Origin of the sequence: Streptomyces sp. NPDC032940, assembly GCF_040636935.1 — a bacterium.
In the GTDB taxonomy this organism is placed as follows: Bacteria; Actinomycetota; Actinomycetes; order Streptomycetales; family Streptomycetaceae; genus Streptomyces.
This window is the reverse complement of sequence record NZ_JBEZVJ010000018.1, coordinates 1-57,193: the sequence shown is the minus strand read 5'-3', so window position 1 is coordinate 57,193 and position 57,193 is coordinate 1. Positions and strand designations below refer to the sequence as shown.

Annotated in this window: 50 protein-coding genes (1 of these 50 cut by a window edge); 18 read left to right on the top strand and 32 right to left on the bottom strand. The window is 71.2% G+C overall.

Going from position 1 to position 57,193, the window contains the following annotated elements:
• Together AB0E77_RS21645 and AB0E77_RS21640 are read right to left on the bottom strand one after the other, a co-directional pair.
• Positions 1–499, bottom strand: partial view of a response regulator transcription factor gene (locus tag AB0E77_RS21645; protein ID WP_217167633.1) — the 5' portion only. The gene continues 242 nt to the left of window position 1, outside the view; only the first 499 of its 741 coding nucleotides appear in the window; the start codon lies at positions 497–499; the stop codon falls past the left edge of the window.
• A 113-nt stretch (positions 500–612) separates the two neighbouring features.
• A complete protein-coding gene (locus AB0E77_RS21640; RefSeq protein WP_361573061.1) occupies positions 613–1,302 on the bottom strand; it encodes a spermidine synthase in 690 nt (229 codons plus the stop codon).
• A gap of 195 nt (positions 1,303–1,497) precedes the next feature.
• On the opposite strand from AB0E77_RS21640, the gene lon reads away from it, so the two are divergent.
• Positions 1,498–3,921 (top strand): endopeptidase La, encoded by a 2,424-nt coding sequence (gene lon, locus AB0E77_RS21635; RefSeq protein ID WP_361573059.1) that lies wholly within the window; start codon positions 1,498–1,500, stop codon positions 3,919–3,921.
• A 172-nt stretch (positions 3,922–4,093) separates the two neighbouring features.
• On the opposite strand, the gene AB0E77_RS21630 is transcribed toward lon, so the two are convergent.
• Positions 4,094–4,912 (bottom strand): lysozyme, encoded by an 819-nt coding sequence (locus AB0E77_RS21630; RefSeq protein ID WP_361573057.1) that lies wholly within the window; start codon positions 4,910–4,912, stop codon positions 4,094–4,096.
• A gap of 240 nt (positions 4,913–5,152) precedes the next feature.
• Here AB0E77_RS21630 and AB0E77_RS21625 point away from each other — a divergent pair, with 240 nt between their 5' ends.
• Entirely contained in the window at positions 5,153–5,647 is a 495-nt protein-coding gene (locus tag AB0E77_RS21625; protein ID WP_361573055.1) for a MarR family transcriptional regulator, read from the top strand.
• 17 nt (positions 5,648–5,664) lie between these two features.
• Here AB0E77_RS21625 and AB0E77_RS21620 read toward each other — a convergent pair whose 3' ends face one another.
• Positions 5,665–6,456, bottom strand: coding sequence for a protein phosphatase 2C domain-containing protein (locus tag AB0E77_RS21620; RefSeq protein ID WP_361573053.1), 792 nt, complete (start codon positions 6,454–6,456; stop codon positions 5,665–5,667).
• A gap of 441 nt (positions 6,457–6,897) precedes the next feature.
• Here AB0E77_RS21620 and AB0E77_RS21615 point away from each other — a divergent pair, with 441 nt between their 5' ends.
• The 5 genes from AB0E77_RS21615 to AB0E77_RS21595 are packed head-to-tail and all read left to right on the top strand — an operon-like array spanning position 6,898 to position 12,730.
• Entirely contained in the window at positions 6,898–9,894 is a 2,997-nt protein-coding gene (locus tag AB0E77_RS21615; protein ID WP_361573051.1) for a nitrate- and nitrite sensing domain-containing protein, read from the top strand.
• Positions 9,891–10,394 carry a roadblock/LC7 domain-containing protein gene (locus AB0E77_RS21610; protein ID WP_361573049.1) on the top strand — a complete coding sequence of 168 codons (504 nt, stop codon included), beginning with the start codon at positions 9,891–9,893 and terminating at the stop codon, positions 10,392–10,394. Before AB0E77_RS21615 ends, AB0E77_RS21610 begins: the two co-directional genes overlap by 4 nt.
• Positions 10,391–10,831 carry a DUF742 domain-containing protein gene (locus AB0E77_RS21605; protein ID WP_361573047.1) on the top strand — a complete coding sequence of 147 codons (441 nt, stop codon included), beginning with the start codon at positions 10,391–10,393 and terminating at the stop codon, positions 10,829–10,831. Before AB0E77_RS21610 ends, AB0E77_RS21605 begins: the two co-directional genes overlap by 4 nt.
• Complete coding sequence (locus tag AB0E77_RS21600) at positions 10,812–11,453, top strand: ATP/GTP-binding protein (protein ID WP_361573045.1); 642 nt, start codon at positions 10,812–10,814, stop codon at positions 11,451–11,453. Before AB0E77_RS21605 ends, AB0E77_RS21600 begins: the two co-directional genes overlap by 20 nt.
• Positions 11,454–11,467: 14 nt before the next feature.
• A complete protein-coding gene (locus AB0E77_RS21595) occupies positions 11,468–12,730 on the top strand; it encodes a styrene monooxygenase/indole monooxygenase family protein (RefSeq protein ID WP_361573043.1) in 1,263 nt (420 codons plus the stop codon).
• Here the strand turns inward: AB0E77_RS21595 and AB0E77_RS21590 are convergent.
• The 9 genes from AB0E77_RS21590 to AB0E77_RS21550 all read right to left on the bottom strand — a co-directional run bounded on the left by AB0E77_RS21590 (position 12,694) and on the right by AB0E77_RS21550 (position 22,182).
• Complete coding sequence (locus AB0E77_RS21590; protein ID WP_361573041.1) at positions 12,694–13,908, bottom strand: C40 family peptidase; 1,215 nt, start codon at positions 13,906–13,908, stop codon at positions 12,694–12,696. The two genes, AB0E77_RS21595 and AB0E77_RS21590, sit on opposite strands and share 37 nt — an antisense overlap.
• 105 nt (positions 13,909–14,013) lie before the next feature.
• A complete protein-coding gene (locus AB0E77_RS21585) occupies positions 14,014–14,337 on the bottom strand; it encodes a hypothetical protein (RefSeq protein ID WP_361573039.1) in 324 nt (107 codons plus the stop codon).
• A gap of 10 nt (positions 14,338–14,347) precedes the next feature.
• Entirely contained in the window at positions 14,348–15,001 is a 654-nt protein-coding gene (locus tag AB0E77_RS21580) for a helix-turn-helix domain-containing protein (RefSeq protein WP_361573037.1), read from the bottom strand.
• A gap of 241 nt (positions 15,002–15,242) precedes the next feature.
• Positions 15,243–16,181 carry a diiron oxygenase gene (locus AB0E77_RS21575; protein ID WP_361573035.1) on the bottom strand — a complete coding sequence of 313 codons (939 nt, stop codon included), beginning with the start codon at positions 16,179–16,181 and terminating at the stop codon, positions 15,243–15,245.
• Between the two features lie 276 nt (positions 16,182–16,457).
• Positions 16,458–17,915, bottom strand: a complete 1,458-nt coding sequence (locus AB0E77_RS21570; RefSeq protein WP_361573033.1) for a penicillin-binding transpeptidase domain-containing protein — start codon at positions 17,913–17,915, stop codon at positions 16,458–16,460.
• 16 nt (positions 17,916–17,931) lie between these two features.
• Positions 17,932–19,305, bottom strand: a complete 1,374-nt coding sequence (locus AB0E77_RS21565; protein ID WP_361573031.1) for an FtsW/RodA/SpoVE family cell cycle protein — start codon at positions 19,303–19,305, stop codon at positions 17,932–17,934.
• A gap of 272 nt (positions 19,306–19,577) precedes the next feature.
• Positions 19,578–20,822, bottom strand: coding sequence for an ATP-binding protein (locus AB0E77_RS21560; protein ID WP_361573029.1), 1,245 nt, complete (start codon positions 20,820–20,822; stop codon positions 19,578–19,580).
• A complete protein-coding gene (locus AB0E77_RS21555; protein WP_361573027.1) occupies positions 20,819–21,574 on the bottom strand; it encodes a hypothetical protein in 756 nt (251 codons plus the stop codon). Before AB0E77_RS21555 ends, AB0E77_RS21560 begins: the two co-directional genes overlap by 4 nt.
• Before the next feature lie 101 nt (positions 21,575–21,675).
• Positions 21,676–22,182, bottom strand: a complete 507-nt coding sequence (locus tag AB0E77_RS21550; protein WP_361573025.1) for a dual specificity protein phosphatase family protein — start codon at positions 22,180–22,182, stop codon at positions 21,676–21,678.
• A 107-nt stretch (positions 22,183–22,289) separates the two neighbouring features.
• Here AB0E77_RS21550 and AB0E77_RS21545 point away from each other — a divergent pair, with 107 nt between their 5' ends.
• Entirely contained in the window at positions 22,290–23,093 is an 804-nt protein-coding gene (locus AB0E77_RS21545; RefSeq protein WP_361573023.1) for a nuclease-related domain-containing protein, read from the top strand.
• A 79-nt stretch (positions 23,094–23,172) separates the two neighbouring features.
• Here the strand turns inward: AB0E77_RS21545 and ligD are convergent, their stop codons facing one another.
• A complete protein-coding gene (gene ligD / locus AB0E77_RS21540; protein WP_361573021.1) occupies positions 23,173–24,054 on the bottom strand; it encodes a non-homologous end-joining DNA ligase in 882 nt (293 codons plus the stop codon).
• A gap of 67 nt (positions 24,055–24,121) precedes the next feature.
• Between ligD and AB0E77_RS21535 the strand changes: the two genes are divergently transcribed.
• Positions 24,122–25,186 (top strand): Ku protein, encoded by a 1,065-nt coding sequence (locus tag AB0E77_RS21535; protein WP_361573019.1) that lies wholly within the window; start codon positions 24,122–24,124, stop codon positions 25,184–25,186.
• Positions 25,187–25,228: 42 nt separating this feature from the next.
• Here the strand turns inward: AB0E77_RS21535 and AB0E77_RS21530 are convergent, their stop codons facing one another.
• The gene (locus tag AB0E77_RS21530) at positions 25,229–25,738 is read right to left on the bottom strand and encodes a nitroreductase family deazaflavin-dependent oxidoreductase (RefSeq protein ID WP_361573017.1); all 510 of its coding nucleotides are present in this window, start codon (positions 25,736–25,738) and stop codon (positions 25,229–25,231) included.
• 163 nt (positions 25,739–25,901) lie between these two features.
• Here AB0E77_RS21530 and AB0E77_RS21525 point away from each other — a divergent pair, with 163 nt between their 5' ends.
• The gene (locus AB0E77_RS21525) at positions 25,902–26,438 is read left to right on the top strand and encodes a MarR family transcriptional regulator (RefSeq protein WP_361573015.1); all 537 of its coding nucleotides are present in this window, start codon (positions 25,902–25,904) and stop codon (positions 26,436–26,438) included.
• Positions 26,439–26,475: 37 nt separating this feature from the next.
• On the opposite strand, the gene AB0E77_RS21520 is transcribed toward AB0E77_RS21525, so the two are convergent.
• From AB0E77_RS21520 to AB0E77_RS21475, 10 genes are all read right to left on the bottom strand, one after another.
• Positions 26,476–27,234: a DUF4142 domain-containing protein gene (locus AB0E77_RS21520; RefSeq protein WP_361573013.1), complete on the bottom strand. Its 759-nt coding sequence runs from the start codon at positions 27,232–27,234 to the stop codon at positions 26,476–26,478.
• Positions 27,235–27,348: 114 nt separating this feature from the next.
• The gene (locus AB0E77_RS21515) at positions 27,349–27,783 is read right to left on the bottom strand and encodes a PPOX class F420-dependent oxidoreductase (protein ID WP_361573011.1); all 435 of its coding nucleotides are present in this window, start codon (positions 27,781–27,783) and stop codon (positions 27,349–27,351) included.
• A gap of 67 nt (positions 27,784–27,850) precedes the next feature.
• The gene (locus AB0E77_RS21510) at positions 27,851–28,780 is read right to left on the bottom strand and encodes a DUF3152 domain-containing protein (protein ID WP_361573009.1); all 930 of its coding nucleotides are present in this window, start codon (positions 28,778–28,780) and stop codon (positions 27,851–27,853) included.
• 236 nt (positions 28,781–29,016) lie between these two features.
• Positions 29,017–29,352 carry a TcmI family type II polyketide cyclase gene (locus AB0E77_RS21505; RefSeq protein WP_351134629.1) on the bottom strand — a complete coding sequence of 112 codons (336 nt, stop codon included), beginning with the start codon at positions 29,350–29,352 and terminating at the stop codon, positions 29,017–29,019.
• Positions 29,353–29,410: 58 nt separating this feature from the next.
• A complete protein-coding gene (locus AB0E77_RS21500) occupies positions 29,411–29,890 on the bottom strand; it encodes an SRPBCC family protein (protein WP_361573007.1) in 480 nt (159 codons plus the stop codon).
• Between the two features lies 1 nt (position 29,891).
• Positions 29,892–30,161 (bottom strand): acyl carrier protein, encoded by a 270-nt coding sequence (locus AB0E77_RS21495; RefSeq protein WP_361573005.1) that lies wholly within the window; start codon positions 30,159–30,161, stop codon positions 29,892–29,894.
• A gap of 99 nt (positions 30,162–30,260) precedes the next feature.
• A complete protein-coding gene (locus tag AB0E77_RS21490) occupies positions 30,261–31,508 on the bottom strand; it encodes a ketosynthase chain-length factor (RefSeq protein ID WP_361573003.1) in 1,248 nt (415 codons plus the stop codon).
• Positions 31,505–32,800, bottom strand: a complete 1,296-nt coding sequence (locus tag AB0E77_RS21485) for a beta-ketoacyl-[acyl-carrier-protein] synthase family protein (protein ID WP_361573001.1) — start codon at positions 32,798–32,800, stop codon at positions 31,505–31,507. The genes AB0E77_RS21490 and AB0E77_RS21485 overlap by 4 nt, the downstream gene beginning before the upstream one ends.
• Positions 32,797–33,264, bottom strand: coding sequence for a cupin domain-containing protein (locus AB0E77_RS21480; RefSeq protein ID WP_361572999.1), 468 nt, complete (start codon positions 33,262–33,264; stop codon positions 32,797–32,799). Before AB0E77_RS21480 ends, AB0E77_RS21485 begins: the two co-directional genes overlap by 4 nt.
• Before the next feature lie 78 nt (positions 33,265–33,342).
• Positions 33,343–34,566 carry a SchA/CurD-like domain-containing protein gene (locus AB0E77_RS21475; protein ID WP_361572997.1) on the bottom strand — a complete coding sequence of 408 codons (1,224 nt, stop codon included), beginning with the start codon at positions 34,564–34,566 and terminating at the stop codon, positions 33,343–33,345.
• 267 nt (positions 34,567–34,833) lie between these two features.
• Here AB0E77_RS21475 and AB0E77_RS21470 point away from each other — a divergent pair, with 267 nt between their 5' ends.
• Positions 34,834–36,558: an FAD-dependent monooxygenase gene (locus AB0E77_RS21470; protein WP_361572995.1), complete on the top strand. Its 1,725-nt coding sequence runs from the start codon at positions 34,834–34,836 to the stop codon at positions 36,556–36,558.
• 66 nt (positions 36,559–36,624) lie between these two features.
• On the opposite strand, the gene AB0E77_RS21465 is transcribed toward AB0E77_RS21470, so the two are convergent.
• The 3 genes from AB0E77_RS21465 to AB0E77_RS21455 all read right to left on the bottom strand — a co-directional run bounded on the left by AB0E77_RS21465 (position 36,625) and on the right by AB0E77_RS21455 (position 39,420).
• Positions 36,625–37,200, bottom strand: coding sequence for a rhodanese-like domain-containing protein (locus tag AB0E77_RS21465; protein ID WP_361572993.1), 576 nt, complete (start codon positions 37,198–37,200; stop codon positions 36,625–36,627).
• Positions 37,201–37,282: 82 nt separating this feature from the next.
• Entirely contained in the window at positions 37,283–38,032 is a 750-nt protein-coding gene (locus AB0E77_RS21460; protein ID WP_361572991.1) for a sulfite exporter TauE/SafE family protein, read from the bottom strand.
• 2 nt (positions 38,033–38,034) lie between these two features.
• Positions 38,035–39,420 (bottom strand): MBL fold metallo-hydrolase, encoded by a 1,386-nt coding sequence (locus tag AB0E77_RS21455; protein ID WP_361572989.1) that lies wholly within the window; start codon positions 39,418–39,420, stop codon positions 38,035–38,037.
• A gap of 187 nt (positions 39,421–39,607) precedes the next feature.
• On the opposite strand from AB0E77_RS21455, the gene AB0E77_RS21450 reads away from it, so the two are divergent.
• The 3 genes from AB0E77_RS21450 to AB0E77_RS21440 are packed head-to-tail and all read left to right on the top strand — an operon-like array spanning position 39,608 to position 42,835.
• Positions 39,608–40,147 carry a hypothetical protein gene (locus AB0E77_RS21450; RefSeq protein WP_361572987.1) on the top strand — a complete coding sequence of 180 codons (540 nt, stop codon included), beginning with the start codon at positions 39,608–39,610 and terminating at the stop codon, positions 40,145–40,147.
• 52 nt (positions 40,148–40,199) lie between these two features.
• The gene (locus AB0E77_RS21445; RefSeq protein ID WP_361572985.1) at positions 40,200–42,563 is read left to right on the top strand and encodes a DUF4132 domain-containing protein; all 2,364 of its coding nucleotides are present in this window, start codon (positions 40,200–40,202) and stop codon (positions 42,561–42,563) included.
• Complete coding sequence (locus AB0E77_RS21440) at positions 42,563–42,835, top strand: hypothetical protein (protein ID WP_361572983.1); 273 nt, start codon at positions 42,563–42,565, stop codon at positions 42,833–42,835. Before AB0E77_RS21445 ends, AB0E77_RS21440 begins: the two co-directional genes overlap by 1 nt.
• Before the next feature lie 168 nt (positions 42,836–43,003).
• On the opposite strand, the gene AB0E77_RS21435 is transcribed toward AB0E77_RS21440, so the two are convergent.
• Both AB0E77_RS21435 and AB0E77_RS21430 read right to left on the bottom strand, forming a co-directional pair.
• Complete coding sequence (locus tag AB0E77_RS21435) at positions 43,004–43,417, bottom strand: PIN domain-containing protein (protein ID WP_361572981.1); 414 nt, start codon at positions 43,415–43,417, stop codon at positions 43,004–43,006.
• Positions 43,414–43,677 (bottom strand): CopG family transcriptional regulator, encoded by a 264-nt coding sequence (locus AB0E77_RS21430; RefSeq protein WP_361572979.1) that lies wholly within the window; start codon positions 43,675–43,677, stop codon positions 43,414–43,416. The genes AB0E77_RS21435 and AB0E77_RS21430 overlap by 4 nt, the downstream gene beginning before the upstream one ends.
• 489 nt (positions 43,678–44,166) lie before the next feature.
• On the opposite strand from AB0E77_RS21430, the gene AB0E77_RS21425 reads away from it, so the two are divergent.
• From AB0E77_RS21425 to AB0E77_RS21410, 4 genes are read left to right on the top strand one after another with little or no spacing between them, the layout of a single operon-like run.
• Positions 44,167–47,448 (top strand): DUF499 domain-containing protein, encoded by a 3,282-nt coding sequence (locus tag AB0E77_RS21425; RefSeq protein ID WP_361572977.1) that lies wholly within the window; start codon positions 44,167–44,169, stop codon positions 47,446–47,448.
• Positions 47,445–47,924, top strand: a complete 480-nt coding sequence (locus AB0E77_RS21420; RefSeq protein ID WP_361572975.1) for a hypothetical protein — start codon at positions 47,445–47,447, stop codon at positions 47,922–47,924. The genes AB0E77_RS21425 and AB0E77_RS21420 overlap by 4 nt, the downstream gene beginning before the upstream one ends.
• Before the next feature lie 53 nt (positions 47,925–47,977).
• Positions 47,978–50,839 carry a DUF1156 domain-containing protein gene (locus AB0E77_RS21415; RefSeq protein WP_361572973.1) on the top strand — a complete coding sequence of 954 codons (2,862 nt, stop codon included), beginning with the start codon at positions 47,978–47,980 and terminating at the stop codon, positions 50,837–50,839.
• A 2-nt stretch (positions 50,840–50,841) separates the two neighbouring features.
• Positions 50,842–54,150, top strand: coding sequence for an SNF2-related protein (locus tag AB0E77_RS21410; RefSeq protein WP_361572971.1), 3,309 nt, complete (start codon positions 50,842–50,844; stop codon positions 54,148–54,150).
• 193 nt (positions 54,151–54,343) lie between these two features.
• On the opposite strand, the gene AB0E77_RS21405 is transcribed toward AB0E77_RS21410, so the two are convergent.
• Together AB0E77_RS21405 and AB0E77_RS21400 are read right to left on the bottom strand one after the other, a co-directional pair.
• Positions 54,344–54,556, bottom strand: coding sequence for a hypothetical protein (locus AB0E77_RS21405; protein ID WP_361572969.1), 213 nt, complete (start codon positions 54,554–54,556; stop codon positions 54,344–54,346).
• Positions 54,557–54,842: 286 nt separating this feature from the next.
• Complete coding sequence (locus tag AB0E77_RS21400; protein WP_361572967.1) at positions 54,843–56,798, bottom strand: AAA family ATPase; 1,956 nt, start codon at positions 56,796–56,798, stop codon at positions 54,843–54,845.
• Positions 56,799–57,193 lie beyond the last annotated feature (395 nt).

Here is a 57,193-nt window from a genome sequence, read left to right as displayed (position 1 = left end):
GTACCCGGCGCTGTGCGTGGTCGATCTCCAGCTCGCCGAGGCGCAGGATGCCGCTGCGCGGCGTCGAGGCGGCCACGACGGCCCGCTCCACCCGGCGCAGCAGCACGTGCACGCGCGCGGCCAGCTCGCGCATCGAGAACGGCTTGGTCATGTAGTCGTCGGCGCCCACGCCGAGGCCGACCAGCATGTCGGTCTCGTCGTCGCGCGCGGTGAGCATCAGCACCGGCACCGGTCGCTGGGCCTGCACGCGCCGGCAGACCTCGAGGCCGTCGAAGCCCGGCAGCATGATGTCGAGGATCAGCAGGTCGGGCTGCCAGGCCTCGGCCGTGTCGACGGCGGACGGGCCGTCGCCCGCCGTTTGCACCAGGAATCCCTCGGCGCGCAGGCGGGTCGCGATGGCGTCCACGATCGTCTGGTCGTCCTCGACCACCAGCACCCGGCGCTGTGCGCCCTGGGTGGCCGTCGCCGTGCCGTTGTGGGAGGTCTGTGTCTGCTCCATCGCCCGCCCCTGAGGTGTGCTTTCCGGAATCCGTGGGGTGATCCCATGACTGCGCTTGACGCTTGAATGATCCGCGTCAGGGCAGCAGCGTACGGGGAGGCACCGCGCCTTTGCTATCCAGGCCCGATGCCGAGGTGGACGACGTCCGGAACGCCCCGGGCAACGGGGATCTCTTCGGTACGCACCTGTTGGAACCCGGCATTACGCAAGGTTTCTTCGAATTCCGGAGAGGGCTGCGCGGACCATACGGCGAGCACCCCGCCGGGGGTCAACGCCCGTGCGCAGCCCGCCAGTCCGGCCGGTGAGTACAGCCCGCCGTTGCCCTCGGTGACGGTCCAGTCGGGTCCGTTGTCGATGTCCAGGCACAGCGCGTCGTACGTGGCGGATGTCTCATTGACGTGCTCCACCAGATCCGCCTCGACGATCTCCGTGCGCGGGTCGGCCAGCGCCCCGGCGGACAGCTCGGCCAGCGGCCCGGCGCGGTGCCAGTCGACGACGGCGCGTTCGCGTTCCACGACCGTGATCCGGCCCCAGCGGGGGTCGGCGGCCGCGTGGGCCAGCGAGAAGCCGACGCCGAGCCCGCCGATGAGGACGTGCGGCGCCGGACGGCCGTCGAGCGCCTCGGCCGCCGCGTCCACGAGCCGGCGCTCCGAGCGCCCGTCGGAGGTGTCCATCAGGAAGCAGCCGTTCGCGATGATCTGGAGCAGCGCCCCGTGCCGGCGCAGGACGACCTCGCCGTACGGGCCCTCGCGACGGTCCAGAACTTCCGGGGTGTCGTGGGAGTCGTAAGAGGTGATGGGCATCGCCCCATCCTGGCATCGACGGCGGCGGGAATGGCCGGTGGCCGGGGAGCGCTGGGGGTGCGTGAGGGCTGCTCCCGCCCGGCCGCGCACCGCGATCCTCCCTTGATCGCTCACAGCGAACAGACACCCGGGAACAATCACTGGCTCCCGAGCATTGAGTCGGCATAACTCAACTTGACTGCCGAAGGGGAGATCATGGCTGCTGAGTCCGCTGCCTTCACACCGCTCACCCTGCCCGTGCTGCCGCTCGACGACGAGGTCGTGCTGCCGGGGATGGTCGTCCCCCTGGACCTGAGCGACTCCGAGGTACGGGCCGCGGTGGAGGCCGCTCAGGCCGCCGCCACGTCCGAGCCCGGGAAGCCCCGGGTCCTCCTCGTCCCCCGCGTCGACGGCACGTACGCGAAGACCGGCGTCCTCGGCACGGTCGAGCAGGTCGGCCGCCTCGCCGACGGCGACCCGGGCGCGCTGATCCGCGGCCGGGGCCGGGTGAGCATCGGCGCCGGCACCACCGGCCCCGGCGCCGCGCTGTGGGTCGAGGGCACCCGCATCGACGAGAGCGTGCCCGAGCCGCTGCCCGGCCAGGTCGCCGAACTCGTCAAGGAGTACAAGGCCCTCGCCACCGCCTGGCTGCGCAAGCGCGGCGCCTGGCAGGTCGTGGACCGCGTCCAGGCCATCGACGACGTCTCCGCGCTCGCCGACAACTCCGGCTACTCGCCCTTCCTCACCACCGAGCAGAAGGTCGAGCTGCTGGAGACCACCGACCCGGTCGCCCGCCTCAGGCTCGCCACCCGGCAGCTGCGCGACCACCTCGCCGAGCAGGACGTCGCCGAGACCATCGCCAAGGACGTCCAGGAGGGCGTCGACAAGCAGCAGCGCGAGTTCCTGCTGCGCCGCCAGCTCGAGGCGGTCCGCAAGGAGCTGCGCGAGCTGAACGGCGAGAGCGAGGGCGAGGAGTCCGACGACTACCGCGCCCGTGTCGAGGCCGCCGACCTGCCCGAGAAGGTCCGCGAGGCCGCCCTCAAGGAGGTCGACAAGCTGGAGCGCGCCTCCGACCAGTCGCCCGAGGGCTCGTGGATCCGCACCTGGCTGGACACCGTCCTCGAGCTGCCGTGGAACGAGCGCACCGAGGACGCCTACGACATCCAGGGCGCCCAGGCCGTCCTGGACGCCGAGCACGCGGGCCTCCAGGACGTGAAGGAGCGGATCACCGAGTACCTGGCCGTGCGCAAGCGGCGCAGCGACCGCGGCCTCGGTGTCGTCGGCGGCCGGCGGGGCGGTGCCGTGCTGGCCCTGGTGGGACCGCCCGGCGTCGGCAAGACCTCGCTCGGCGAGTCCGTCGCCCACGCGATGGGCCGCAAGTTCGTCCGCGTCGCCCTCGGCGGCGTCCGCGACGAGGCCGAGATCCGCGGCCACCGGCGTACGTACGTCGGCGCGCTGCCGGGCCGGATCGTGCGGGCGGTCAAGGAGGCCGGGTCGATGAACCCGGTCGTGCTCCTGGACGAGATCGACAAGGTGGGCTCCGACTTCCGGGGCGACCCGGCCGCCGCCCTGCTGGAGGTCCTCGACCCGGCGCAGAACCACACCTTCCGGGACCACTACCTGGAGGTCGAGCTCGACCTGTCCGACGTCGTGTTCCTGGCCACCGCCAACGTCCTGGAGGCCATCCCCGAGGCCCTGCTCGACCGCATGGAGCTGGTCCGTCTCGACGGCTACACCGAGGACGAGAAGGTCGTCATCGCCCGCGACCACCTGCTCCCGCGCCAGCTGGAGCGGGCCGGCCTGGACAAGGACGAGGTCACGATCGACGAGGGCGCGCTGCGCAGGCTGGCCGGCGAGTACACCCGCGAGGCCGGCGTGCGCACCCTCGAGCGGTCGATCGCCCGGCTGCTGCGCAAGGTGGCGGCCCAGCATGAGCTGGGCGAGCGGGAGCTGCCGTTCACCGTCACCGACGGCGACCTGCGCGGCCTGATCGGCCGGCCGCACCACGTGCCCGAGTCGGCGCAGGACCCGGCGGAGCGGCGCACCGCGGTGCCGGGCGTGGCCACGGGCCTCGCGGTGACCGGCGCGGGCGGCGACGTGCTGTACGTCGAGGCGTCGCTGGCCGACCCGGAGACGGGCGCGGCGGGCCTGACGCTCACCGGTCAGCTGGGCGACGTGATGAAGGAGTCGGCGCAGATCGCGCTGAGCTTCCTGCGCAGCCACGGCGCAGAGCTGGAGCTGCCGGTGGCCGATCTGAAGGACCGGGGCGTGCACATCCACTTCCCCGCGGGCGCGGTCCCCAAGGACGGCCCGAGCGCCGGCGTCACGATGACGACCGCCCTCGCCTCGCTGCTCAGCGGGCGCCTGGTCCGTACGGACGTGGCGATGACCGGTGAGGTGTCGCTGACCGGCCGGGTCCTGCCGATCGGCGGGGTGAAGCAGAAGCTGCTCGCCGCGCACCGGGCCGGGATCACCACGGTGATCATCCCGAAGCGCAACGAGCCCGACCTGGACGACGTCCCGGCGGAGGTGCTGGACAAGCTCGACGTCCACGCCGTCACCGACGTCCGCCAGGTCCTGGAGCTGGCCCTGGCACCGGCGACGAGCGGTGCCGAGCCGGAGGTTCCGGTCGCGGCGTGACGGACGCGACCGGGAGAAGGAGAGGGCCCGGGTCCCCGTGCGGAGACCCGGGCCCCGCCCCTGTCCCGTGTGGCTCAGCCGTTGGCGAGTGCCTGCACCCGGTCCGGCGCCCCCGTTGCGGTGTTCGTCCGGGGGGCGCGACCCCCCGGACCCCTGGCCGGGGCGGCGGTGCTCAGCCGTTGGCGAGTGCCTGCACCCGGTCCAGCGCCCCGTTGAACTTGTCGTGGTCCCCGACCGTCGGGCCGGAGGACGTGTACTGCCACATCGTGTAGTAGCCCCAGCCGGCCGGCAGGGTCCCCACCGAGGTGGCGTAGCGGGCGATCCACAGCGGATTGTTCGCCGCGAAGCCGCCGTAGTTGCCGGTGCACTGGGTCCACCAGCTGGTGGCCGTGTAGATGACGGCGTCCCGGCCCGTGCGGGCCTTGTACTGGTTCAGGAAGTCCCGGATCCAGGTCACCATCGCGCTCTGCGACTTGCCGTAGCAGGCCGCTCCGTACGGGTTCCACTCGATGTCCAGCGCGCCCGGCAGCGTCTTGCCGTCCCGCGACCAGCCGCCACCGTGGTCGACGAAGTAGTTGGCCTGCGTGGCGCCGCTCGTCGTGTCCGGGGTGGCGAAGTGGTACGCGCCGCGGATCATCCCGATGTTGTACGAGCCGTTGTACTGCTGGGCGAAGTACGGGTTCGTGTAGTACGTCCCCTCGGTGGCCTTGACGTAGGCCCACTTGACCCCGCTGTTCCACAGGGTCGACCAGGCGACGTTGCCCTGGTGGCCGGAGACGTCCACGCCCTCCGTCTGGGGCGCGTCGCCGGGGACGGGGGTGCCCTGCTGTCCGTCGTGGGCCAGCACGCCCATGCCCATGTGGGCGGTGCCGCGGGCCGGGACGTCGGCGGCCGACGAGGGCTGGGCGAGGAGCAGGGAGAGAGCGGCGAGCAGAATCCCGGTGGCGGCGAAACGCCGGCCGCGGGCCGATCCGGATCTGTGCACGAGCATGAACGTGCCTCCGATGGCTCGGTGGTGCTCGGTGGGGGTCGACGTGCATGGGGAGAAACCGTGAGTGGCGTGAGCATGCCATTCACGGCCCGGTGAAGACGCTACGCACGTAGAACGGGGGGTGTGAAGAGGGGTCGGGAGCTGCCGTTGGTCTAAGCCTGCGAAATACTTGCCAAGCTGCGGTGATGGCGGCCCGTGGCGGAAACTTTCAGGACCGGGAAAATCGAGGCAGGGGCTGACGTGCACGAAGAGGGAAACGGCGGCGGTCGCCAGGGCGAAGCCCGCCCGTCCGGGAGTGGTGTGAACCAACCGCAGTTCCTCGCCCTGGAACGGGAGTTGACGGTTCTCTTCCGGCGCGCCCGGGCCAACCAGGGCGAGATGGCCCGGGAGGTCCACCCCGACCTGGAGTCGTCCGCGTACGGCCTTCTCGTCCGGCTCGGCGAGTCCGGCGGACAGCGCGCCACGGAACTCGCCGCCTACATCGGCGTCGGCAAGGCCACGATGTCCCGCCAGTTGCGCGCCCTGGAGGAACTCGGCCTCGTCGCCCGCGAACCCGACCCCGCCGACGGCCGCGCCTGGCTGGTCACCCTGACCCCGGAGGGACAGGAACGCGTGGGCAGGGTGCGGGAGGCCCGCCGCGCCCGGTACGCCCGCCGGCTCGGTGACTGGGACCCGCGGGAAGTGGCCGAGCTGGCCCGGCTGCTGCACGAACTCAACCGGGGGATGGAGAAGTAACGCCGGGGCCGCCCCCTTCACAACTCCGCGTACACCACCGTCGCGTCGTCGTGCGCCTTGCTGCGGCCGAGGAACTCCCTCGCCCCCGCCGCGTCCGCGCGCTCCAGCTCCCGCACCCGGTCGACCAGTGCCTGCGCGCCCTGCTTGCGCACCAGGGCGAGGCAGTCCGCCCAGTCGCCCTCCCCGAACGTCTCCACCCAGCGCGCGGCCCCGTCGGTCAGCGCCGCCAGCGTCCGCACCTCTGCGCGCGGCAGCGTCCCCGTCACCGCCCGGGCCGCCACCGCCGGGTCGGCCGCGGCCGTGAAGAAGCCGCCCTCCTTGTTGCGGTAACCGGCGTCCACGATCGCGTCCGTGGCCAGCGCCGAGCGCGGCAGCCGCGCCAGCCGGTCGTCCAGGACCGCCGTGACCGTGCCGGCGGGCGCCTCCACCAGCAGGGCCGAGTCGGACAGCACCAGATACTCGACCCGTTCGGGGGACCACCGCGCCAGGACCACGGTTGCCTGAGGGGTGCGCGGGTGAGAAAGGTCACAGGTTTCCGCGTGGGTCGCGGAGGTACGCGCGATGGCGCGGGACAGGACGTCGGCGAGAGGAACATCCGCGAGTGAAACGGTCAGTTCGGTCAGCGCACCGCCGAGCCGCGCGGTGAACCAGGGCACGGAATGCAGACAGCCCGTCGCGCCCCTGGGCGGCGTCACGCCGTCGAGCACGACGAGTGAACCGCCCTGTCCCGAGGCCGGTAGCGCGACGCTCGCGAAGTCTTCGTTGGGGCGGTCGGCGAGGCCTGGTTCCGAGACGAGTTCCGTACGCATCCGGCCAGTCTGCACGACCCCTTCACAGGCTCCGCGAAAGGCTGGCAACTCTCCCCGAAAGCACCCCGGTCACGCAGGTCAGCAGCCGGATTTGGGGTGGAATACTTCACTCCGGGAAGGCGTGGCGGCACATAGTGCCACCGCCCGTCGCAGACGTCCAACCGGCGCGCAGGGCGGGCCCGTCGCACGAGCCACGGGAACTTGCCCGCCAACTCCCCTCCGGGGTTCACTCCTTCGGGTGGCGGGTCAGGTGATGCACGCCCACCGCCCACCGGCACTGGGAGGGTCGGGAACCGGTGGGGGGCCTGCCCGGCTCACACGGTCTCCCCGCCCGGCGCACGACCGGCGGCGGGGGAACAGCCCAGAGCTTGGGGAAGGGTGCACGCGCCGGCCGGCCAGTTGACGGAGCGCCACCCGGGCCCACGGGTAAACGAGTCAGGAATGCGAGCACCGGTGCAGAAGACGCGGCCTCGTCGTACAGGCAAGCAGACGGCCCCCGCGGGGAGCGCGGAGCGAACCCCCGGCACCCCCTCCACGCCGGCGGCCGAGGCGCCACCCGTCGGCAAGGGCCGCCCCACCCACGTACGCAACCGGCTCATCGTCGCCGTGGCGGTCGTGGCCGCCGCCGTCGCCGGAGCCGGGGCCCCCTCGATCGTCGCCGCCTCCGGGCAACTGCACGACACACAGGACCTGGTGACGCTCGCCGAGCAGACCCAGGACGCGCTGACCCTCGCCCACTCCCTCGCCGACGAGCGGGACGAGGTCACCCCCTACATCGCCGCGGGCCGCCCCAAGTCCAAGGCCCCGTCCGAGCAGCGCAGCGCCCGTGTCGACCGGCAGGTGGAGGAGCTGCTCGCCGACACCGACACGCCCTCCTCCCTGCGCGAGGACCTCGACGCCGTCGCCGCACTGCGCCGGTCGGCGCTCACCGGGAAGAGCACCGCCCTCAAGGCGCACCAGGCCTACTCCGAGGCGATCGCCGAACTCCACGCCCTGGCCGAGGCACTGGCCGAGCGGATGCCGGCCCGCGCGGGCTCCGGCGCCTACGCCCTCGCCGAACTGGACACCGCCGTCCAGCAGGCCGCCGCCACCCGGGGACTGCTGCTCGCGGCGCTCGGCGTGCCGAGCAGCACCGAGACCGTCATCGACCCGGTCACCGGGCTGCCGACCGAGTCCGTCACCTCCTCGGACGCCGACGCCGAACAGCGCGACGCCCTCACCGCCGCCGCCCAGCAGGCCCGGGTGCGTTCCGACGCCGCCCTCGCCGGCTTCCGCGACGGAGCGCCCAAGGAGGCGCGGGACAGCTTCGACGCCACGGTCACCGGGCCCGAGGTCAACTCCGCCGAGAAGTACCTCGCCGGCCTCACCGACCAGCCGGCCCTCTCCGACGACGACCTCGGCACCTCCGTCAAGAAGCTGGACGCGGCCCTCTCCGCCCGCGTCGACGCCATGCGCGGCGCCGAGTCCGCCCTGTACGAGAAGCGCACCCAGGAGCTCGAGCGGCTGCGCGACGACGACGTCACCGCGCTGGAGATCCGGATCGCCGCCCTCGGCGCCCTGATCCTGCTCGCCCTCGGCATCGCCACCGCCATGGCCCGCACCCTCACCCGCCCGCTCTCGGTGCTGCGCCGCGGCTCGGCCCGGCTCGCCGGCGCGGAGGACCCGACGGGCCAGGAGCCGGTCGCCTTCACCGGCCGCAACGACGAGTTCGCCCAGGTCGTCCGCTCCGTCAACGCCCTGCACGCGCACGCCGTGACGCTCGCCGAGCGGGTCAACACGCTGGAGTCCGACCGCAAGCACCTCGTCGGCCAGCGGCAGAAGATGGCCGACGCCCGCGAGGAACTGCGCGCCGAACTCGCCGAGTCCGCCGCCCAGCTGGAGGTCGTCCGCAAGAGCATCGGCGGCACCTTCGTCAACCTCGCGCTGCGCACCCTCGGCCTGGTCGAGCGGCAGCTCGCCGTCATCGAGAGCCTGGAGGAGCGCGAGCAGGACCCCGACCGCCTCGCCACCCTCTTCAAGCTCGACCACTTCGCCACCGTCATGCGCCGGCACAGCGAGAACCTCCTCGTGCTGGCCGGCACCGAGCACATCCAGCACAGCGCAGGCCCCGTGCCGCTGGTCGACGTGGTCCGGGCCGCGGTCAGCGAGATCGAGCGGTACGAACGGGTCCGCATCGCCGCGCTGCCGCCGCACGCGCACGTCGCCGGGTTCGCCGCCGACGACCTCTCCCACCTGCTCGCCGAGCTGATGGAGAACGCCACCTCCTTCTCGCCGCCCGACCTGCCCGTCGAGGTCTCCGGCTGGCTCCTGGAGAACGGCGAGGTGATGCTCTCCGTCCAGGACGAGGGCATCGGCATGGCCACCGAGCGCCTCCAGCGGCTCAACGCCCGCCTCACCGACTTCGATCCGGAAGCGCCCTACGACCAGGAGGGCGAGGACGGGCTCGGGCTCGGCCTGTACGTGGTGGCCCGGCTCGCCCACCGGCACGGGGCGCGTGTGCGGCTGCGGGAGCAGAAGCAGGGCGGCGTCGCGGCCGTCGTGGTCCTGCCGAGCACGCTGCTCGCGGCGGCGCCCCCGGCGGCCCTCGCCCCGGTCGCGCCGGTGTCCGACGGCACCGGCTCCTTCACCCTGCCGGGCGCCGACGCGGAGGCCAACTCCAACGTCCTGCACGGGCGCGCGGAGAAGGGGACGCGGCGGGACGCCGACCCGCTGGTGGCCTCGGCGGAGGAGGCGGTACGGCGCGCGGAGGCGGAGGCGGCGGCCACCGAGCCGGAGCCGACGCGGGAGGAGACGGTCACCGAGGTGCCCGAGCCCGTCCCGGGGCCCGCCGGTGAGGCCGCGGAGACCGGCGGGACGGCAGCCGCCGAGGCGCAGGAGGCTGCGGAGGCCCCGGAGGCGGCGAGCGCGGGCGGCGTCAGGGACTTCCCCGACGACACCACGATGGAGCTCTTCCTCCCGGCCCAGCCGCAGCCCCGGCAGGAGCACGAGCAGGAGCAGGTTGGGGCCCCGGCCGAGCCCGCGGCCCCCGAGCCCGCCCCGCAGCCCCCGGCCCCGGAGACCGCCCCGGCCCCGCCGCACGCCGCCGCCCCGGCGGAGGCCCCCGCTCCCGCCGACCCCTACGCCATCGGCCCCGACGTCCACGAACGCACCGCGGACGAGGGTGCCGAACCGGACGGTGACCCCGTCACCGCCAAGGGTCTACCCAAGCGGACCCCGAAGCTCACCACCCTCGCCGCCGTCCCACGGCCGCGCACGGGGGGTTCCGTCGACGCCGAGGCACTGCGCCGCCGCCTCGGAGGGTTCCGCCGGGGGGCGGAGGCCGGGCGGCGCGACGTCGAGGCCGAGATCGCCGAGCGGACCGACCGCCACCAGGCGCCGCAGGCCACCGGCACCACCGAAGAAGCCACGGGGGGCACCGTCGAGGAGGCAAGCAGTTGACCGCTCCCAGTACCTTCGGGCTGAGCAGCGAAGCCCGTAATCTGCACTGGCTGCTGACCAACCTCGTCGAGGAGGTCCCCGGCATCCTGTCCGTCGCCGTGGTCTCCTCCGACGGCCTGCTCCTGCTCTCCTCCGACCAGGAGCGGAACGAGGCGGCCCGGGTGGCGCGGGGCGAGCGGCGCACCGGCCCGCGCGGCTCCGCCGCCGACCTCGCCACCGTCGTCTCCGGCGTGGGCAGCCTGACCGTCGGCGCGGCCCGGCTGATGGACTTCGGCCAGGTGAAGCACACGATGGTCGCCATGGACGAGGGCAGCCTGTTCGTGATGTCGATCAGCGACGGTTCGCTGCTCGGCGTGCACGGCGCCGCGGACTGCGACATGAGCGTCATCGCGTACCACATGGCCCTGTTCGTCGGCCGCGCCGGCCACGTCCTGACCCCCGAACTCCGCAGCGAGCTGCGGCAGTCCCTGGAGTCCGAGTCGACCGGGAGCGCCCGATGAGCAGCAGTCCGAGGAAGGCCCCGAAGAACCTCCCCGTGCGGGGCGCGGACCGCAAGCCGGCCCGCGTCCGCCCCTACTCGCTCACCGGCGGCCGCACCCGCTTCGGCCACGTCCTGCTCGTCGAGACGTTCGTCGGCGCCACCGCCGGCACCGCCGCGCTCGAAGCCGCCGAGGAGCGCAAGGAACTGACGAACGGCGGCCTCACCTCCCGCGTGATGCCGGAGATGCGGGCCATCGTCGAACTGTGCCGCCGTATGCGTACGGTGGCCGAGATCGCCGCGCTGCTGAAGATGCCGCTCGGCGTGGTCCGCGTGCTCCTCAGCGACCTCGCGGACCAGGGAAAGATCCGTGTGTACGGCACCGGGACCGGCCACGGCACGGGCCGCCCGGACCGCGCTCTGCTCGAAAGGGTGCTCAGTGGACTCCGTCGTCTCTGACGCCGCCGCCTACGGCGTCTCCCCCCTCGTCGACCCGGACGAGACCGTGCAGCCCTGGCAGACGGACCGCACCCGCGCGCCGATAGCGACGAAGATCGTCGTGGCGGGCGGTTTCGGTGTCGGCAAGACCACGCTGGTCACCGCCGTCTCGGAGATCACGCCCCTGCAGACAGAGGCGCTGATGACCCAGGCGAGCGAGGACACCGACGACCTCAGCGACACGCCGGACAAGCTCACCACCACCGTGGCCATGGACTTCGGCCGCATCACGCTCGACGACGACCTGGTGCTCTACCTGTTCGGCACGCCGGGCCAGCAGCGGTTCTGGTTCATGTGGGACGACCTGGTGCGCGGCGCGATCGGCGCCGTCGTCATGGCCGACACCCGCCGCCTGAAGGACTGCTTCCCGGCGCTGGACTACTTCGAGAGCTGCGGGCTGCCGTACGTCGTCGCGGTGAACCACTTCGACGGCAGCGAGCTGTTCGACGCGGAGGACGTGCGGGAGGCGTTGACGATCCCGCCGCACATACCTGTAATGATCATGGATGCGCGCCGCCGGATCTCGGCCATCGAGACCCTCCTGTCCCTCGTGGGCCACGCGCTCGACGAAACCCCCGAGTAAGAGACGGAAACCGCATGCGGAAGATACTCGTCGTCGGAGCCGGCCAGTCCGGTCTCCAGCTCGCCCTCGGCCTGCAGTCGCACGGCTACGAGGTCACCCTGATGTCCAACCGGACCGCGGACGAGATCCGCACGGGCCGGGTCATGTCGACGCAGTGCATGTTCCACACGGCACTCCAGCACGAGCGCGATCTCCAGCTGAACTTCTGGGAGTCCCAGGCCCCGAAGATCGAGGGGCTCGGCGTATCGGTGGCGGTCCCCGGCTCCTTCGACCCGGGTCCCTCGCAGCGTGCGATCGACTGGTTGGGCCGGCTCGACGGCTACGCGCAGTCGGTCGACCAGCGGGTGAAGATGGCCGGCTGGATGGAGACCTTCGCGCAGCGCGGCGGCCAGCTCGTCATCCACGGTGCGGCCGTCGGCGACCTGGACTACTTCTCCCGCGCCTACGACCTCGTCCTCGTCTCCGCGGGCAAGGGCGAACTGGTCCAGATGTTCGGCCGGGACGCCTCCCGCTCCCCGTACAGCGAGCCGCAGCGCGCCCTCGCGGTCGCCTACGTGCACGGGCTGGGCCCGCGCCCGGAGCACCCGGACACGGAGGCCGTCCGCTGCAACCTGGTGCCCGGCGTCGGCGAGATGTTCATCATGCCGACCGTCACCACCTCCGGCCGCGCCGACATCCTGTTCTGGGAGGGCATACCCGGCGGTCCGCTCGACGCCTTCAAGGACGTGAAGGACCCCTCGGAGCACCTCTCCCTGACCCTGGAACTCATGGAGAAGTTCCTCCCCTGGGAGTACGCGCGGGCCACCAAGGTCGAACTGACCGACGCCGGCGGCACCCTCGCCGGCCGCTACGCCCCCACCGTCCGCAACCCGATCGGGCGCCTGCCCGGCGGCGGCGCGGTCCTCGGGGTCGCCGACGTGGTCGTCGCCAACGACCCGATCACCGGCCAGGGCTCCAACTCGGCCTCCAAGTGCGCCGCCTCCTACCTCGCCTCGATCCTGGAGCACGGGGACAAGGAGTTCGACGAGGCCTGGATGCAGCAGACCTTCGACCGCTACTGGGAGACGGCCCGGCACGTCACCAAGTGGACCAACGCCATGCTCGCCCCGCCGCCGGAGCACATCCTGAACCTGATCGGCGCGGCCGGTCAGCTGCAGCCGGTCGCCGACCGCTTCGCCAACGGCTTCAACAACCCCGCGGACTTCGAGAACTTCTTCTACGAGCCGCAGAAGACCGAGGCCTACCTGGCGGAGGTCTCCGGAGCGGCCGGCGCGTAGGACGCGCCGTATCCCCGGTCGGAACCGGCCGTCGCCCCCTCGGGGAGCCTCGGCGGGGTGTACCGCCGCAGGGGCTCCCCGCCGGGGTCGGGCCGTACGGCGCCCAGGACCGGATTGGCCGCGATCGGCGACACCTTGACCTCGGCGCCGGGCCGCGGTGCCTGGACGACCATGCCGTCCCCGAGGTACAGCGCGACATGCGTGGCCTCGGGGAAGTAGACGACGAGGTCGCCGGGCCGCAGCTCCGTCAGCGGGACGCGCTCCAGCCTCGCCCACTGCTCCTGGCTGGTCCGCGGGATCGGCGTACCGGCCCGCTGCCAGGCCACGGAGGTCAGCCCCGAGCAGTCGTACGAGGCGGGGCCCTCCGCGCCCCACTGGTACGGCTTGCCGAGCTGCTCCACCGCGAAGCGCACCGCCCGGTCGCCCTCCGCGGACGGCTTGCCGTCGTCGCCGATCGCGCCGGACGCCAGCAACCGATCCTGCGCCTCGGCGACCCCGTCGTCCTCCAGGGCGGCCAGCCGGGCCAGTTGCCCGGTGCTGAGCGAGGCGAGCAGCTCCTCCACGGCGCTGAGCCGGTCGCGTACGCCGTCCCGGTCCTTCTTCTGCCGTGCGGCGAGCGCGGTCTGCTCGTCGAGGGCCTCGCGGGCCCGGCGGGCCAGGTCGTCGGCCTTCTTCTCGCGGTCGGCCAGCCGCCCCACCGTCTCGACGCGCTCCAGGGCCAGCCGCCCGATCACATGCCCCTGCTCGAGGGCGTGCTGGGGATCGCGGGCGAGCAGCAGCCGCAGATAGGGCGAGAGATCCCCGCTGTTCCGGTACTGCTGCCGGGCCAGCCGGCCCACCGCGCCCCGGCCGTCGCGCAGGGAGAGCCGGGCCCGGGCCAGTTCGGTCTCCAGGCGCCGCACCTTCGCGCGCTGCCGGGTCAGCTTCTCCTCGGTGCCGTTGTAGGTCTCGGTGGCCTTCTCGGCCTCCCGGTACAGGCCCTGAAGCTCCGTCAGCAGCTCGGCGACGGAGCGCTCGCCGGGCGCGGGCGCGGGTGCGGGAGCCGGTGTCCGCGCGGGCGGGGCCGGCGATGCGGGTACGGGAGTGGGCGCGGGCTGTGCCGTGGCGGGCGCCGGTGCGAGGGCGATCCCCGCCGTCACCGCCGCCGTACAGACCAGGCGGAGAAGCGTTCCTGACATGCTGTCACCTCCGGTGCGGCGGCTCCTTCGTCCGCTCCGCACCGCGAGCATCGGGCGGACTTCCGGAACGCGCGCGCCGGATGTGCGCGGTTCGGCGCAATCCGGTCACCCGTGCGCGTCGTCCGGCTTGCCGCCCGGCGTGGCATCGGGTGCGCCGCCGGGAGCGGCGTCCGGCCGGGACCACGGCCAGCGACGGCGGGGCCCCTTGCCGCCCTCGGGGTCGTAGGCGTACTTCCAGCGGGCGAACCCGATCGCCGGCCGGCCGGAGCGGGGCACCCGCCGGTAGACGAGCACGGTGGGCGGCCCGCCGTCCGGGGCCGGTACGGGGATGCGGTACGTCTTCGGCGGATGCCCGGTCGGACCGACCAGCACGGGCAGCACCCGCCCGTCCATGGGGCCGCCCTCGAAGGGGGTGTCTTCGCTCTTCACGGCACCAGTGTCAGACATCCTCCGCCAGCACCTCGACCAGCGCCGAGGTCTGCGGGTCGCGCCGCGCGGTGGCCGTCAGCATGGCGAGGAACTGGTCGACGAGCCAGTCCCGCAGCTCGCCGAGGGGCGGCTGCTTGTCCTCGTCCAGCCAGATCAGCGAGGCCGCCTCCACGGCGGTGATCCACATCCGGACGGTCATCCGCAGCCGGGGGCTGGCCTCGGTGACCTCCAGGTGGCTCATGATGTGCTCGGCGGCGGCCCGGCGCACGCCGTCCACGATGGACGTGGTGCGGGAGGTCTCGGCCACGCTGCCGCCCCGCAGCAGGGCGCTGAAGCCGGTGTCGTGCTGGTCGACGAAGGCCAGGTAGCGGTCGAGGGCGCGGGACAGCCGGGTCAGCAGGGGTCCCTCGCGGGGTTCGTCGAAACACTGCTGGAGCTCGTCGGCGGCCGACCTGAGGGCCGCCTCGTAGAGCTGCTGCTTGCCGCCGGGGAAGTACCGGTACACCAGCGGACGGGAGACCCCGGCCTGCTCGGCCACGTCGTCCAGGGAGACCTCCTCCGGGGGCCGGTGGGCGAAGAGGGCGAGCGCGGAGTCGAGCAGCTGGACCCGGCGCTCCTCGACGCTGAGGCGGCGGTAGGCGGGGGTGGGGGCCTGCGGGGTCATGGTCCGCAGCGTAATCGCTCCGCTGGGCGGGGCCGGGGGGCCGGTGGGGGCGGCGGTGTCCGGATCGTGCCGTCCGGGGCGGCGCCTTGCCCGGCGTCGAGGGGCCCGGCGCCGGGGCGGACCCGGGTGGGACGCGGCGCCCGGCGCTCCCGGGGTGCCTCCCCCAGAGGTGGCCCCCAGCGCCCACCCGTGCCGCCCCAGCGGCACTGCCGCCCGCGGCTGGGGCGGCTGCGTGCGGTTGCTACGCCAGCAGGCCCGAGGACTTCCACAGGCGGCGGCCGGTGCCGCGGAGGACGCCGATGTCGTCCAGGAAGTCGGTCAGGCGCTTCGCGCCGGTCTGCATGATCTCCCTGCGGTGGCCGCTGGCCTGGACCTGGGCCACGGCCTCCCGCTTGTCCAGGCCGACGTTCGTGTAGACCTCGGGGTTGACGAAGGCCTTGGAGAAGACGCGGGCGAACTCGCCGGAGGTGACCCGGGTGAACTCCTGCGACCACTTCGGGGCCGTCACCATCTGGCGGCGCAGCTCCTCACGGGCGTAACGCACGTGACGGGCCTCCTCCACCACGTGGATGCGCGTGACGCCCCGGATCAGCGGCTGGATCCGCTCGTCCGGGAAGGTCAGCCGCTGCATCCAGTCCAGGACCTCCTCGCCGAGCAGGGTGGCGGTGAAGGAGCCCGGCGTGGTGGAGATCGTCTTGAACAGGCGCCCCAGGTGCTGGTGGACCGGGCTGACCGGGTACCACGGGGTCTCACCGCGCGAGATCAGCCGGGCGAACATCTTGGAGTGCCGGCACTCGTCCTCGATCTCGGTCAGCGCGTAGCGCACGTGCGCGCTCGTCGCCGACTTGTCGTAGATGTGCCGGACCAGCAGCTGCATCAGGATCAGCTCGAACCAGATGCCGAGCGAGGCGAGCGCCGCCGCCTCGTGCTGGGAGAGCAGGATGCGCTGCTCCTCGCTCATCCGCTTCCACATCGGGGTGTCGTACAGCGACACCAGCTCCGGCGGCCAGAACCACTTGCCCTCCTCGAAGGGCGCGTCCCAGTCCAGTTCCTTGTCCGGATCGAAGGAGTGCTTGGCGGACGAGTCGAGGAGCCGTTCGGCCACCTGCTCCCGGTCCTTGAGCAGGCCGAGCGCGTCGCGCAGACCGTCGAGCGCGTCGGCTTCCGTCAGGGTCGTCATGGCTCTCCCACCTCATCGTGTTACCCGCGGTCACTCACTCGTCTTATGAGACTGCCTGTCAGCAAGCTCGTCAATCCCCTGGGACGGACTTGTTGACCGCGAGTAAAGAAGTGAGAGGTTCTCAGGTTCCTGGGCCGGGCGGCCGAGCCCCTCCGGTACCGCGAGCGCCACCGGCGCCGACGCTCCCGGCGGGAGGGATGTCCGCAGGGCGAAGGCGTACGGCGTCGGTCATGGACCGGACGTCAGGTCGGCCGTCCGCGCGTCGGTACACCCGTCTCATCCAGCGAGCACCGCCTCCATCACCGCCCGTGCGACCGGCGCCGCGAGCCCGCCCCCGCTGACGTCCTCCCGGCCGCCCGGTGAACCCTCCACGACCACGGCCACCGCGACCTTCGGCTCCAGGTCCCCGTCGGCCTGCGCCCAGGAGACGAACCAGGCGTACGGAGTGCCCGAGTTGCCCACGCCGTGCTGGGCCGTGCCGGTCTTGCCGCCCACCGTGGCCCCCGGGATCGCCGCGTTCGCGCCGGTGCCGTCCTCCACCACGCCGGTCATCAGCTCCTTCAGCCGCTTGGCCGTCGACGGCCGCATCGCCTCCCGTGCGGGCCGCGAACCGGCCGTGGCCACCAGGCTGCCGCCCGCGCGCACCGTCCGCTCCACCAGGTAGGGCTCCCGCACCTGTCCGCCGTCGGCCACCGCCGCCGCCACCATCGCCATCTGCAGCGGCGTGGCCCGCGTGTTGTACTGCCCGATCGACGACAGCCCCAGCTGTGCCCGGTCCACCGAGGTGTCGAAGGTGCTCCGCGCGACCGAGAAGGGGACGCGCAGCCCGCCGTCGTTGAAGCCGAACGCCTCCGCCGTGGCCGCCATGTCCGCCACGCCCACGTCCACGCCGAGCTTGGCGAACACCGTGTTGCAGGACCACTCGAAGGCCTCCCGCAGCGAGGCGTCCCGGCACCCCTCGCCCTCGTTCGTCAGCCGCGTCCGCGTGCCCGGCAGCGTGTACGGGTCCGGGGAGCGGGTCGGCGCGTCGACGTCCCGGACCACCCCCGCGTCCAGCGCCGCCGCCGCGGTGACCACCTTGAACGTCGAACCCGGCGGATAGGTCCGGCGCACCGCCCGGTTGAGCATCGGCTTGTCCGGGTCCTCGTTCAGCCGCCGCCAGGTCCGGGTGGCGTCCGCGCTGTTCCCGGAGAGCAGCTGGGGGTCGTACGACGGGGCGGACACCAGCGCCAGGATCCGCCCGGTCGACGGCTCGATCGCGGCCACCGCCCCCTTCCGTCCGGCGAGCCCCTCGAACGCCGCCCGCTGCGCGGCCCCGTTGATCGTCGTCACCACGTCGCCGCCCGGGTTGCGGTTGCCCGTGACGTCGTTCCACAGCGGGAGCGGCGCGAGCATCGGGTCGGCGCCGGAGAGCAGGCCGTCCTCGGCGTGCTCCAGCAGGGTCGTCCCGTACGCCTGCGAGGCGAAGCCGGTGACCGGGGCGTACATGGGCCCGTCGGCGTACGTCCGTTCGAAGCGCAGGTGCTCGCCGGTGTCCCGGGAGCCGGTGACCGGCCGGTCGCCGACCAGGATGTCGCCGCGCGGCTGCTGGTAGCGGGCGATGTCGGGGCGGCGGTCGGCGGGGTTGCCGGCGTACTCGGGCGCCTGGACGATCTGCACTCGGGCGGCGTTCACCACCAGCGCGACCAGCAGCAGTGCGAAGAAGGCGGCGGCGTGCCGGATGTGCCGGGTCACCGCGGCCCCTCCCCGCTCACGGCGTGGCCCGCCCGTCGCCCAGGCTGCGGGCCGCGTGGCTGACCCGGATCAGCAGTGCCACGATCGCCCAGTTGGTCACCACCGACGAACCGCCCTGGGCCAGGAACGGCATCGCCATGCCGGTCAGCGGGATCAGCCCGCTCACCCCGCCCGCGATGACGAACACCTGGAGTGCCACGATCGAGGAGAGGCCGACCGCGAGCAGCCGGCCGAACGGGTCGCGGGCGGCGAGACCCGCGCGCAGGCCGCGCTCCACCAGCAGCGCGTACAGCAGGAAGATCGCGGTCAGGCCGAGGAAGCCCAGCTCCTCCCCGGCCGTCGCCAGGATGAAGTCCGACTTGACGGCGAAGCCGATCAGCACGGAGTGCCCGAGGCCGAGGCCCGTGCCGGTCACCCCGCCCGCGGCGAAGGCGAACAGCGACTGGGCGAGCTGGCCTGCGCCCCCGCCGGCCTCGATCGACGCGAAGGGGTGCAGCCAGTCCTCGACCCGGCTGTGCACATGCGGTTCCAGCCACCCCACGGCGACCGCGCCCAGCGCGGCCAGCAGCAGTCCGACGGCGATCCAGCCGGTGCGGCCGGTGGCGACGTAGAGCAGGACGACGAACAGGCCGAAGAACAGCAGCGAGGTCCCGAGGTCGCGCTCCAGGACCAGGACGCCGACGCTGACCAGCCACACCGCGACGATCGGGCCGAGCACCCGGCCGGTGGGCAGTTGCAGCCGCCACACACGACGGCCGGCGTACGCCAGGGCGCTGCGGTTGGCGGCCAGATAGGCGGCGAAGAACACGGCGAGGAGCACCTTGGCGAACTCGCCGGGCTGGATGGAGAAGCCCTCGACCCGGATCCAGATGCGGGCGCCGTTCACGGCCGGGAACAGGATCGGCACGGTCAGCAGGACGAGGGCCGCGGCGACGCAGACATAGGCGTAGCGCTGGAGGGCGCGGTGGTCGCGCAGGAGCAGGACGACGACGATGAACAGCGCGACGCCCAGCGTGGACCACACCAACTGGGCCGGGGCCGCCCGGTCGCCCGGCGTCTCCAGGTCGAGCCGGTAGATCAGCACCAGGCCGAGGCCGTTGAGCAGGACGCCGATGGGCAGCAGCAGCGGATCGGCGTACGGGGCACGCAGCCGTACCGCCAGATGCGCGAGGACCGCCAGCACCCCGAGTCCCGCGCCGTAACCGGCGGCACCGGGCGGCAGGGCGCCCTGCCGGGCGAGGCCGACGTTGCAGTAGCCGAACACCGACAGCAGGACGGCCATGACGATGAGGGCGAGCTCGACGCCGCGGCGCCGGGGGAGGCGGGCGACGGGAGCGGGGGTGTCCGCCTGTGCCACGGTGATTCCGGTCTCGGTTCCGGCCTTGGTCATGTCCGGAACTTACCCAAATGACATGATGTGCGCGCCGTCGGCATCAGCACCAGCGCGCCGCGGGACCGAACGGCTCGGAACGGGGGCTCAGCAGCGGCATGGGTACCTCCCGGGAGGCGCGGAGCGCCGACGCGGTCGAACGTGGCGACCCGGCCGGACGCGCCGACGGGGCCGAATGTGACTGATCGCCACATTAGGAGCGGAGGGTGGCGGTCGCCCGTCGCACTGCGCCATCGGGGAAGGGCCGGGCGCCCGGGCGGCGTCCGCGCCGCTCAGGGCCGCTGAGGCAGCGTCAGGACCGCCAGCGCCCCGCCGTCGGGCGGATTTGCGAACTCCAGCCGTGCCCCGAGCACCTCCGCCTGCCCCAGGGCGATCGTCAGCCCGAGCCCGTGCCCCTTCGCGCCGCCCTCGGTGCGGAACCGCTGCGGGCCGTGGGCGAGGAGGTACTCCGGATAGCCGTCCCCGTGGTCCCGTACGGTGATCACCGGCCCGTCCACCGTGAGCACCACCGGGGCCCGCCCGTGCCGGTCGGCGTTGGCGACGAGATTGCCCAGCACCCGCTCCAGGCGCCGCCGGTCGGTCTCCACCCGCGCGTCCCGGACGACCTCCACCCGCGCGTCGGTGCCGGAGCCCCGCACGACCCGCCGGGCCAGCGCGCCCAGTTCCTCCGGGTCCGCCTCCAGACGCTCCCGCCCGGTGTCGAGCCGGGAAATCTCCAGCAGGTCCTCGGTGAGCGTGCGCAGGGCGGCCACCCGGTCCCGCACCAGCTCGGTCGGCCGGCCGGGCGGCAGCAGCTCGGCCGCCGCGTGCAGCCCGGTCAGCGGGGTGCGCAGCTCGTGCGCCACGTCCGCGGTGAACCGCTGTTCGGCCAGCAGCTTGCCCTGGAGCGACGCCGCCATGGAGTCCAGCGCGGCCGCGACCGAGGCCACCTCGTCCTGCGGGCGCGTCGGGTCCTTGGTCCGGGGGTCGCCGACCCGCGCGTCGAGGTCGCCCGCGCTGATCCGCCGCGCCACACGGGCCGTCGCGTGCAGCCGGCGCGTCACCCGGGTCACGGCGAACGCGCCCACCACCAGCGTCGCCCCGATCGCCAGCCCCGAGGACCACACGATCGCCCGGTCCAGGCCGTCGATGGTGCGCTCGCCCTGGGAGTGGTCCACCCGCACCGCGAGGACCCGGCCGCCGTCGGCGGGGCCCGCCGCCCACATCGTGGGCCGCCCCTCGTGCTCGGCGAGCATCGTGCCGCGCCGGCCGGAGGCGGCCAGCTCCCGCAGCGACCGCGGCAGCCCCGGCGGATCGACGCCCGCGCCCCGGAGCAGCGGGTCCCCGGCCTCGTACGCCGCCGTCGCCTCCCGCAGCCGGGCCAGGGCGGTGTCCCGGGCCTGTCCCACGGTCTGGTCGGTCACCGAGACGTGCACCAGGACGCCGAGCAGCGCGGCGAGCGCGCAGCACATCACCGTGATGAAGACCGCGGCCTTCAGGGCGAGCGGGCCGGCCCACCGCGGGAGGAGGGGCCTCACCGGGTGTCCGCCGACGGAGAGGCCGACGGGGAGGGCGAGGGGCGCTCGACGCCCGCACCGTCGCCGGTGCGCAGCATCTCGTCGTGGGTCAGGAGCATCGCGCGCTGGTCGGCGTCCCACGTCCACTGGAGGCGGTACTCGTACCCCGCCACCTCCGACGGCGACCGGACGATCACCGACCGCCCGGCCAGCTCGACCGCGCTCACGGCGTCCTCGTAGGACATGATCCGCACGAGCCGGCCCTTGTCCACGCCGTAGACGCGCACGGCGGTCAGCTTCTCGGGCAGCAGCCGGAAGCCCAGTGTCAGCTCGGGGCGCCCGTCTCCGGTGAGGTCCCGGTAGTACGGCCGCAGGACGGGGCAGCGGTCGCTCTCGCCGGGCGTCCCGCAGTCGGCCATGCGGCGGGCCGTCTCCCGGTACGGCGCCTTGTCGCCCGCGTAGTCGTCCGGGTGCGCGGCGACCTCGGCCCGGACGACGGCCACCGGGTCCGCCCGCCGGACGTCGCCGCCGGGCACGGCGACGCCGTCGATCACCTCGTGGTCCACCTCCCCGATGTCGTACGCCGGGGACGACGCCGGCGTCAGGTCCGGCCACGGGCGGGCGGGGCTGACCGCGGTGGGGGTGGCGCCCGCGCTCCGCAGGCCGCCCGTGTCACCGCAGCCCACGACCGCCACCGAGGCCGCCGCCGTCGCCAGCAGCACCGCGCAGGCGGCGGGAACACGGGCCGGGCGCCCACGGCGGCTGGGGAGCACGGCTCTCCTGGAGTTCGGTGATCGCCGAGCCGGCGATCGTCGGTGGCCCCGCACCCTCGTTCGGACGGGAGTCCATTTTGCCTGTCCGGCCGCGCGCCGGGCTACTCGGCCAGTTCCTCGAGCAGCCGTGCGGTCACCAGACCGGCCCGCAGGTACTCCGCGAACAGCTCGTTGTGCAGCGCCCACGGCGAACGGCGGGCGCGGATCAGCCGCATCGCCTCGTCGGCGCCGCGCCCCCGATGCATCAGCACGTGCGCGATCACGAGCCCGGAGCGGTTGTAGCCGTGGTAGCAGCGGACGAGGACCCTGCGTCCCTCGTCCAGCGCCTCGCCCGCCGCCTCGGCCAGCCGGATCACCCCGGCGAGCTGCGTCCCGTCCAGCGGCCCGTCGGGGATCGGCCACACCTGGTGCTCGACACCCGGGTCCGGGCCGTGCCCGGGCAGCCTGAGCAGGGTCTGCACGAGGTCGAACTCGTCCCGCACCACGGCGGACTCCGGCACTCCGCCCGGCGGCCTGAACTCGTGCCCGCCCATCCACAGGCCGGGCACGATCTCGTCCCACGGCCTGGCCGGGGCCGGTACGTCGGATCCCTTGCCACGGGTACGCAAAGCGCCTCCCCATCCCGCCCGAGGACCTCTCCGCTCCGGTTCTCACGGTAGCCCCGGTCTTGCCGCCGGGGCACCCTCCTGGTCCCATGGTCGTGGGGTGATGGTGCATGAGCGGACTGCGCGTCATACCGGCCCGGCTGCACGGCCGGGAGCGGCTCTACGTCTGCCGCGCGGACGGCGCCGACCTCGCCTGGTACGACCGGGAGACGGCCCGGGTCAGCCTGCTGAACGCCGAGCGGGAGGCCGAGGTGCTCGACGTCCTCGGGCCCTTCCTCACCGGCCCCGTCACCGTCGGCCCGCCCCCGGTCCCCACCCCCGCCGAGCTGGCCCGGCTCTCCCTCCACCCGGACGACGACCTCGCGCCCAACCGGCCCGGCGAGGCCCTCCTGGTGGCCCTGGACCGCGACCCCGGCCCGGCGCACCGGCTGCGCCGCGACCCGCGCCGCCGGGCGCTGGCGGCCGAGGAGCTGACCGGGCGGTCCCTCGACCGGCTCGACGGCGCCGGCCGGCACACCCTGCACTCCGTCCCGCTGCCCGGCGGCGACCGCATCCACCACCTGGTGATCGGGCCCGGCGGCGTCTTCGCCGTCCATGTGCTGCCGGCCCGCGGACAGCGGGTCCGGGTCGACGATCCGCTGGTCGCGCTGGGCCGCCGCGCGCCGGTGCCCCTGCTGGACCGGGTCCGCGCCGACGCCCGCCGCGCCTGCTGCGCCCTGACCGCCGAGGTCCGTCCCGTCCTGGTCCCGGTCGGCGCCGCGGACGTGGACGTCACGGTCGCGCCGCGCGAGGTCCGCGTCCTCGCGGCCGGGGAACTGCCCGGCCTGGCCCGCTGGGGCGGCGTGCTCAAACCGGCGGACGTGGAGGCGCTGCACGCGCTGGCCCGGGACCGCACGGTGTGGACGCGGGTCTGAGAGCCCCGCACCGGTACGGGAGCTCCGGGCGGCGCGGAAGGTCCGAGGCCGGTGCCCGCGCTGGGCGGGGCACGCGAGGTCAGGGCAGCTCCGCCGCCCGGCGCCGGTCGAACAGCGGAGCCAGCAGGTCGCCGTGGTCGCGCAGCCGCGGCCCGATGTCCTCCGCCCGGAACACCAGCCGCTCCGCCCGCCGGCACCCGGCCACCTCCTCCCACGTCACCGGCGTGGAGACGGCCGGTTCGGTGCGGGCCCGCAGCGTGTAGGGCGCGGCGGTCGTCTTGCGGGCGGCGTTCTGGCTCCAGTCCACGAACACCTTTCCGGGCCGCAGGCTGCGCGTCATCCGGTGCACCACCAGCCGCGGCAGGGCCTGCTCCGCCTCCACGGCCAGCGCCTTCGCGTACTCCGACACCCGCTCCGACGACGACCCGCGCACCGCGGCCAGCAGATGCAGCCCCTTCGCGCCGGACGTCTTCGCGTACGCCTCGATCCCGTCCGCCGCCAGCCGGTCCCGCAGCCACAGCGCGACCTCGCAGCACTGCACCACGGTCGCCGGCGGCCCGGGGTCGAGGTCGAACACCAGCCGGTCGGCCTCACCGGGACCGGCCACCGTCCACTGGTGCGTGTGGAACTCGGTCACCAGGTTCGCCGCCCACATCAGGCTCGCCAGGTCCTGCACCAGCACCATCCGGGCCGGCCCCTCCGAACGGAGCACCTCGGCGGTGGTGACCCAGTCGGGCGTACCCGGCGGCACGTTCTTGGTGAAGAAGAGCTGTCCGTCCGGGCCGTCCGGGTAGCGCAGGAAGGACACCGGACGGTCCCGCAGGTGCGGCAGCAGCACCTCGGCGGTCGTCGCGTAGTAGTGCAGCAGCTCGCCCTTGGTGAGGCCGGTCGCCGGATACAGCACCTTCTCCAGGTTGCTGAGGGCCACCCGCCGCCCCTCCACCTCCGTGATAGGCGCCATACGATGAGAATCTCACGAAACACGGACAAACCACCCAGTGGGGCAAGTGAGCGGAAGGGTGCTGCACGTGCGATCCATCTGGAACGGCGCCATCTCCTTCGGCCTGGTCAGCATCCCGATCAAGCTGGTGAACGCGACCGAGAGCCACGCGATCTCCTTCCGCCAGATCCACACCGAGGACGGCGGCCGGATCCGGTACCGCAAGGTCTGCGAGCTGGAGGACCGCGAGGTCACCCAGGGCGAGATCGGCAAGGCCTACGAGGACGCGGACGGCACGATGATCCCGATCACCGAGGACGACCTGTCCCACCTGCCGATCCCGACGGCGCGGACCATCGAGATCGTGGCCTTCGTGCCCGAGGAGCGCATCGACCCGCTCCAGATGGACGCCGCGTACTACCTCGCGGCGAGCGGCGCCCCCGCCGCCAAGCCGTACACCCTGCTGCGCGAGGCGCTCAAGCGCAGCAACCGGGTCGCCATCGCCAAGTACGCGCTGCGCGGCCGGGAGCGCCTGGGCATGCTGCGGGTCGTCGGCGACGCCATCGCGATGCACGGCCTGCTGTGGCCGGACGAGGTGCGCGCCCCCGAGGGCGTCGCCCCGGACACCGACGTCACCGTCCGCGACCAGGAGCTGGACCTCGCGGACGCCCTGATGGACACGCTCGGCGAGATCGACCTGGCGGACCTGCACGACGAGTACCGCGAGGCCCTGGAGGAGGTCATCGCCGCGAAGGCCGCCGGCGAGGCGCCCCCGGAGAGCCCGGAGCCGGCGCGGTCCGGCAAGGTGCTGGACCTCATGGCCGCCCTGGAGAACAGCGTGCGGGCGGCGCGCGAGTCCCGGGGCGAGGAGGGGGAGGCGGCCGAGGTCAGGACGCTGCGCAAGACGGCGGCGCCCCGCACGCCGAAGGAGACGGGCGGCAAGAAGTCCACGTCGACGGCGGCGAGGAAGACGGCGGCGAAGAAGACGTCCGCCGCCCCGAAGAAGTCGACGGCGGCCCGGTCCGCGAAGAAGACGGCGGCCAGGACCACGGCGAAGAAGGCCACGGCCAAGGACACCGCCGCGAAGAGCACGGCGAAGAGCACCGGGAAGAGCACCGCGAAGAAGACGGCGTCCCGCAGACGCAGCGCCTGATCCCGCGCCCCCGGCCCGGCGACCGGCCCCGTCGCCCCGCCCTCACGCCCGGCGGCCGCTCCCCTCGGCCGCGACGAGCCGTACGAAGGGAATGGCCCGCCCCGCCTCCCGGTACGACGCCTCGCCGCCGTCCACCGCGAGCCCCATGAACGCGCACAGGCGCCGGGCCGTTCCCGGGTGCCGTCGCGCGTACTCGGCCATGATCGCCGCGCCGTCCTCGGCCGGCAGGAAGTGCGCGGTGACGGCGTGGTGGCGGTTGCCGAACTGGATGACCGTCTTGGGCCGCCGCCGCAGGTTCCGGTACCAGTCGGCCTTCGGGCCGAAGCCCGAGGCGATGGTCCATACCGGCTCCCGCGGATCGTGAGACACCACTTCCAGCACCACCTGACGGTCCAGGCCGCTGATCCGGCCGGTGTGATGGAGCAGGAGCAGCCGCTTGCCGAAGAGCGGTCCGAGGCCCACGCGGAAGAGGAGGACCGGCAACCGGGCGGCGGTGCGCCGCCATCCGGCGGGCGGCCGGGGCCGGTGCGGTGCGGTGTCGGTGCGCGCCATGGTCGCCCTCCGGGGGTAGGGGTCTCGGCTCTCGCGGGCGACCGGCACGGGCCCGGCACGAGAACCGCCTTCCCCTCCACCTTTGCACAGTCTAAAGGTTTGCGGCAGGGGCAGTTCCGGCAGCGCGTGGGGAGCGGGCACGCGCGCACGGTAGAAAGGAGGCATGCCGGAGCGTGAGACGCCCGTGGGGCCCCTGGACGACGTCGACGCGGTCACCCGCGCCGTGCTGGCCGCGTCGAGGGTGCTGGTGGCGGTCACCGCCCGGTCGCTCGCCGAGGTGGAGGAGCGGGTGACGCTCCCGCAGTTCCGGATGCTGGTGGTGCTCTCCACACGGGGCGCCACCAAGCTGGTCACCCTGGCCGAGCTGCTCGGGGTGGCGCCGTCGACGGCGATGCGCATGGTCGACCGGCTGATCGCGGCCGGCCTGGCCGACCGGCAGACCAACCCGGCCAGCCGCCGCGAGACCCTGCTGCGGCTCACCGACGAGGGCCGGTGCACGGTGGAGCACGTCACCGCGCGGCGCCGCGCGGAGGTCGCCGCCGTCGTCGAGCGGCTCGCGCCCCGGCAGCGGGCGGCGCTCGTCGAGGCGCTCACCGCCTTCAGCGAGGCCGGGGGCGAGCCACCGGTCCCGGCGCCGGACGGCTCCGAGCCGCATCCGCTGGGCTGGGCGGCGGACGTCGCGACGCCCCCCGGCGCCTGACGTCCCGCCGCCCCCGCGACGCGTCGGCGGCGCGCGGTCAGGGGGCCGCCGGCGACGCGGTCTGGGCCGGCGTCGGGGTCGGCGCGGCCGTGTTCACGTCCAGGTCGGGCCGCGGCTTGAGCACGAGCACCTGCTCGCCGGGCTGCGGCGGGGGCGGGGTGACCTTCTCCTTGGGGAGCTTCGCCGGGCCGGTCTGCTTGAAGGTGACGTCGTCGTACTCGACCAGCCCGGTCTTCTCCAGCACCGTGATGTGGTCCAGCACGGTGTCGTTGGCCAGGTCGGCCAGCTGCCGCACCAGGGTGTTCTTGGTGCTGGCCCGGATCTTGGCGATGGCCGGGAAGATCTGGCCGTGGGTCACGCGCATGATGTTGACCGCCGTGGAGTCGAACTCCTTGCCGCTCTTGGCGTCGACGGTCGTCACGAAGCCCTGCTGCTGCGGGGATGCCTTGTTGGGCAGGGTGATGCCGAGTTCGGGCGCGATCTCGCGGCACATCGCGTCGAGGCCGGCGTGCCCGACGACCAGGTGCTCGCCGGCCGTCCGCATCGCCGGGGTCGTGCCGCGCCGCATGGCCATCTCACCCAATGGGTACTCCCACAGGCCGGCGGCCCGGACCTTGACGACGAAGTCGCGGTCGGCCTCGGTGAGCGGCCCGTACTTCGTACTCGCGACGACACGGTCCTGACCGCCGTCGGGCTTCTCCAGGCCGAGCAGCGCCGGGAAGGCCAGCGCGGTGAGGGTCAGGGTCATCACACCGAACAGGACGACCACGCCGATCCGGCTGCGGGACAGCCGCATGATGCCTCCAGGGCACGCGGGGGACTCGTACGCCAGGAGGTACGCAAACGGCGGCCGGATCGATCACCGCTCCGGCACTGATTTCGGCCCGGCCCGCCGTGCGGCCCGTCCCGCTCAGCCGATGTCCGCCCCGTACACCCGGTCGACACCGATCGTGACCAGCACCCGGCGTTCGGAGACCATGACCGCCCGGTACTCGTCCCAGTCCGGGTGCTCCCCGGCGGCCGCGCGGTAGTACTCCACGAGCGCCTCGACCTCGGGGCCGTACGGGTCGGTGCCAGGCCCGGTCAGGGTCGCCGTGCCCTCGGCGGTGGCCCAGGACCTGCCGTCGGGGGCGGTCACCTCCAGCGAGGCGCGCGGGTCCCGGCGCAGGTTGGCCGTCTTGGCGAGACCCTCGCGGGTCGAGACGCGGATGACGCCGGCCCCGGGGTCGTAGGACGGGAGGACGGGAGACAGCTGCGGGCGGCCGTCCGCCTTGATCGTCGCGAGCACGCCGAGCCGGCTCGCCGCGAGCAGGGCGTGCGGGTCGAAGGAGGATGTGGTGGTCATGGAACGATCATCACCCGCCGACCCGCCCGCCGTCCGGCGAACCGTCCGCCGTCGGGGCTCGCCGGGGTCAGGGGACCGAGGGCCCGCCCAGGTAGCCGCCGTCGCGGTCGTAGGGCCAGGCGTTGGCGACGCAGCCCTTGAGCCCCTTGATCTGCTGCATCATCGCGGGCGCGGGCCGGCCGGGACCGGGGCAGGTCTCGTGGCCGTGACCGATGCGGTGGCCGACCTCGTGGTTGACGATCAGCGCCCGGTAGTCGCCGAGCGGGCCGTCGAACTCCGGGGAACCGAGCACCCAGCGCTTGAGGTTGACCACGACGTCCGTGCCGACGCTGCAGTTCACCTCGCCCCGCGTCAGCAGGCCCGCGGCGCCGCAGATCTCGTCGACGGTGCCGGGCGTGGCGATCTTCACCACGAAGTCGTACGAGCCCGAGCTGACGAGCCGGAAGGAGTTCGTGCCGTCCCGGGTCCAGCCGCGGCGGTCGGCGAGCACGGCGGATATCTCGGCCGCCGCCTCGCTCGGCCGGATGTCGATGCCCTCCTCGACGAGCACCTTGTAGCGCCGGACGCGGCTCCCGGTGCCCACGGTCGTGCCGTCGGCCCGTGCCGTGATGAAGGTGCCGGGCCCGGTCGCGGGGACGGCGATGACGGAAGGGGACGGGGAGACCTCGGGGGACGGCGACGGGGAAGGGGACGCGGAGGCGCTGCCGCTCTGGGCCGCGGACGGCGGTGCGCTCGCGGCGCCCGGAGCGGCCGGCGGCTCGGTGGCGTCCAGCGCGTCGGCCACGTCGCGGGCCTGGTCGTCCGTCACCACGGGCCGCCCCTCGCGCCAGTAGGCCACCGCCGCGCCGGCGCCGAGGAGCACGGCGCCGAAGGCGACACCGGCAAGGGCCGCGCGGACCGGACGCCGCCGCCGACGCCGCGCGCGGGCGCGGGACCTCGGCCCCGCACCCCCCGACGCCGGTCTTCGCTGGGGCTGGCGGGCGGTGGATCGGCCCACGACGTGCGTCCTCTCTTCGGTGCGCTGCTGTGCCACGAAGATCAAAGCGGATGTGTGTGCGAAAACCTCACAGGACGTCACGTGGTGCTTCTCACGCGGGAGTTGGTGCCTGAAGCGCAACCCTTGCCCGCCCTCGGAGGTCCGCGCGGGCCCGCTCCGCGAGGCCGCGGCCGGCACACGCGTCGGGGCCGCCCGCACCGGGCGGGCGGCCCCGACGCTGCCGCTGCGGACCGGGGTCAGCCGGCGGTGCTCCGGTCCCAGGTGTAGAAGCAACGCGCCATGGCGTCCTTGGGACTGCGCCACGTCGCCGGGTCGTACGCCGACACGTACGGCTCCAGCCGCTCGCTGACCTGGCGGAACTCCGGGTGACCGGTCAGCCGGCCGATGGCCGGGGCCGGGTCCTCGTCGCTCTCGATGAGGTGCAGGTACACACCGTCGCCGAACTCGAAGAGACTGCGCCGGTTGACGCCCACCAGATGGGGCAGCTCGCCGCGGTCGGACTCGGCGAACACCTTCGCGATGTCCGGTGCCGCGCCCGGTGCCATCCGGGCGACGATCAGGGTGTGGTGCATGGGGAGGTGCCCTTCGTCGGTGTCTGCCGGCCCGGCGGTCCCGGCCGGCTCGGCGGGGTCAGTCGGCGACCGCGGCGGCCGTCCGCCGCTCGCCCGCGGCCTGCTCGATCCGGTCCCGGATCAGCGCCATCTGCGTACGGGAGTTGCGGTTGATGTTGTCCGTCATCCCCGCGTCGTCGACGGGCGCCTCCGGCTTCATCGCGAAGTCCTGGACCCAGCGCATCCGGGTCCCCTCGGCGGTCTCGGTGTACTCCCAGACGATGTTCATGTACTGGAAGGGACCGGTCTCCACCCGGTGGGCGCGCACGGTGCGGGTCACCGGGTCGGCGACGCGCTCGGACACCCAGCTCCACACCCGCCCCTCCTCGTCGGGGTGCATGGTGAGCCGGAACGTCACCCGGTCGCCGTCCCGCTCCAGGACGTCCACGGACGCGTACTCGCTGAACAGCCTGGGCCAGTTCTCGATGTCGTTGGTCATGTCCCAGACCAGCGGCATCGGCGCGGCGATGGTGATCTCGTTGTCGGTGTGCCCTGCCATGTCACACTCCCGTCTGCAGTGCGCCGTTGACCAGCGCGAGGAAATCCGCGGGCGTCTTGCAGCGCTCGGCCTGCTCCGGCAGGCCCAGCCCGTACCGCTTCTCCAGCTCGGCCACGATGCCCAGCAGGCCGAGGGAGTCCAGGCCGAACGTGTCGAAACCGGCGTCGGCCTGCTGCTGGAGGGTGACCGGGTCGACGTGCACACCGGCGGTGCGCTTCATGAGCGCCGACAGTTCCTCGACGGTCACCTGGTAGTCCACTTGGTCGGTCATGCGGAGGTGCTCCTTCACTCGGATCGGCGCCCGCCGGGAGGCGGCGCCCGCTCGGGATGGTGATGGCTCGGGACGGAGGGGGACGGGTCCGCCCGGTGCTCAGGTGGTGGGCGCGCCCTGGCGCAGGACCAGCGCGGAGTTGGAGCCCATGAGCCCCCGGCCGAGGACCAGGGCGGTGCGCTGCTCGACGGGACGGGCCCGGCCGGCCACCAGGTCCAGGTCGTGGCAGACGTCGTACACGTTCGGGGTGGGCGGGATCAGCCCGTGCTCCATGGCCAGCACCGCGGTCGCCACGTCCAGCACCGGCGCCGCGCAGTACGCCCGCCCGGTCCCGGTCTTGGGCGCCGTGACCGGCACCCGGCGGGCGTGCGGCCCGAGGGCGTCGGCGAGCGCGAGGGCCTCGGCCCGGTCCGCCTCCGGCACCCCGAGGGCGTCCGCGAACACCACGTCCACCTCCTCGGGCCGGCAGCCGGCCTCCGCCAGCGCGCCCTCGATGGCCCGCGCCAGCCCGGCCCGCGACTCCTCCCAGCGGGAGGCGCCGGTGAAGGTGGCCGCGTGCCCCGCCACCGTGGCCCGCGTGTCGGCCCCGCGCTCGCGCGCCGCGCCCTCCTCCTCCAGCAGCAGCACCGCCCCGCCCTCGGCCGGCGCGAAACCGCAGGCCGCCTGCGTGAACGGACGGTAGGCGCGGTCGGCCTCGGTGGCCCGGCTCAGCTCGGGGTAGCCGAGCTGGCAGACGATCGAGTACGGGGCGAGCGGCGCCTCCGTCGCGCCGCACACCACCGTGTCCGTACCGCCCCGCACGGCCAGCGCCGCGTGCGCCAGGGCGTCCAGGCCGCCCGCCTCGTCGGCGGCGACGACACCGCACGGGCCCTTGAAGTCGTTGCTGATGGAGATCTGGCCGGTGCTGGCCGCGTAGAACCAGGCGATCGACTGGTACGGGCCGACGTACCGCGAGCCCTGGCCCCACAGGTTCTGCAGCTCCCGCTGCCCGAACTCGCCGCCGCCCGAGCCCGCCGCGGTGACCACGCCCACCGAGTACGGCGACTCCACGTCGGCCCGGCCGAACCGGGCGTCGGTGAGCGCGAGCTGCGCGGCGGTCATCGCGAAGTGCGTGAACCGGTCGGTCTGGACGAGGAAGCGCTCCTCGATCAGATCCGACGGGTCGAAACCGCGCACCTCGCCCGCCACCCGCAGCGGCAGCTTCTCGCAGCCCTCCCGGGTGACGGGCCCGAGACTGCTGGTGCCGTCCGCGACCGCCTTCCAGTGGGCCTCCGCCCCGATGCCGTGCGGGGACACCACACCGAGGCCGGTGACGACCGCCCGCCGGGGCCGTTGTCGTCCGCTCATCGCGGCCCTCCTTCCAAGCCGGAACCAGAACCAGAACCGGAACCGCTGAGTACGACGGCGGACTGGAAGCCGCCGAAGCCGCTGCCCACCGACAGCACGTGCCGAAGCGCACGCTCCCGCGCCTCGCGCGGCACGTAGTCCAGGTCGCACTCGGGGTCGGGGGTGGTGTAGTTGGCCGTCGGCGGCACCACCTGGTGGTGCATCGCCAGCACGCACGCGGCCAGCTCTATGGAGCCGATCGCGCCGAGCGAGTGGCCCACCATGGACTTGATCGAGCTCATCGGCGTCCGGTACGCGTGCTCGCCCAGCGACCGTTTGACGGCGGCGGTCTCGTGCCGGTCGTTCTGCTGGGTGCCGGAGCCGTGCGCGTTGACGTAGTCGACGGCGGAGGGGTCCACCCCGGCCATGTCCAGCGCGGTGTCGATGGCCCGCGCCATCTCCAGGCCCTCCTTGGTGAGCCCGGTCATGTGGTAGGCGTTGCCGAAGGTCGCGTAGCCCGAGATCTCGCAGTACACGTCCGCGCCGCGGGCCCGGGCGTGCTCCAGGTCCTCCAGGACCAGCACCGCCGCGCCCTCGCCCATGACGAAACCGTTGCGGTCGGCGTCGAAGGGCCGCGACGCGTGCTCCGGGTCGTCGTTGTTCGGCGAGGTCGCCTTGATGGCGTCGAAGCAGGCCATCGTGATCGGCGAGATCGGCGAGTCCGCCGCCCCCGCCAGGCACATGTCGACCCGGCCCTCGGCGATGGCGTGGTAGGCGTACCCGACGGCGTCCAGACCGGAGGTGCACCCGGTGGAGACGGTCTGGACCGGCCCGTGCACCCCGAACTCCTCGGCGACGGCCGATGAGAGGGTGGCCGGGGTGAAGGCCCGCTCCAGATGCGGCTCGGCCCGCCGGTCGTCCACGTCCCAGCGCGAGCCGCGCTCGCTGACCAGGACGTAGTCGTGCTCAAGGCGGGTCGTGCCGCCGACGGCGGTGCCCAGCGTGGCACCGGCCCGCCACGGGTCCAGCCGGCCGAGGTCGAGCTCCGCGTCGCGCACCGCCTCGGCGGCTGCGACCAGCGCGAACTGCACGTACCGGTCGCACCGCTGCACGGTGGCGAGGCCGAGGCCGAGCGCGGTGCCGTCGAAGTCGCACTCGGCGGCGATCTGCGACCGCAGACCGGCCGGATCGAACAGGGAGATGCGCCGCGTCGCCGTACGGCCGTCGGACAGCAGGCTCCAGAACTGGGGCACGCCGATCCCGCCGGGGGCGACGACGCCTATGCCCGTGACGGCGACCCGTCGCCGCGTCATGACACCGCCTCGGCCGCCGCGGCGGGACGCTCGTGCCCGGCGCACCCCGCGTGGCCCTCGTGCGGCAGGGCGTTGCCCTGCGCGTCCTCGGTGTCGACGTGACCGAGCTCCGGCCGAGGGGCCAGCGGCCCCAGGTGGAACACGATCCGCGCCTCCACGCCCCCCACGTTGCGGAAGCGGTGGCGCACGTTCTGCGGGATCAGCACCCCCTGCCCGACGGAGAGCGAGTGCGGCGCCCCGTCCAGGTCCACCTCGAGGGTGCCGTCGGTGACGTACACGAACTCCTCGGAGTACGGGTGGTAGTGCTCGGCGATGCGCTCGCCGGGCTGCACGATGGCCACGCCCATGAACCCGCTGGTCGACCCGGCGGTGGTGGGCGTGAGAAGGGCGCGGAGGTCCCCGCCGCGACGCGTGTTCGGCGCGATGTCGCCGAGGGAGACGATGCGTACCTGCTGATCTGTCATGTCGGTCACTCCGGAAGGACGAAGGCGGTGGAGGAGGACGGTGCGCACCGGCCCGGCGGGACGGTGCGCACCGGCGGGTCAGGAGGGGAGCGAACGCCGGTCGGTCAGCGGCGTCATACGGGCCCGCGCGAGCAGCCGCGACAGCGTGCCGGCGTCCGTCAGCGGCCCGTCGATGCCGACGGAGGCGAGGTCCAGCAGCCGCTCGGCCACCGCGGCACCGGCCGCGTCGGCGGACCCGGCACGGTCCTGCAGTCCCAGGACGAACGCGGGCGCCTCGTCCGGGTCACCGGCCACGTCGACCAGCCGTACGACGAGGTCGTCGCGGTGGAAGACGGTGGCGGCGAGGACCGGGCCGTCCGGCGTGTACACGGCGGACGCGTCCTGCCGGGCCAGCAGCCGGGCGAGTTCCGGACCCGCGCCCTCGCGGACCGGATACAGCAGCGCACACCGCTGCGGGCGCGCCTCGGCCCCCGTCGCGGACGCCACGTGGTGCACGGCCGGCATCGCGGCCAGCGTGAAGAACCGGCGTGCGGAGTGCGGGTCGTTCAGGTCGCGGTCCTGCTCCAGGTACGGATCGAGGGCCTCCTCGACCGCCCGCACCCCGGGCTGCCGGGCGACGTGGCGCAGCGCCGCCTGGAGATCGCCCCGCACCTCCACGGCCCGCACGATCCGGTTGCCGTGCATGAAGAGCGAGGTCCGCAGCAGCCGGGTGGCCTCGTCGACCTGGGCCTCCGGGGAGGCGTAATTGGAGAGCAGCTCGGCGACCTTGGCCTCGCTGCCCGGCCGCACGGTGAAGGTCAGCGCGTGCCGGACGACGTTGCCCCCCACCCGGGGAGCGGCCCGCAGCGCCTCACCGGTGGCGGCGGACGGCTCGGTGCCGTCGGCGAGCGTCTCCCGCAGCACGCTGTAGCGCAGGGAGCGCGTGTCGCGGACGCAGTCCTGCAAGGGCTCGACGGTCGCCAGGTGCTCGTCGCTGTTGACCCAGGCCAGGAAGGGCGCCGCGCTCTCCCACTCACTGGTGAGCAGCCACTGCGTCGGGTTCTCCAGGGACTGGCACAGCTGGTCGCTGACGTGTCCGGGCACCGCCGCGACCCGGTGGCGGATGCGCTCGTAGGCCTCGAGGAACTCCTGCTGCATGCCGTCGTGGATGTCCAGCATCAGCACGACCCGCACGCGGGAGCCGTCGAAGGCGGATATCGAGACGCCGCCCGCGTCCGCGGACACGGCGGCCGTCGCCCCGGCACCCATGGCTGCGGCATCCGTCGATCCGGTATCCGACGACACGACGGGAGAGACCGTCATCCGGCCCACCTCTTCTCGGGGGAACTTCCTCGTGGACTGGGGCAGTACGACCGTCGCTGCGCGCGCCGTGTGCGGCGGGGAACGCCGGTCGCACAAGCACGATCGTGTGCCCGGCCCGCGGGCACCGCGAACCAGACGGGTTAAGCGGGTGAAGCCTGAGCCGCCGCGGGCGTCACGGGGCATGCATGAAGCCCCGGCCCCTGCATGTCACGGGACCTGCCACTCGACGACGGCCCGACCACGGCCCGACGCACTGGAGGACGAGCGATGAACGAAAGAGCCGATCGATCGGGACCCGGGATCCACCGCGTCCCGGTGCTGATCGTCGGAGGCTCCCTGGTCGGCCTGTCGGCCTCGGTCTTCCTGGGCCGGCTCGGCGTCCGGCACACCCTGGTGGAACGCCACGCCGGCACCTCCATCCACCCCCGGGGACGCGGCAACAACGTCCGCACGATGGAGCTCTTCCGCGTGTCGGGCACCGAGCCGGACATCCGGCGGGCCGCCGCCACGCTGGCCGGCAACCACGGCATCCTCCAGACGCCGACGCTGGTCGGCGACGCGGGGGAGTGGCTGTTCAAGCAGATCGACCCCGGCAACGGACTGGCCCGGTTCAGCCCCAGCGGGTGGTGCCTGTGCAGCCAGAACGACCTCGAGCCGCAACTCCTCGCCCACGCCCGCGCACTCGGCGGCGAGATCCGCTTCGGCACCGAGCTGCGCTCGTTCGAGGCGGACGCCGAGGGCGTCACGGCGATCGTCGAGAACCGCGGGACCGGCGAGCGGACCACGATCCGCGCCGACTACCTGGTCGCCGCCGACGGCCCCCGCAGCCCCGTCCGCGAGCGGCTCGGCATCGGCCAGAGCGGCCCAGGCGACCTCTTCCACAACATCAGCATCACCTTCCGCTCCCGCCGGCTCGCCGACGTCGTGGGCGACCGCCGCTTCATCGTCTGCTACCTCACGACCCCGGACGCGGACGGCGCGCTGCTCCCCGTGGACAACCGCGTGGACTGGGTCTTCCACGCCCCCTGGCACCCGGAGACAGGCGAGACGCTCGAGGACTTCACCGACGAGCGCTGCGCCGACCACATCCGCCGCGCGGTCGGCGACCCGGACCTCGACGTCGAGATCACCGGCAGGGCCCCCTGGCACGCCGCCCAGCGCGTCGCCCGCAGCTACCGGTCGGGCCGCGTCCTGCTGGCCGGCGACTCGGCCCACGAGATGTCCCCCACCGGCGCCTTCGGCTCCAACACCGGCATCCAGGACGCCCACAACCTCGCCTGGAAACTGGCCGCCGTCCTCGACGGCTGGGCCGGCGACGGCCTCCTCGACACCTACGACGCCGAACGCCGCCCGGTCGCCGAGGCCACCAGCGCCCGCGCCGCCGCCCGCTCCGCCGAGCACAGCCACCCCGGCTTCGCCCCGCCCCCGGCGGCCGGAGGCGGCGGCGGTCCGCAGCGCGGCATCCTCAACGTCGCCCTCGGCTACCGCTACCCCCAGGGCGCGGTCGTCGGCGCCGACCCGGCGACACCGGTGGTCCCGGACGCGCTCTCACTCACCGGCGAACCCGGCAGCAGGGCCCCGCACCTGTGGCTGCTCCGCGGCGACGCCCGCGTCTCCACCCTCGACCTCTACGAACGCACCCTCGTGCTGCTCAGCGACGCGACGGAGCCGAGCGGCTGGCACGAGGCGGGCACCCGGCTGGCCCACGAGATGAAGGTCCCGCTGACGCCGTACCGGGTGGGCAAGTCCCCGGACGCCGAACTGCTGCCCGAGGACGACGACACCGACTGGGCGAAGGCGCACGGCGTCACGCGCGGCGGCGCGGTCCTGGTGCGCCCGGACGGCTTCGTGGCCTGGCGGGCCCCCGGTCCGGCCCCCGACCCCGCGGCGATGCTGCGCCAGGTGCTGACCTCGGTGCTGTCCCTGCCCGGCACCCCGGACCCGGCCCGGCCGGAACCGAGCGTGAGCGGCATGGTGCCCGCAGGCGGGTGAACCCCTGGAGGGAGCGACATCCCTGCCCGGTGGGCCCGGCGCGCCGTCACCGGGCAGGGAGGTCGTTCACCGGCCGCGCAGCCGGGCGAGCGTGGCGTCGAGGTCGGAGTGGCGGGGCCGGTTGTGCGGCAGCCTGCCGAGCACGGCCGCCATGCCGCACGTGTCGGTGAGGGCGGAGAAGACCAGCCCGCCCGCGATGCCGGCCGACAGCAGCTGGAAGGCCGGGTGCACCAGCAGGCCGAGCAGGAGGCCCAGCAGGACGAGGAGCCCGGCGGTGAGACGGACCTGCCGTTCCATGCCCCAGCCGGCCTTCGCGGGCCCCTCCGGCCGGGCGAGCTCGTGCCCCTGCGCGGCCCAGGCCCCGGTGCCTCCGACGAGGGTCGCGGCGTCGACGCCGTGCTCGGCGAGGACGCGGCACGCGTTCGCGGAGCGGTTGCCGGAGGCGCAGACGACGAGCACGTCCCCGCGCCGGGCGGCGTCACGGACGGCGGGCAGGGCACGCCGGAGCTGGTCCAGGGGCACGTTGAGCGCGCCGGGCAGGTGACCGCCGGCGTACTCGCCGGGGGTGCGGACGTCGATGACGGTCAGTTCGTGCAGGCGGGAGTGCGCCTGACGGGGGTCGAGGGTGGCGGGGGTGGGCATGGGGAGATCCTTTCCGTGGACGTTCGGACGTTCGGACTGTCGGTGGCCGTCGGCCGTCGGCCGTCGGCGGTGCGGCGGTGGCTCACGGGACGAGCGCGTCGGCGAGCATGAAGAGCGCCACCGCGAGGAGGGCGTAGGCGAAGAGGGTCTGCAGTGTCCTGCCCCGGACCTTCGCCGCCAGGCGTTTGCCGTCCCAGGCGCCGAGCACCGCGGCCGCGGTGAAGGGCCCGACGACGGCCCAGTCGAGGTGCGTCCCGGTGCCCGCCCGTGCGCCGAGCGCGGCCAGGGAGTTGACCGTGATGACGAGGAGGCTCGTGCCGACGGCCCGGCGCATGGCCAGCCCCAGCACGCCCACCAGCGCCGGAACGGCGAGGAAGCCGCCGCCCACCCCCAGGAACCCGGTCACCGCGCCGAGCCCGGCACCGACGCCACCGGCCCGCGCGGGGCGGACGGGGAGTGCGGCCGGGCCGGCGTCAGCGGGCCGCAGCATCCGCCACGCGGCCAGCGCGGCGACGGCCGAGAACGCCACGACCAGCACGGGCGCGGGCACCCGGTCGGCCACCGACCCCGCGAGCATCGCGGGCACGACACCCGCGGCGGCGAACAGGAGCCCGGTGCGCCAGGCGACGTTGCCGTCCCGGGCGTGGCCGCTCAGCGCGGTGACGGAGGTGAGGGTGACGATGACGAGGGCCGCGGTCGTCGCGTCGGCCGGGTCGAAGTGGAGCAGGTAGATCAGGGCGGGCACGGCGAGGACGCTGCCGCCCCCGCCGAGACCTCCGAGGGCCAGGCCGACGACGGCACCGGCGACGAGCGCGGCGATCAGAGCGGTCATGCTCAGCGGCCGGTGCGGTTCGGGTCGCCCGAGCCACCGGTCACCGTCAGCCCGGCGGCAACGGCGGCGTCGAACCCGTCGTCCACCGCCACCACGTCCCGCCCCGCGGCGTGCAGCATCGACGCGGCGATCGCGGCCCGCATGCCGCCCGCGCAGTGCACCCACACGGTGCCCGCCGGCACCTCGCCCAGCCGCTCGCGCAGCTCGTGCACCGGCAGGTGCACGGACCCCGCTATGTGCCCGGCGGCCCGCTCGGAGTCCCTCCGTACGTCGAGGACGACCACGCCGTCCGTGCCGCGCTCGGCCAGCCCGGCGAACGTCGACCGCGGGAACGACACCGGCCGCCCGCCCGCGGGCACCCATGCCTCGGGCGTCCCGGTCGCGGCGCTCGCGGGCCGGTCGATGCCGACCCGGACCAGCTCCCGCTGGGCGGCGGCCAGCTGCTCCGGCGACTCGGCGAGCAGCGTGACCGGCTTGCCCCACGGGATCAGCCAGGCCAGATACGTGGCGAGCTTGCCGTCCGCCTCGAAGTTGTACGACCCGGCGACATGCCCCTCGGCGAAAGCCACGCGGCCGCGCAGGTCCACCACCCACTCGCCGGCCGCGAGCCGGGCGGCGATCTCCTCGCCGTCGGCGACGGCCGGCGGGGTCAGATCGACCGGGGCCGGACCGCCGGCGTTGGCCGGGCTCATGTGGGCGTAGTAGGCGGGCACGTCGTCCAGCCCGGCCAGCAGCCGGGCCACGAAGGATTCGACGTCCTCGGTCAACGCGGCGTTGACGGCCTTCTCCCGGCCGATCGTGGTGGCGTCCCCCTCGGCCTGCCCGGAGGAACAGAAGCTTCCGAAGCCGTGCGTCGGGAGCACGGAGGTCTCGTCCGGCAGCTCGGCGGCCAGCCGGTGCGCGGAGGCGTGCTGCGCCCGCGCCAGCTCCTCGGTCAGCCGCGGCTCCACCAGATCCGGCCGCCCCACCGTGCCGATCAGCAGCGAACCCCCGGTGAACGCGGCCACCGGGACGCCGTCCTCCTCGAGGACGTACGAGGTGTGGTGCGGGGTGTGCCCGGGGGTGGCCACCGCCCGCAGTTCCAGCCCGGCGTCGACGCCGACCGTGTCACCGTCCGCCACCGCCACCCGTGAGAACGCCACGTCGGCCCCGGCCGGCACCAGGTAGACGGCACCCGTCACCCGGGCCAGCTCCAGACCGCCGCTGACGTAGTCGTTGTGGAGGTGCGTCTCCACGACGTGCGAGATCAGCACCCCGCGCCGGGCGGCCACGGCCAGGACCCGGTCGATGTCACGCGGCGGATCCACCACGACCGCGCTCCGCGCGCCACCGGCCAGGTAGGAACGGTTGCCGAGCCCCTCCAGCTCGAGGGTGTCGACGAAGAACATCGGGCTACTCCTTCACGGGACGATTACCCCCCGGGGTATTACCACCGTAACACGGGTACCCCCCGGGGTATCCAACGGCGGGTCGGGCGACAGCGGCGCGGGATGTGCCCACCTGTCGCCGAGGGCGCCGAGTACGGCACTGTGTCCCCAGCCGTCGGCGTCCGTCACAAGGCAAGGGGGATCGACCGTGTGGGAGCAGCTGCCCGCGTTGGCCGGTGTCGTCGTGGGGGCGGCCGGCTCCTACCTGGCGTCCAGCCTCACGGAACGGAGCAGATGGCGGCGGGCCAGGTCGGAACGCTGGGACCAGAAGAGACTGGACACCTACGCCTCCTACGCCAACGCCCTGAAGCACCAGATCAACATCGCGCAGCGCATGGGGGCGGCGAGGGGCTTCCGGCACGCCGTGGACCCCCTGGACCCGGAGCAGGGCCTCACCCAGCTCGCGGAGGCGGAGGACCGGCGGGCGGCCGAGTGGGAGTCCGTGCTGCTCGTCGGCGACGCCGAGACCATAGCGGCGGCCCGCACCTGGCACGAAGCCGTGTGGAACGTCGAGCTCTACGCCCGCGGCGCGAAGGACGACCTCGCCGGCTGGGAGGACGCGATCCGCCGGATGAGCGCCGCACGTGACACCTTCTACGCCCTCGCACGCCGCGACCTGGGCATCGCGGGGCCACCGCCGCCGTCCGGGAACTGGCCCCGCGTCTGGCAGCGGGACGGCACGGCCTGACGCACCGCCCGCGGCCGACGGCGTTGTCAGTCCCCTCTGCCATGATCCCGCCATGCTGAACGACGCCCCGGCGGCCGGGGATCGAGAGCGGGGCCCGACGAGCCCCGCCGAGGACCTGATGCGCGCGCTGACGGACCCGGACCCCACCGGCGAGCACGGCCACCCCGACCCGGCACAGGTCACCGACGAGGAACTGGGAAGCCTCTTCGTCGCGGCCTGCCGGGTGGACACCTCGGCCCCGCTCCCGAGCCGAGCGGCAGCCGCCGCGGTCCGCGCCGCGGCCGGGGAGCGGCAGCCGCGCTACACGCCCGCCGCGTGCCGCCGCATGTTCGACGTGCTCGTCGAGGAGTGCGAGGAACACGGCTGGGCCGACCTCACCCTGGGCCTCGACGCCCTGCGGCACTGCACGGGACCGGTGCCCGACCTGTCCGACCCCGCCCGTGCCCTGGTCGGCGCGTGGCTGGCCAAGGACGTCGTCCGTCAGCCGTACGCGCTGCTGGCGGTCGCGACCCTCGCCGGGGACAAAACACTGACCGCGGCCGTGGAACGGCTCTCCCGCGGCGTCGGCCCCATCGTCGCCGACGAGACGGCCGTGCTGGCCGCACTGCCCCTGGCCGAACAGACGGCCCTGTCCGAGATGGACCGCGAGCACAGATTCGTCTCACCGCTCGCCCACACCTGGAACAGATCGGCCGAGAACCCGGCGTACGTCGCCTTCACCCGCCGCGCGCTGGAAGCGGCCGCCGACCGCACCGACGCCATCCGGGCCGGCGAGATCCCCTACCGGGCGGACAAGGCCTTCACCGACCGCGAGGTCACCACACTCGGCCAGGCCCTACGGGTGGCCCTGCTGCGCGACGAACCATGGCTCCCCGCACTCTTCGACCGCCTGCTGCCCGGCACGGCCCTCGCCCCGACCCCGGCGAAGACCCTCCCGTCCCAGGCCCTCCTGTACGAAGTGGTCCGCGCCGCCCAGGACTTCCCGACCCCCGAACTGGTCACCGCGATCCGCACCGTCCGCCGGACCGTCCGGCACGCCGGGGTGCCCAAGCAGCTGGACAAGATGCTCAGGAAGGTGGACGCGGCCCTGGCCGAACGCACCGACGTGGCACTCCGGCTGCCCCGCACGGACTTCGACGACGCGGGCGCCCTGCGCCGGCCGGCCGGCGACTACGAAGCGGTCGTCACCGTCACCGACACCGCCACCCTGACCTGGGAGAAGGACGGCCGCCCCCTGCGCACCGTCCCGGCCCCGGTCCGCCGCGACCACGCGGCCCTGGTCAAAGAGCTACGCGACCTGGTGAAACGCCTGAACGCCCAACTGGCCACTCTGACGCGGGCCTTGGAAGGCGGCTTCACGGTCGACACGGCCCACCCGTACGCGTGGTGGCGCACGGAACTGGCCGGCCACCCCTTGGCCCGCACCCTGGTGGGCCGCCTGATCTGGGAGATCGAGACGACGCAGGGCGAGTGGCAGCCGCTGCTCCCGGAGACGACGGAGTCGCTCCCCGAAGCCCCCGCCGACGCCGCCGTGCGCCTCTGGCACCCCCTGCGCTCCACCCCCGACGCGGTACGCGCCTGGCGGGACCTGCTCACCGAACGACGCATACGGCAGCCCTTCAAGCAGGCGTTCCGCGAGACCTACCGCCTCACCCCGGCCGAGGAGCAGACCGGCGTCTACTCGAACCGCTTCGCCGGCCACCTCGTCCACTACCGCAAGTTGTTCGCCCTGTTCCGCGCCCGGGGCTGGCGCAGCCGTCTGCTCGGCCCCTGGGACGGAGGAGACGGCGACGAGGCGGACCGCACCCTGGCGGCGGGGGAGTGGCGGGTCCGCTTCCACCACACCTGGACCGAGTACAGGGGCGAGGACGAACTGGCCACGACCGACCAGGTCCGCTTCGACCGCCGCCTGGAGGGCACGTGGCGCGAGACCCCGCTCGCGGACGTACCCCCACTCGTCTTCAGCGAGGCCATGCGCGACGTGGACCTCTTCGTCGGCGTGACCTCGATCGCCACCGACCCCGACTGGACCGACGGAGGCGCCCGGCGCGCGTACTGGGAGCGGACGGCGTTCGGCGAACTGCCGGAGACGGCTCTGGCCCGCCGCGACGCACTGGAACGACTCCTGCCCCGCCTGAAGATCGCCGACCGCTGCACGCTCGACGGGCGCTTCCTGCGCGTCCGAGGCGATCTGCACACGTACAAGATCCACCTCTTCTCGGCCAACGTCCTGATGGACCCGGACGACCGCTACCTGTGCATCGTCCCGGCCCGCCGCGCGCCGGCCGACCGCACGGTCTTCCTCCCCTTCGACGACGAACGCCTCGCACTGATCCTGAGCAAGGCGTTCCTGCTGGCCGCGGACACCGAGATCACCGACGAGACGATCCTCCGCCAACTGGAACGAGGCGCCTGATGGCCACGGTCACCTTCCGGGACGAGACGCCGACGGGCAAGCGCCTGGCCGAGCGGGAGCTGACCGGCCTCCCCGGCCGAATGACGGTCCGGGAACTGATAGCCCTCAGGTCCGGGCAGGACACCCCCGCACTCTCCGAACGGACCTTCCTGACCAACGGCTTCTTCATCCTCACCGACGACCGCCAACTCGACTCCCTGGACGAGACGGTGGACCTGACCGGGTCCCCCACCCTGACCTTCATCAAGCTGGTCGCGCTGGCCGGCGGCTGAACCGGGCTTCAGCGGGCGTCGCCGGAGGTGCGACGGCGCGCGTCCCTCATCAGCTTGTCCGACAGGGCGGCGAGCACGGTGCGTACGCTCTCCGACAAGCCCTGTACGAGTGAGGCCTCCCGACCGAGCACGGCGTCGACGGACCGCTCGATGAGCGCGTGGTCAGATTCAGATCTTGATGACGGTGGCGCGTCTGCCGCAGAGGGTGATGAGGTCCTCCGGGTCGGAGGTGAGGATCGTGACCGGCCCGGGCGCAGCGAGGGCGGTGGCGGCGAGCATGGCGTCGATGGCGTACTTGTGACCGTGCAGGCCGGCGTCGCCGAGGAGCGCGGCGGCGTGGCGGGCGATCGGTTCGGTGATCGGCTCCACGACGAGACGGGAGAGCGTCCACTCCAAGGCCGGCCGGTTGATGCGAGGGCGGACCACTTCGACGAGGGTGGCTGCCGAAGTGATCACACGGAGGTCGTCGGCGCGGGCCAGGGCGAGCCAGCCGGTGACTGCGCGATCCCGCAGCACAGCCTTGGCCAGCCCTTCACTGTCGAGGACGAGAGTGCCGCCGGGGACCGCGGGCGAGCCGGTCACGCCGCGCTCGCCCCGCCCTGTGCCTGCTCACGCCGCGCCTGGGCGAGCTGGTCGCGCAGGGACTGGACCTCCTCGTCCGTGACGGGCCCGTGCTCGGCCTCAGCAACGGCGATCAGCTCGTTGAGGTTGTCCCGCTCGATCTGCCGAGCGACGGCCGCGGCCACGTAGGCGGACAGACCGGAGGGCCCGCTGCGAGCCTTGGCGGCCTCGGCGATGTCACGCGGCATGGTGATCGAGTACTTCCCGGTGGGCTCGCTCATGCCACCAATCCTACCTATCATCCTCCCGGCGTGGGTCGAGCGACGCCGGTGAGGACGCACGGGTTACTGAGCTGATGGAAGGGGCCCGAAGTTCAACGCGCCAGCGGCCTACGCCTGCACATACGCGAAGACCCCGGCCTCAGCGTTTCCGCTGGTGACGGGGTCTTTGGGCACCTGCTTCACGGTGCCCCCGGCAGGCTTCGAACCTGCGCACACGGCTCCGGAGGCCGTCGGCATCTCCGATGTTCCGGCAGGTCATAGACCTTACGACTGTCCTGGGCGACTTGCTCGTCCACGGATGGTCCACGACGCCCTGCAATGAGCCGGTGTGGGCCACCGACATGGACGACGCGCCGATATACCCACCGGCAGGTAGGACGATGCGGGACCGTCGGCAGAACCAGGAGGGATTGTCGACGGCCTGCAATACCATGATGCTCAGGTTGAGGGGCGACGCCGCGTGCACGGCGTCTGGGCGGCAGGAGGGGTATGGCAGCGTCGAGCCTGGTGGCTCTGCGGAAGGTGTGTGTTCCGCGGGAGGACGTACTCGAAGGCGGATTGGCGGAGAACCACTTCGCAGCACAACTGGACAAGGTGGTCCGCGACGCGGAGCACTATCCGGTGTACGGCGACGCGGAGGCATTCTTCGCGCAGACCTACCCCACGAGCGGCTTGAAGACGCTGCTCACCAAGACCTTCGGTCGCCTGACCGGAGCGAAGGGTGTCGCGGGAGAGAACGGCGTGCTTCGCCCGACGACCTCATTCGGCGGCGGTAAGACCCACGGCCTGACCGCCGTCTACCACCTCGCCAAGGGCGCCCGGCCATCCAACATCGCCGAGTTCCTCGACCCGAGTCTGCTTCCCGACGGCCCGGTCCAGGTCGCGGCCCTAGTCGGCGACGCCCTCGACCCCACTGCGGGCCTCGAGACCAGCGGCCATCGCACCTACACGATGTGGGGTGAGATGGCTGCCCAGATTGGCGATGACGCGTTCGCGGCGATGGAGGCGAACGACACCCATCGCACGGCCCCGGGCACCGCCACGATCAAGGCCGCCTTCGGCGGCAAGCCGACAGTGGTGATTGTCGACGAGATCTCCAAACACCTGCGTATAGTGACCTCCTCCGGCAGCGAGGACGTACGCCGCATGGCCGGCGCGATCCCCGCCTTCCTCGGCAACCTTTTCGAGGTCGCCTCCGACCCGACCAACAAGGTCTCGGTCATCATCACCCTGGCCGCGACCACCAACGCGTTCGGTGCGGAGACCACCGAGATCAGCGAACTGACCGGTGAGGAAAAGGAGAAGGCCGACGCCGCCAACGCCGCCTCGGTCAAGGCCGCCCAGGAGACCGGTGACGTGCTGACCCGCGCGGTGCGGCCGAGCGCGGTGATCACGCCGGCCGATGACAACGAGATCGGAGAGATCCTCAAAAAACGCCTATTCACCTCCGTCGACGAGGACGCCGCCAGGGCAGCCGGGGAGGCCTACCGGGACTTCTACCAGCAGCTCGCCAAGACCGAGCAGCTCGCTGGCGGCGCCGAGCATCCGGCTTCCTATGGCGACCTGGTCACTAAGACCTACCCGTTCCACCCCGAGCTGGTCCGCGTCCTCGATAAGCGACTGGGCAACATAACCGATTTCCAGCGTGCCCGTGGCGCCCTGAAACTCCTGGCCGAGGTTGTGGCCAACATCTACGCCACCAACGACGACACAGAGATCATCAACGTCGGCGACATCGACTACTCCAACGAGCCGGTCCTCAACCACCTCACCGACGGCCTCGGCCGCGCCGAGTACGCGAGCGTGGCCAAGGGCGACTTCGCCTCCAAGGCGTCCCACGCGGCTGTCGTCAACGCCGATGTCTTCCCCGGCAAGCCTGCCTACGCCACCCGCGTGGCTCGCACCGTGTTCACCCACTCCCTGGAAATGGTCTCCACTGCAGGGGCGGGCCGCAACGACTGGCTGGTCGGCACCCTGCGCCCCGGCGAGGACGCCACCATCTACGAGAAGGCGCTCACCGAGTCGGAGAGGGTCTTCTGGCACCTGTCGTACGACGGTGCCCGCTGGCGCTTCAACATCGAGCCCAACGTCAACGCCATCATCGAGACCGAAAAGCGCAACGTCGCCAACACTGCGGTCGCCGCGGAAGTCGATAGCCTGATCCACAAGGCGTTCGCCAACGACGGCGGCGTCACCGCGATCCATTTCCCGTCAGGCCCCGCCGAGATTCCAGACAGGAACGCGCTGCGCGTGGTCGTGCTCGACCACGATGTCGTCACCGTCGACCCGCGCCACACCGACCAGCCGCCGGCACAGATCGTGGAGATGCTCGACAAGGTCGGCTCGGTCGGTACGCCGCGCAAGTACCGCAACTCCCTGGTCTTCGCCCTTGCCGACGCCGAGCAGGTCCACGTACTCAAGGACCGCGCACGTGCCCTGATCGCCTCCAACAACCTCGCCGCGGATACCAACCGGCTGGGCCAGTTCAGCGAGGAGGTCCGCAAGAAGGTCGAGGCCTACGACAAGGAGGCCCGCCTCCAGGCACGCATCGCGGTCACCCGGTGCTTCAAGCACATCTACTACCCGGCCGATGAGAAGGCCACCGACTACCTGCGCCACCGCGAGCTCCCCGCCCAGGCCCAGGGCGACCCGAAAAATGCCACCTCCGCTGTTATTACCTTGCTGACCGATGAGGACAAGATCCGCACCAGCCCGTTCACGGCCTCCTTCCTACGCGCCCGTACCTGGGCCAACAAGGAGGCCACGAGCACGGCCGCGATCGCCGAGTATTTTTGGTCCGACCACAAGGCCTCCATCGTCCGCAACCCCTCCCTGCTGCGGGACGCGATCGTCAACGGCGTCAGCCACGACAACTGGGTCTACTACGACTCCGCCAGCGGAAAGGCTTACACGGCCAATAACCAGGCTGGCATGTCGATCACCTTCAGCGCCGACACCGAGGTCATGACCATGGCTGAGGCGCAGAAGCGCGGCCTGCTGGTCCGCAAACCCACCCAGACTGACCTCCGCTCGGTGCTCACCAAGGACCAGCTCACCGGCGCCGATCTCCGCGCCCGCCTCGAGACCGCCTGCGGTGGCGAGCCCTCCAAGACCGAGGTCCTCGACCTGCTGGCCACCGCCGTCCAGTCCAGCGAGTACGGCTGGTTCGTCGTCACCGACACCGAGCCCGCCGCCGGCGTCCGGGCGCTCTCACCCTCGGCGATCAAGGACAAGGGCCTCGACACCCTCCACATCCTGCCCCGTGAGACCGCCGACCAAATCGGCGTCGAGGTTCCCTCCCGCACCGCCGCCTCCAAGACCTTCACCGCGAACGGTCCCGGCGGAGCGGCCATGCAGACCCTGCTCGACGCCGTCTCTGACTACACGATCCGCACCATCTCGACCCTCACTTTGAAGGTGAGCGCGGATGCCGCGTCCGGCACGAGCGACATCGACCTTGCCGTTGCCTCGCTCGGCATGCTGCAGAAGCAGACCATCACGGTCCGCTCCACCATCCGCGCCGAGTACAAGGGGCTCACCGGAGGCGGCATCCAGTTCCATGGCACCGCTGAGCGCGCCGACTTCCAGACGGCCTACGGCCACGCCAAGAAGGCGCTCACCGCCGCCACGAAGACGGTCGGCGACGTCACCCTCACGTTCCGGTTCAACCCGGCACTCGACGTCGACGACCCGCAGATCGTGCAGATCCACGATGTGATCAAGAAGCTCGGTATGAAGAGCACAACGATGACGGCGGAGGTTACCAAGTGACCCCGCCCCAGCGCGCGACGACCGTCCCGAGCCGACGGCTCGCCGCCGTCGCCGGCGCCCGCGGATTCCGTCTCATCGTGAAGCCTGGCCGCGGTGAGACCTACGGCCTCACCGTCGAGGAGACTTATGGCGAGGCTGTCTCCGTCCTCGCCACGGCCGTCGTTACCCTCACCCCGCAGCAGACGGGCCGCGTCGTCGACGCCCTTTTCGCTGCAGTGAAGCGATCGGGCCACCAGCCCAGCGTGCTGACCTTCACCCGCAAGGCGCCCATCCGGCTCACCGAACCCGACGGCGTACGCCTGGCCCTGGTCCTGCTAGCCACCCAGCCCATCGCCAAGCATGAGCGCGTCCGCGCACTCGTCGCTGGCATCAACGCCATGAGCACCGAGGAGACCTACTACTGGTACTCCAAGTGCATCGGCGTCGACGCCAACCGCGCCCGCAAGGCCCTCCGCATCCTCCTCTCCGACGACTGAAAGTAAGCACCGTGACAACGCGGCCCAAGGTACTGGCTGAAGACTGGCTGCCGGTGGCAGCTCTGAGCATCGAGTCACGACGCGAAGCTGCCCCGATCCCAGGGCAGTTCCCGAAGCTCAAGACCCTCCATCAGTGGTGGGCTCGTCGCCCTATCGTCGCCTCGGCGGCCACAGTTCTGGCGGGTATCCTGCCAGCCTGGAGCGACGAACTTGCGGAGCGGCATCCTACGATCAGCGGGCTGCAAACCGAACGGGCATATCGCGACTGGTTCAACCGCCTCGTCGGTATTTGGGGAGACCCCGTGCTGGCGAAACGAACAAGTGAAGCCGCCAAGGCCGCGGGCGTCAAACTCAAGGACAACCCTTACACCTACCGTCCAGCGTTCAAGAACAGTGTCGGCGAGCAGGAGATCCGAGAGCTGCACGACGTCCTCGTCGACACCTGGGGCCGCCTTCCTGCCGTTGCAGATGTGACCGCTGGGGGAGGCTCCATCCCATGGACCGCGCTGCGCTTGGGTCTGCCGACCTACGCGAACGACCTCAACAGCGTGGCCGTGTCGATCCTGAACGCAAGCCTCACGATCCCAGCCAAACACGGCACGGCGCTAACTCCAGTCCTGCGCAAGTGGGGTCAGCGGATCGTGGACGACGCCACGACCAGGCTCCTTGAGTACTTCCCGAAGGCTGGCAGGGAGAGGGTTACGAACTACCTCTACGCCCATGCGGTGGCTTGCCCCCGCACCGGCCGGATCGTGCCGCTGATGCCGGACTGGTGGCTTCGGAAGGGTCCCAAGCAAGCCGCTGTGCGGATGCTGACTGAACTCGACGGAGTCGAGTTGCAGACGCCGAGATTTGAAGTCCTGCACGGGACGGACATCGACTTCGATGCTGACAAGGGCCTCTTTGCGGGCGGCCGCGCGATCAGCCCGTACGACAATCTCGTCGTCGACGGCGACTACATCAAGGCCGAGGCCAAGGCCGGCCGCATGACCCAGGTCCTCTATGCAGTTGTCGTCAAGACCTCCGCTGGACGAACCTTCCGTTCGCCGACCGATGCCGACCTTGAGGCACTCGATAAGGCTGAGCAACTGGTAGCGGAGAACATCGAAATCTGGGAAGCCACCGGCATCATTCCCTCGACCCCGATTCCCGAGGTGTCGAACTACGACCGCGGTCATCGGATGTACGGCATCAACAAATGGGCCGACTTCTTTTCCCCTCGCCAGCTCCTCACCCATGCCGCCTTCGTCCAAGCGTTCCGCAAGGTTGCCGCAGAAGCGAGGACTGAGCTCGATGAGAGCCTCTCGAAAGACATCCTCACCGAGCTTGCGCTGATGCAGGGAAAGGCACTGAACTACAACGCGCGGCAAACGTCCTGGCACGTGAACCGCCAGTCGACTCGCGCCGTCTTTGAGAAACACAACTTCGCGTTCAAGTGGACCTTCGTCGAGTTTCCGGGCCCAGGAGAACTGCTGCCGTGGTGTTTGAACCAGTTGGTCGATGCTTACGACGAGATCGCACGTCTCCTCGAAGAGACTGGCAGCAGCGCGCCCGGTGCACGCCTGGATCGCGAGGTGCAGGTCACCGCCGGGACCGCGGCCGACATTCCCTCCCTACCTGACGGTTCTATCCAGCACATCTGCATGGATCCGCCGTACTACGCCAACGTCATGTACTCCGAGCTCTCCAACTTCTTCTACGCCTGGGAGCGGGAGACCCTCGGTGTCGTGACGCCGGAGCTCTTCGAAGAAGAGAACACCGACCTGGAAAACGAGGCTGTCACCAACGATGCACGGTTCGCAGCGCTCGGTCGCCGTAAGAAGGAGATCGCTGACCTCGACTACGAGTCGAAGATGGCCGCGATCTTCATTGAGTGCCGCAGAATCCTATCCGACGGCGGCGTGCTCACGGTGATGTTCACCAACAAGAACGCTCGGGCATGGGATGCATTGGGCTCGGCGTTGATCGCAGCGGGTTTCACGGTCGAGACGTCCTGGCCTGTCGCTACTGAGCCAGAGACCAGCAGCCACCAAGCCAACAAGAACGCCGCAGAGTCCACCATCATGCTGGTCTGTCGTAAGCGGGACCGGAGCGATGATGGCGGGAAGCGGTACCTCGAAGACGTAGCGCCTGAGGTTCGCACAGAAGCACGAAGTGCGTCGCTCCGCTTCGCCGAAGACGGTATCGAAGGTGTCGACCTCATGCTCGCCACCTACGGCCCCGCGCTGTCTGTCATCTCGCGGAACTGGCCCGTCTACTCGTCGGTACCCGATGAGAACGGAGCCGATCGGCTCCTGAGGCCGGAGGAGGCTCTGAACATCGCACGTGAGGAGATCGTCGAACTCCGACGTCGCCGCCTCGTGGGCGAAGCGGTCCAAGTCGATAGCCTTACCGACTTCGTGCTCATGGCCTGGGACATCTTCAAGGCACGGGAGGCCGACTTCGATGCTGCTCGGCTCCTTGCCCTAGCCGTTGGCGGACTCGACATCGACCACCTGACAAGAGCCAAGGTACTCAAGAAGAAGGCTGGAACCGTGGAGTTGCTGGCACCTGAGGAGCGGATCCGAAGGGGCAACGAAGGCGATGCTCCTGGAGTCCGCCCAGAGGCAGCCGGGTTTGAGTACCTCATCGATGCCGTCGACACGATGCTCTACATTGCCAAGGTTGACGGCATGCAAGCTGCAAAGCGTTTCGTCGATCGGCATGGCTACACCAGTGACCGTGCGTTCATTGCCGCCATTCAGGGCCTGGTTAACGCAATCCCTCGCAAGAAGTCAAAGGGCGCGTGGGTCTACCCGGAGGCGGGACTTCTCGACACGCTGTGCACACTCTACTTCGATAGTGTTCAGCTCCCAGCCGACGATCTCCCTATAACGCAGATTGACGAACCAGTCGCTCTCTTCGAGATGGAGTGAGGTTGGCCGAGCACGACGACGCCCTGTTTCCCGGTGCCGCCGCCAAGCCGGCGACACCGGCACAGGATGGTCTCTTCGACCATGACCCTGCCACGGCCGACAACTCGTTCCGCAGCGTGACACTGAAGGCGATGTACTCGCCCGACGATGCACCGTTTGAGACGTTCTACGAGCCGCTGCTTTCCAGGGCTGTCGCCTACGACCGTGCGGTCGGCTACTGGTCCGGGGCAGAGCTGCAGTTTGCCGCGCAGGGCACGGCGTACTTCATCGCCGGTGGTGGCGTGATGAGACTCATCGTCGGCGCCCAGCTCGGCAAGAAGGACGTCGACGCGGTGCTCTCCGGCACTCCGCTCGACGATGTGGTCGCCGAGCGTTTACTGGCTGACCCTGGCCTGGAGGGCACGAAGATCGTGCAGAGCGACCACCTCAGCGTGCTGGCCTGGATGGTCGCCAACGACCGGCTCCACATCCGGGTCGGCATCCCGGTCGACAAGCACGGCCACCTGCTCACCCACCAGGAGTCGGGCCGCTACTTCCACACCAAGTACGGCATCTTCACAGATCGCTACGGCCAGAAGGTCGCATTCAGCGGCTCCAACAACGCCTCGGTCACCGCATGGGTGAAGAACCACGAGACCTTCGACGCCTACCGCTCCTGGCGTACCGAGTCCTGGGAGGATTACGGCGAGCCCAAGGAGCGAGCCTTCGAGCGGCACTGGCGTGCCAACCCCGACGAGGGTTGGGCGATCATCGACCTGCCCACCGCCGTCCGGGAACACCTGATAGAGCACGCTCCCGACGCTCCGCCGTTCCCCTTCGACACGTTCGTGCCGCAGCCGAGGCGCGAGGAGGCCGATCGCGAGGCACCGCCTGTCGACGTGGATGTCGATATCCAGGCGGCCTGGGACGAGCTGGTCGCTCTCCGGGATGCGCCGAAGGTGTCCGCGTGGACTGGCGTGGGCACAGCGTGGGCTCAGCCGCTGCCGCACCAGGCCGAGCTGATCCACCGGGTGGTGTCGACGTACCCGCGCGGCTATCTCTTCGCCGACGAGGTCGGTCTCGGCAAGACCGTCGAGGCAGGTATGGTGCTGCGTGAGCTCTTCACCTCCGGCCGGGCGAAGAAGGCGCTGCTGCTGGTGCCTGCCTCGGTGATGAAGCAGTGGCAGGAAGAGCTCCACGAGAAGATGAACCTCGACGTCGCCCGCTACGACAAGGGCGGCTTCATCGACCGGTTCGACCAGCCCATCGCGACCGATCCGAAGGCGAACCCGTGGTCGGCCTTCCCGATCGTGCTCGCCTCCTCCCACCTCGCTCGCCGCCGCAGTCGCCGTATCCAGATCCTTAACGCCGGACCGTGGGATGTCGTCCTCGTCGATGAGGCCCATCACGCCCGCCGCCGCGGTTCCAAGGCGACCGACACTCCCAACTCCCTGCTCGCGCTGCTCCAGGAGATGAAGAGGCGCGAGCTGTGGCGTGCACTCTACCTCGCTTCGGCGACCCCGATGCAGATGCACCCCCACGAGGCCTGGGACCTCATAGAGCTCCTCGGGCTGCCGGGCAAGTGGGGTGAGCAGGCGTTCTTCTTCACGCAATACTTCACCTACCTCGGCGACCCGCCCGAGAGGCGCGGCTGGAAACTCATCTGCGACATGCTGGAGGACTACTTCTCCGATCCACTCGCCGAACACGACTACGAGCTGGAGCAGCAGGTCAACGACGCACTCGGATGGGCCGACGCGTGGACGGTGACGGGGATGGCCAACAACCCACCCTCACCTGACCTCAGGGCACAGTTCCCCAACGCCACCTCCGAGTGGATGGATAAGTGGGCTCGCCGCCATACCCCGATACGCGATCGGGTCTTCCGCAACACCCGCAAGACCATGCGGGCCTACCAGGAGGCCGGCATCATCCCGGCCTCGATCGTCATCCCGTACCGGCACGTCACCGACGAGTTCATTCCCCTGGCGTCGAACGAGCGGAAGCTGTATGACCGCATCGAGGAATACATCCGCCGCCACTACAACGCCTACAAGTCCGACAAGGCCACCAAGGCCCTCGGCTTCATCATGACCGTCTACCGGCGCCGGCTGACCTCCTCCTTCGAAGCGATCAAGCAGTCCCTGCAACGCCGCCTTGACGTACTCGAGCAGGGCAAGAGCCTGGCCGATCTCCTCACCGACGACGACGGCGTCGACCTGGAGAACTCCCTCTTCGACCCCGAGACCTTCGACGTCCGCGCCGACCGCCTCAAGAAGGAGATCGGCGAGCTCCGCTCCTTCCTCAACGACCTCGGCGATATCACCGGCGAGGACACCAAGGCCCAGCAGCTCGTCGAGGACCTGGCCGAGTCGTTCAAAACGTACGACTCCGCAGTGGTCTTCACTCAGTACACCGACACCATGGACTACGTCCGCCAGCGCCTCCTGGCCGCTGGCTACTACAGGCTCGGTTGCTACTCCGGCCGCGGCGGCGAGATCTACGATCCCGTAGCAGAGGAGTGGAACCCGGTCACCAAGGCCGAGATCAAAACCCGATTCCGCAACGGCGATATCGAGGTCTTGATCGGCACCGACTCGATGAGCGAGGGCCTCAACCTGCAGACGTCGGGCCGCCTCATCAACTACGACATGCCCTGGAACCTGATGCGCGTCGAGCAGCGCATCGGCCGCATCGACCGCATCGGCGCCACCTACGAGCGCCTCCAGATCAGCAACTATTTCTACAAAGACACAGTCGAGGAGCAGGTCTATAAGGGCATCAAGGAGGACTACGACGACTTCACCAACATCCTCGGCGGCGCCGCCCCCGTCCTCGGCACCGTCGAGAAGGTCATCGAAGACCTCGCCCTCGCCACGAGCCTCAGCGACGAGGTCATCGCCAGCGAGATCGCCGAAATCCGAACCCAGATCGACGACATCAACAGCCAACCCGTCAGCACTGACGACCTCGGCACCCCCGACGATGACCTCACCATCAAGACCCCGCCGGACCTGGTCGGAGACGTCGCTCCGTCAGAGCTTGCCACCAAGCTTACGAACAACCTCCTCTCAGGCCGCTGGCTGACCCCAGACGACGGACGTCCCGGTATCTACAGCCTCCTCCGTCCGCGTGACGACGCCCGTGTGTCTTTCGGATGTCCCGCTGGCACGAAGTCCGTCGAGTGCTACATGGGTCAGCCGTCCACGGCCTCAGTCCCCGTGACATTCGACCGCGACATCTGGGATACCAGCAGCGACAGCGACCTCGTCTTCCTGACTTACGGCTCACCCGAGTTGGGCTCTCTCCTACCCGCCGAACCCAGTGAGTGATCGACAATGAGGTGACTTCCTTCTCACCAGGAACTGGATGACGGGCGCGGCCTGATTTGTCGGCAGAGATGACTCAGCGGCGACCAACACGCTTTCCCAGCTCCTGGTCTCGTCTGAACGGCCGTGAACAGGGCTGAGTGAGACGGAAACTGAGACGGGCCTCGCCGTGCTGATCTGAGCGAGGGCATCGGGGCTACAGACCGCGAAGCGCCTCGTAGAGGTCGCAGTAGGCACTCCGGCAGTCGACACTGCCATCATCGTTCAGACTGCCCAGGCACCAGTCCTTATCGTTGACCGGCTTCACCAGAAACAGCCCGTGGAATCCAAGGATGATCTCAGGATGGAGCCGTTCGTCTTCTCCCGGCCGGCCCACCCACGTCACGACGCGATCGGTGTCGAGAGCCATGGAGTCCCGATCTCCGGACACGTCGCGGATCTCCTTCAGAGTCCACCCTGTCGGTAGCTGCCCGCCTGCCATCACATGATGATGACAGGTACCGCAGCTGAGTTGGGCGCTCCGGGGCCCCTTTAGAGCACCGCTTTAGGAGTTCAATCGCTCCCCGGTACTGCTGGGGAGCTGCCCGGCCATGCTGGCCATGCCAGACCGCCTAGGAGTGCTGACGTCCGGAGCCGTTGATGTCACTCGTGGATGTCAGAACGGCGCAACCGCATGCGCTCGCTGGCAACGATGGTCAACGACCGCATGGTCCGCGACGAATATCGGGACCTTGTTTGGGCGGGCCGGCCTTCGGACCACTCGCCCGATGGGCACTCCTGGCCAAGTCGCCGAGCATGCAGCCGACGTCTTGGGCGCCGGACCGCACCGTCGACTCTGAGATTATCCCATGTAGTGCGACAAGGTCATCGGGCATTAGTTCAGGGTTATCACGACAAGCCTTGCAGATAGCGTTGAGCATCTGCTGCATTCCCCGGAACGGGGTGAACCGCGTGAAATTGGCAAGGACTCTTTTGCCTTGAACGAGCGCTTTCCATTCTCTTTCCCAGCTCTCCTCCAGATGCTGCTGCACTTCGCGGGCTGCGTCCTCGTAGGCGTCAAGCCGTTGCTGCTGAAGGGTAATATGATGCTCAAGCGCTGCTCTCAGCCCAGTGCCTGACGGTTTTGTGTCGGGTATCATTTGGCGAAGTTTCTCCTCCACCAATAGTCTCTCGACATCAGACTTCTCGGTCGACGCCAATTCCTTCAGCTTCTCTTCTACTGCTGCTGGGTCTTCACTTCCCCCAGCTGCGTCTATTACGTGTGCAAGTAGCCTGGAGTCGAGGAACGTGTTCTCAAAGGTTCGGCGACTCCATGTGAAACTGCTTCCGGGGTCATTTTCGGTGTTACCGACTAGGTCGCGATCGCGAATGGCGATCCAAGGAAGCAGTGCGTCGCCAGCGGTGAGCGTTCGAACCGTCGCGTCGACGCCCGCTCTGTTTCCGGCGACGTAAATCACCGAACGTGACGCCTCTACCGGGAAGAGCAGTTCAATCAAGTGCTTATCGGTGGCGCCTTCCACAATGATAATACGATCATGCTGAAGCCACGAGCTGGGGGTGACGCCAAGATCTGCCAGCAATTCAATTCGGTTCACCTGGTGGCTGATTCGCGCCGCCTGGTTAACGCCATCTCTTGCCGCAGAAACACTCACAATCGAATCGATGGGTGAGGAGTTAATCAAATTCGGAGAGTGAGTGCAAAGCCAGAGCTGTGCGCTTTCACTGGCCCCGAGGATCATATCGAGAATTGTGGTCTGTAGAGACGGATGGAGATGGATTTCCGGCTCATCGACTGCAAGGATCCCACCGGCCGAAGCAAGGCGGCGCGTCATGTACATCAACCCAAGTGCTCCCAGTTCACCACTGGATAGATGCTGAATGGCGTGCTTGTTCCCATTTAGCGAATCAACAAAAAGGGCAATCTTTCCCTCGCGTGACAGGGAAGGTCGCTCCAGTTCCTTTCCAGTCGCCTCGCGGAAGCTGTTGGCGATCTCCTCATATTCCGACCGTTCACTTATTTCTCCTGCTTGTCTGCTTGCGATCATTGCTGCATAGTCGAGTGTCGCTAGGTAGTCAGGAATATTGTTGAGGCTGAAGCTTGACCATCCATTCAGTACTGACTCAATCGCTTCAGTTCGGATTCTTTCGGCCGCGTCTGACGACAGGCTGTCCGGATCAACAGATCCCAAGTTGGAGCGGGTCACTGCTCGCTCGGAGGGGATGAAAGTCAACCGAGCGAACGCGTGGGTTCTCCTGAAGGCCTTTGAGCGCAGGATGTCAACCCAAATGACTGAGTCCAATCGCTCAGGTTTATCGTATTCGGTCAACATGAGCCCTATATTTAGGGAGCTAGGGCACTCCCCAACGTCGCTCCCATGCCGCGTCCTGGCTGTATCAGTCAGCTTATTCTGCTCTTCGAGGGTCAGGGAGATAGTCATTTCAATCTTGGCGGTTTCTCCCCATGGGCCTACCAGAGGGTAGGGGTCAAGATCTTCTGGGAACTCCCAGAGGAGGCTCAGCGCGACGAGTACTGTCGATTTACCTGTTCCGTTCCTGCCGGATATTACAACTAGTGGAAGGTTATCCAAGCCTTCGAGGTGAAGATTTTGAACTCCTTGAAAATTCTCTAGCTTAATACTAGAGACTCGCATTTCCCCCCCCAGTTGTATTGAGGCAACGTTCAGGTGCTTGGTGGTGTGACGAGTACCTGAAGGGCAGTGTAGGTCGGCGGAGCGGGTTTGGCCGGTGGCCTGCCCAGTCTGGGGTCGAGCATGATCAGGGGGCCGTACGCTGGTTGGCAACTCGGGCAGGCTTTGAACCTGCCCGCAATGTGCACGAGTGGCCCCCTGGTCTTGCTCGACGCGGGACCCGGACCGGGGAGGTGGCTAAAGCCGTGGAGCCGACCGGCCTCAGCCACAGAAAAATGTTCTCTGCTCAGCCCGCATGCACGCAGCGCGCCGCCGGGCGCGGCCAGCCGGGGCGAAGACAGACATCCGATGCGGTTGATCAGTCAAGCGGTGCTGGGGAAGGCGGTCTGCTCGTCGTA

Coding starts and splice junctions, on each gene's coding strand:
- AB0E77_RS21640 (WP_361573061.1), bottom strand. CDS start 1,302: ATGCCCATCACCTCTTACGACTCCCACGACACCCCGGAAGTTCTGGAC.
- lon (WP_361573059.1), top strand. CDS start 1,498: ATGGCTGCTGAGTCCGCTGCCTTCACACCGCTCACCCTGCCCGTGCTG.
- AB0E77_RS21630 (WP_361573057.1), bottom strand. CDS start 4,912: ATGCTCGTGCACAGATCCGGATCGGCCCGCGGCCGGCGTTTCGCCGCC.
- AB0E77_RS21620 (WP_361573053.1), bottom strand. CDS start 6,456: ATGCGTACGGAACTCGTCTCGGAACCAGGCCTCGCCGACCGCCCCAAC.
- AB0E77_RS21615 (WP_361573051.1), top strand. CDS start 6,898: ATGCGAGCACCGGTGCAGAAGACGCGGCCTCGTCGTACAGGCAAGCAG.
- AB0E77_RS21605 (WP_361573047.1), top strand. CDS start 10,391: ATGAGCAGCAGTCCGAGGAAGGCCCCGAAGAACCTCCCCGTGCGGGGC.
- AB0E77_RS21595 (WP_361573043.1), top strand. CDS start 11,468: ATGCGGAAGATACTCGTCGTCGGAGCCGGCCAGTCCGGTCTCCAGCTC.
- AB0E77_RS21590 (WP_361573041.1), bottom strand. CDS start 13,908: ATGTCAGGAACGCTTCTCCGCCTGGTCTGTACGGCGGCGGTGACGGCG.
- AB0E77_RS21580 (WP_361573037.1), bottom strand. CDS start 15,001: ATGACCCCGCAGGCCCCCACCCCCGCCTACCGCCGCCTCAGCGTCGAG.
- AB0E77_RS21575 (WP_361573035.1), bottom strand. CDS start 16,181: ATGACGACCCTGACGGAAGCCGACGCGCTCGACGGTCTGCGCGACGCG.
- AB0E77_RS21565 (WP_361573031.1), bottom strand. CDS start 19,305: ATGACCAAGGCCGGAACCGAGACCGGAATCACCGTGGCACAGGCGGAC.
- AB0E77_RS21545 (WP_361573023.1), top strand. CDS start 22,290: ATGAGCGGACTGCGCGTCATACCGGCCCGGCTGCACGGCCGGGAGCGG.
- ligD (WP_361573021.1), bottom strand. CDS start 24,054: ATGGCGCCTATCACGGAGGTGGAGGGGCGGCGGGTGGCCCTCAGCAAC.
- AB0E77_RS21530 (WP_361573017.1), bottom strand. CDS start 25,738: ATGGCGCGCACCGACACCGCACCGCACCGGCCCCGGCCGCCCGCCGGA.
- AB0E77_RS21525 (WP_361573015.1), top strand. CDS start 25,902: ATGCCGGAGCGTGAGACGCCCGTGGGGCCCCTGGACGACGTCGACGCG.
- AB0E77_RS21520 (WP_361573013.1), bottom strand. CDS start 27,234: ATGCGGCTGTCCCGCAGCCGGATCGGCGTGGTCGTCCTGTTCGGTGTG.
- AB0E77_RS21515 (WP_361573011.1), bottom strand. CDS start 27,783: ATGACCACCACATCCTCCTTCGACCCGCACGCCCTGCTCGCGGCGAGC.
- AB0E77_RS21505 (WP_351134629.1), bottom strand. CDS start 29,352: ATGCACCACACCCTGATCGTCGCCCGGATGGCACCGGGCGCGGCACCG.
- AB0E77_RS21500 (WP_361573007.1), bottom strand. CDS start 29,890: ATGGCAGGGCACACCGACAACGAGATCACCATCGCCGCGCCGATGCCG.
- AB0E77_RS21495 (WP_361573005.1), bottom strand. CDS start 30,161: ATGACCGACCAAGTGGACTACCAGGTGACCGTCGAGGAACTGTCGGCG.
- AB0E77_RS21490 (WP_361573003.1), bottom strand. CDS start 31,508: ATGAGCGGACGACAACGGCCCCGGCGGGCGGTCGTCACCGGCCTCGGT.
- AB0E77_RS21485 (WP_361573001.1), bottom strand. CDS start 32,800: ATGACGCGGCGACGGGTCGCCGTCACGGGCATAGGCGTCGTCGCCCCC.
- AB0E77_RS21480 (WP_361572999.1), bottom strand. CDS start 33,264: ATGACAGATCAGCAGGTACGCATCGTCTCCCTCGGCGACATCGCGCCG.
- AB0E77_RS21475 (WP_361572997.1), bottom strand. CDS start 34,566: ATGACGGTCTCTCCCGTCGTGTCGTCGGATACCGGATCGACGGATGCC.
- AB0E77_RS21470 (WP_361572995.1), top strand. CDS start 34,834: ATGAACGAAAGAGCCGATCGATCGGGACCCGGGATCCACCGCGTCCCG.
- AB0E77_RS21465 (WP_361572993.1), bottom strand. CDS start 37,200: ATGCCCACCCCCGCCACCCTCGACCCCCGTCAGGCGCACTCCCGCCTG.
- AB0E77_RS21460 (WP_361572991.1), bottom strand. CDS start 38,032: ATGACCGCTCTGATCGCCGCGCTCGTCGCCGGTGCCGTCGTCGGCCTG.
- AB0E77_RS21455 (WP_361572989.1), bottom strand. CDS start 39,420: ATGTTCTTCGTCGACACCCTCGAGCTGGAGGGGCTCGGCAACCGTTCC.
- AB0E77_RS21445 (WP_361572985.1), top strand. CDS start 40,200: ATGCTGAACGACGCCCCGGCGGCCGGGGATCGAGAGCGGGGCCCGACG.
- AB0E77_RS21440 (WP_361572983.1), top strand. CDS start 42,563: ATGGCCACGGTCACCTTCCGGGACGAGACGCCGACGGGCAAGCGCCTG.
- AB0E77_RS21430 (WP_361572979.1), bottom strand. CDS start 43,677: ATGAGCGAGCCCACCGGGAAGTACTCGATCACCATGCCGCGTGACATC.
- AB0E77_RS21425 (WP_361572977.1), top strand. CDS start 44,167: ATGGCAGCGTCGAGCCTGGTGGCTCTGCGGAAGGTGTGTGTTCCGCGG.
- AB0E77_RS21405 (WP_361572969.1), bottom strand. CDS start 54,556: ATGGCTCTCGACACCGATCGCGTCGTGACGTGGGTGGGCCGGCCGGGA.
- AB0E77_RS21400 (WP_361572967.1), bottom strand. CDS start 56,798: ATGCGAGTCTCTAGTATTAAGCTAGAGAATTTTCAAGGAGTTCAAAAT.